Below are 57,671 nucleotides of genomic sequence, written 5' to 3'. Positions count from 1 at the left end.
ATCATTTTAAAAGATGCATTTAGTGATGCTTCAGGAGTTGTTTTAACAGATGAGGTTGCAATAGGATATGGTGCATTAGGGGAAGCGCTATTAGATTTTGTTATTATTGGGTTTACGGTGTTTATTGTGGTTAAGTTTATGAATAAGCTTAGGAATAAAGCTCAGGATACTAAGGATAAAACGGTGGTTACACCAAAAGATATTGAGTTGTTATCTCACCTAACAGAATTAATGGAAGAGCAAAATGCTTTGTTAAAAGCTAAACAATAGTCTTATGGCAAAGACGGGAAGGGAAAAGAATACGAAGAATAAAGCGAAGCATTCTAAGTTAATGGCTCAGAAGAAAAGTAAAAAGAAAGCTGAATCCGTATTAAGAAAGGAACGATTAAGAGCTATTATATCTAAAGCTAAAGAAGGAAAAGAAAATGATTAAATGAGGTTAGTTATTTTAGGAAACTCAATCTCGTTAAAATCCTTAATAACCAAATCTGCTTTGGAATAATCTTGATTTTTTGAGTGAAAACTATCAAAACCAACACAGAATATACCAGCAGATTTTGCAGCTTCAACACCGTTGGTTGAATCTTCAATTACAAAGCATTCATTTTTGCTAAAACCAGTAGCTTCTGCTGCTTTAATAAAAATTTCAGGATGCGGTTTGGATTGTTTTAAATCACCACCACTAAGCTTAGCAACAAAATATTGGTTTAAATCAAAACGGTCAAAAATTTGATTGATACTGGTCATAGCAGCCGAAGACGCCAGAACCAAAGTGAGCCCGTTATTATGGTAGTCTTTTATCAAATCTAAAACACCATCAATAAGTCCTAAATCAGAATTGTTATAAAAAAAGTGTTTATAATATTTACGTTTTAAAGCCACCAAAGTTTCAGGAGCTTGTTCCAAATTAAAATGGTCGCATAAGCGCTTACAAATGTTGATGGTGGATTGCCCTGTAAATGATTCGTAAAGTTGGGGTGAAACTTCAATACCAACTTCATTAAACATATCATGATAGGCTTTATTATGCATTGGTTCGCTATCAATAATAACACCATCCATATCAAAAATAACAGCTTTTAACATCTTGTTTTTTAATTGCGAATATATAAGAAATGAAAGGAACAGACTAGAAATCTATTTTGTTGTTTTAAATAATTTTCCAATATTTGTTTTTATGATTGTATAATTCCACTTCCATACAGTATCGATATTCTCTCGAGCAAAACAAAAGCTAGGTATTTTTAGATATTTAGCAATATCCAACAACTAACCATTTTTAAATGCAATCAAATAAAATTTCCTTAAAAAAGTTCATTCAGTATTTTAAAATAGCTGTAACTGGAAAACAACAAGAATTTACCTCAGGAAGTATTCGTAAAGCCATATTTATGTTGGCAGTTCCTATGGTGCTTGAAATGCTCATGGAATCTATTTTTGCTCTTGTTGATATCATGTATGTGTCACGGGTAAGTGTAAACGCTGTTGCAACCATAGGTTTAACAGAGTCTGTTATTACTTTAATTTATGCGGTAGCCATTGGTTTGAGTATTGCGGCAACAGCCATTGTTGCTAGACGTGTGGGAGAAAAAGATTTAAAAGGTGCTGCAAATGCAGCTGTTCAGGTTATATTCTTAGGTGTATTGGTGGCGTCAATAATAAGTGTAATTGGTGTTATATATCCTAAAGAACTTTTAGGTTTAATGGGTGCAGAGCCTGATTTAATAGAAGAGGGTTACGGCTATACTAAAATACTTTTGGGTGGTAATATGACTATTATGCTACTGTTTTTAATTAATGCTATTTTTAGAGGAACGGGAGAAGCTTCTATCTCTATGTGGACTTTGGTTTTATCAAACGGATTAAATATAATTCTGGACCCGATGTTTATTTTTGGTTTCGGGCCCATTCCCGCTTTTGGGGTTGAAGGGGCTGCTATTGCAACGACCATTGGACGCGGTACCGCAGTATTATTTCAATTAGCGATTTTATTTTATGGTTACAGTAAAATTAAAATTGGTATTAGAGATATAATAATTCGTGTTGGTGTCATGCTTAATTTAATTAAAGTATCACTAGGTGGTATTGGTCAGTTTTTAATTGGCACCACAAGTTGGGTTTTTTTAATGCGAATAATAAGTGAGTTTGGAAGCGAAGTACTTGCTGGTTATACCATTGCCATTCGTGTTATGTTATTTACATTAATGCCTGCATGGGGAATGAGTAGTGCTGCCGCTGCCTTAGTGGGGCAGAATTTAGGAGCTAAAAAACCAGAACGCGCAGAGCAATCGGTTTGGATAACTTCAAAGTATTGCGCAATTTTTATGGGTGCAGTTTCAATAATATATCTTGTTTTTGCCCCACAAATTATTGAGATGTTTAATCAAACCCCCGATGTTGTAAAATACGGTACGTTGTGTTTACGAATTATGACTGCTCCCTTCATATTCTATGGTTTTGGCATGATTGTTCTCAATGCATTTAACGGTGCTGGTGATACCAAAACACCTACTTATATCAATTTTGTTTGCTTTTGGTTATTACAATTACCGTTTGCTTATATTGTAGCCATCACTTTGGATTATGGTCCTGTTGGGGTATTTTGGGCAATTGCTGTTGGGGAAATAGCCATGACCATTATTTCTATTATTTGGTTTAAAAAGGGCCATTGGAAAACTATAAAAGTTTAAATGCATGTCGAACTCAAAACTTCATCCAAAAAACAAACACAAATCCGGATATAATTTAGATGCTTTATGCGAAATATATCCAGGTTTATTGTCTTTTGTTTTTGAAAATAAATACGAAACTAAAACTATTGATTTTGCTAATCCCAAAGCTGTTAAAGCTCTAAATACAGCGTTGTTATTCAAACATTATAACATTAGTTTTTGGGAGTTTCCTGATACTCATTTATGTCCACCAATTCCTGGGCGAGTAGATTATATTCATCATATAGCTGAGGTATTAAAATTATCTAAAATTTCAGGAAAGATTAATGTTTTAGATATTGGAACAGGAGCGAGTTGTATTTATCCGCTTTTAGGACATGCCGAGTATCAATGGAATTTTGTAGCAACTGATATAGATGAAACTTCTTTAAAACATGCTGAAAAGATTATCGATAAAAATGAATTAGATAAGGTTATTGAATTAAGGCTTCAAAAGGATAGTTTGCAAATATTTAAAGGTGTTTTAAATGAACATGATAGGTTTTCGGTGTCTATATGTAATCCGCCATTTTATAAATCTGAAACAGATGCTTTAGAGGCAACTATGCAAAAATTAAAAGGCTTAAATAGGGAAGACGCTAAGGTTGTTAGAAATTTTTCAGGAACTCAAAATGAGTTATGGTATAAAGGTGGAGAAAAAGCGTTTATTCATAATTATCTTTATGAAAGCGCTTTGTTTAAAACTCAATGTGTTTGGTTTACAACTTTAGTTTCTAAGAAAGATTTGGTAAAAGGGATGTATGCCTCTTTAAAGAAACTAGGAGCGACAGATATTAAAACGATTACTATGGGGCAAGGGAATAAAGTTTCAAGAATAGTAGCTTGGACGTTTAAATAAAAAAAATATCGAAGACTTTTTTGTAATATAGCCTTCGATACCTTTTCAGTTAGTCAACTTATTTATTTTAAATTTCTTTCTTTTTTCTTAAGTCCATTTTGTAAAACAACCCTAATTGTTACTGATTGTTCTTGTTTAAAAAGGCCAGATTATTGGTACAAGTATTAATGATATAATAAAAAATAAAAGTAGAAGAGGAGCACCTACTTTTAAGTAGTTCATAAACTTATACCCTCCGGCAGTCATTACCATAGCATTTGTTGTTGTGCCTATTGGTGTTAAAAAGGCTGTTGATGCGCTAATGGCAACTACAATCATAAATGGTTCTGGTGACAGGTTTAAAGAACTTGCTGCTAAAATGGCTATTGGTGCCATTAATACAGCTGTTGCTGAGTTATTTATTACCTGACTGAATGTTGTGGTAAGTAAAAACACGCCTCCTAGTAATACAATGGGATGAATAGCACCTAAATAATCAACAAGTGCATTAGCAATTAATTGAGCAGTTCCCGTTTTTTGTAAAGCTATACCCATCGGTATCATTGCAGCAATCATAACAACGCTAGTCCAGCTGATACCTTTATAGGCTTTTGAAATAGGTACACAACCAGTAAGTAATACTACACCAGCAGATATAAGTGCTGCCATAGATCCTGGAACGATTTTGAAAACCATGAATATTATCATGAGTACTAAAGCACCTAAAGCAATAAATGATTTAGGACTTAGGTTTTCAACATTTTTAGCCATTCCTTCTGGACTACCAATTATTACAAGATTTTCATGTTGTTGTTTTAGGTCTTCAATATGCTCCCAAGTACCTCTAATTAAAAAGGCATCTCCTGCTTTTACTGTAATTTCTTTTTCTAATAAAGGTTTTCTATTTCTTGATGCGGCCAATAATTGAATACCGAATCTTTTAAAATAATCACCTAATTTATAACGTCTTCCAACTAACATAGAGTTAGGGTTTACGATAACTTCTGTCATACCAACCTCTTGGTTAATAAGGTTGTGTTTTAGTTCATCAGTAATAGGTTCTAGCGGTAGAAGACCTAACCTGAAATTAATCATCAATTTGTTTATCGCTTCTGTTTCTCCTTTTACGGTTATAATATCGTGGTAAAGAAATTCTGTACCTGGATCTGGAAATTCTATAAAAGCAGGTATCTTTTTTAGTACATTTGGATGTCTTCTTTTTATTCGAATAATAGAAATACCATAGGTTTTTTCAAATTGCCAATCTTCAATTTTTGTATTTAACAAAGGTGATATAGATCTAACACGTAATCTGTAGTAGCCACTATCAACCTTGTATGCCTCAATCCAGTTGTGTAATGTCGATTCAATATTTACAGGCTTATTGTTCGTTTTATTTTTTGGTAAAAGTTTATGGCCTATATATCTAAAGTATAATATTGCCACTATAAGTAAAGGCAAACCAATTAAGGCAAATTCAAAGAATGAAAAACCTTCAAAACCAGCTTCAATAAGCGCATTACTAGCAATAATATTTGGAGGTGTACCTGTTAAAGTTAATAGCCCACCTGTATTAGAACCAAAAGCAACTGGCATTAACATTTTAGAAGGTAATGTACCAATACTCCAAGCTGAGGAAATTGTAAGCGGCATTAATGTCGCTACGGTACCTGTATTACTAACAAATCCAGATAAAACGCCCGCACCAAGTGTAATAATTACTAAAAGCTTTGGAACACTTTTTCCAGCCCATTCAACAAACTTTTTACCAGCTAGAGCTGTCCATCCTGTTTGGGCTATCCCTTCTCCAATAATAAATAATGCTGCAATCATTATAACTGTTGGATTACTAAAACCACTCAAAGTTTCAGTAGCATCTAGAATACCTGTTAAAAATAAACTCAACATAGAAATTAGTGCTACAATATCTGGTGTAAACTTTCCCCAAACAAAGAGACCAATGGTAATAACTAAAATGGCAATCATTAAATAGATCATATCTTGTAATTCTTTATTAGCTTTAGCACTTAAAAGTACATAATTATTATGGAGTAAAATTACAGTTGATGTTCTTGTATAATTATGACCAATGTCATACTTTGAGTTCAAGTATTATTTTTAAATAATTACTAAATTTACAGCTCAAAAAATGAAGAAAATAGTAACGAATACGTTTGCGTTATATAGAGTTTTACGATATTCTATATTTTAGATGTGTTTTTTGATTTAGTAAAGAGGTGAATCGGGATAAAAAAATTAAAAATTATATATGAAATTAGATATTTTAGCCTTTGGAGCGCATCCTGATGATGTAGAATTAGGTTGTAGCGGAACCATTGCAAAAGAAGTAGCAAATGGAAAAAAAGTAGGTATTGTAGATTTAACTCGAGGCGAGTTAGGAACCAGAGGGACAGCAGAAACTAGAGAAGAAGAGGCTTTCAATGCTGCGAAAATTTTAGGCGTAAGTATGCGGACTAACTTGGGGTTCTCTGATGGATTTTTTATAAATGATAAAGCACATCAATTGGCTGTTATTAAAATGATACGGAAATATCAACCAGAAATAATACTTTGTAATGCTATTGAAGATAGGCATATTGATCATGGGAAAGGAAGTCAATTAGTAAGAGATGCTTGTTTTTTAAGTGGATTACTAAAAATTGAAACTGAAGATGATGGAGGTAAACAGAAACCTTGGAGACCAAAGCAAGTTTACCATTATATGCAATGGAAAAATATTGAACCCGAATTAGCAGTCGATATTTCAGGTTTTATTGATAAAAAAATGGCCTCTGTTTTAGCGTATAAAACACAGTTTTTTGATGCCCATAGCAAAGAACCAGAAACACCAATATCTAGCAAAAATTTTACAGACAGTATTATTTATAGAGCTAAAGATTTAGGACGCTTAGTAGGTGTGGAGCATGCGGAAGGTTTTACTGTAGAACGTTATGTTACTGTTGATAGTTTGTTTGATTTAAAGTAGTTATGTTTTTTTTGTTTATTTATTTCAAATTTCAATTGAAAATATTAAAAAAGTCTTTGTTATAAAGGATGAAATCAATTACATTTGCACTCGCATTGTAAAATGCAAGTTACAGGGTAGTAATTTACGAGTTGAATTAGACTTATCCTTTTGCAAAACTTTTTTAAGTTTTAAGATAAAAATAGGTGGTGTTCAAGCTTTTGGTTAGAGCACGCCTTTTGTAAAAACTTTTTTAAAGTTTTATATAATAAAAAAACATGGTGGTTGTAGCTCAGTTGGTTAGAGCATTGGTTTGTGGTACCAAGGGTCGCCGGTTCGAATCCGGTCTTCCACCCAAAAAGCAAAAGCCTTTCAAGAAATTGGAAGGCTTTTTTTGTTATTTTGGTGATTCTTAATTTTTTTAAATCAATATCATGAAAAATCTTAAATTTTTAATACCATTATCATGTTGCTTATTGGTGTTTAGTTGTCCTAAAGATGATTCTATAGAGGAAGAAATCGAACAACAAATCAAAAACGTTACTTATGAGGTGATATTTTTTACTTATATAAAAGATACAGGAAATAACACTTCAAGATTATCATATGAGATAACCTTTAGTAACCCTAATGATAGCGCAATACAGGGGTTCTCTAAAATCACAACAAATGCTGATGGTTTTATGACATCAACCATATCTTCAAATAAAAGTCAATGTTATTCTATTGATGCTAATGCTGACTGTACATATAGTTTTGATGCTGAGGAATCTCACGATTTGGGTATTATCAATTCTATTGAATTGGAGTCCGTAAGCTATACTATTTCGAATTAGTTTTTTTGTTTATTTTTTATCTACCAATATACGCTCATCCCTATTAGCCAACTCCCAAGCGGTATGAAAAATAAGTTTTGCACGCGTTTCTAAAAAACCATAATTAATTTTATCTGGCGTGTCTGATGGCTTATGGTAATCAGCATGTGTACCGTTAAAATAGAATATTACAGGAATGTTGTTCTTAGCAAAATTATAATGGTCTGAACGGTAATAAAAACGATTCGGGTCATTGTCATCATTATAAGTATAATCAAATTCTAAATTGAAGTATTTTTTATTGATGTCTTCTGAAATGTCATGCAATTCTTTACTCAATTTATCTGAACCAATAAGATATAGATAGTTTTCACCAGATGCTTCATGCTTAGGATCAATACGACCAATCATATCTATATTTAAATTTGCTACGGTATTTTTTAGAGGAAAAATAGGGTCTTCATCTGCATAATACCGGGAACCGAAAAGTCCGATTTCTTCTCCTGTAACATGTAAAAATACAACTGTTCGTTTGGGGCCGTTTCCATCTTTTTCAGCAGTTTTAAAAGCTTCAGCAATTTCTAATATGGCAACCGTTCCAGAGCCATCATCGTCTGCACCATTATTAATAGCACCGTTATCGCTTATGCCAATATGGTCTAAATGAGCAGATATTATAATTACTTCATCCGGTTTTTCACTTCCTTTTATATATGCAATAACATTTTCAGAGTCTTTTATGTTGCTATTAAAGTAGCTTGCAGGAATCTCTTGAAAATAATCACCCTCAGCAATAGGTGATGAAATGTTGTTAGTTTGATAATGAGTTTTTATAAATTCAATAGCTTTTTTTTGACCAGGTTCACCAGTTCTTCTGCCTTCAAATTCGTTGGAAGCATAAGTGTAAAGCATGTCTTTAAGTTCATCAGATGTTATGGATGCTGCATAAGCTTCAGGATTAATTTCTTTTTCAGTTTTATTTTTAGTTTGCGAAGAGCTGCAGGATGTGAATAAAAATGTAAAAAAAATAAGTATTGCTATCTTTTTCATGAATCTGTTTTTTTTGTTAATATGCTATATTACAAAATGAATGAATACGTTTGATAGTTTTGAGGCTAATTTAACAATTCATTATTTATATCAATAACCAATCGGTTTTCTTGATTAGCAATTTGCCATGTTGTAGCAAAAATAAGTTGCGTTCGTTTTTCTAGTAAATCGTAATCTATTTTATCTGGCGTATCGGTTACCCTATGATAATCCTTATGCTCGCCGTTAAAATAGAAAATAACTGGAATATTATGCAATGCAAAATTGTAATGATCTGACCTCGAATAATAGTCGTGATTATCTCCTTCTGCATTAAACCTGTAGTCTAGATCAATATTGAAATACGTATCGTTTATTTTTTCAGAAATATAGTGAAGCTCTTTACTCAATCTGTCTGAGCCTATTAGATACAGGTAGTTTTTATTGTATTTATGAATAGCATCAACACGTCCTATCATGTCAATATTTAAATTAGTAATGGTGTTTTCCAACGGAAATACCGGATATTTTGTGTAAAATGCAGAACCTTGTTTTCCAATTTCTTCAGCAGTTAAATGCAGGAATAAAATACTACGTTTAGGACCAAAACCATCTATTTTTGCCTGATTAAATGCTTGAGCCATCTCCATAAGCGCTACCGTTCCAGATCCGTCATCATCTGCACCATTATTTACTAAACCCTCTTTTGAAATGCCTAAATGATCTAAATGCGCAGAAATAATGATAACATCTTCAGGGTTTTCTGAGCCTTCAATGTAAGCCATTACATTTTCAGAATTTTTATATTTTCCACCAAAAAAACTACTTGGTATTGTTTGATAGTAATTGTCACCTCCAAAGGGCGATTCAATATTTTCATCTATATAATAAGATTCTAAAAAAGTTGATGCTAGTTTTTGTCCAGGTTCACCAACACGTCTTCCCATAAATTCATTAGAAGAGAATTTGTATAAATGAGTTTTAAGCTCTTTAGCCGTTATAGTTTGAGCATATTTTTTTAGTAAAGTGCTATCTACTAAAGTTATACTGTCTTTTAAGTTCTGTATTTTGGTTGTATATTTTGGTTTTGCACAAGTACCAACTAAAATAATTAAAGAGAGAATACAAAAAGTTTTCATGTATATTAAATAATTATTGATTAGATGCAACTAACAAATTATCCAGATAGATATTGAAATTTTTAACCTGTTAGGTTCATTTTAATCAATCACAAATATACAAATTTACAGCAGAAATTACTTACTATTCAAACGAAATATCTTCTAATTCAGAATCGTCTATTTCAATATCAAGATTTTCTAGTTCTTCAATAGATTGCTCTTCTAATTTACTTTCTGTGGCTTCAATAGTTTCCGTATTGGTTACTTCAGTTTTTGTGAAAATTGATTTATAGGTTGTAATTGCTAATGCCATTATGGTTAATAGAAATATAAATTGTATTATTTTTTTAACTTTTCCAGTTTTTTTAGATAGATAGAATGCCATACCACCAAAAACTAATGCTGCTATAGCCGGAATAATTGCTAAGTTTGAAAGCGGTAAAACCGAAAAAATAATAGCTAAAATAGAGGCTATTAAAGCTAGAATGGTAAAGAGTTTTTTCATTTTAAAATATGTTTTAGTTTTTTAAACCTGAAGCAGATTTTATCTTTAACTCTCCTGTACCTACTGGGATTTTAAATTTGCCATATACCGGAATTTTATTTTCATCTGCTGTAAGCCATAAAGTACCACTTACAGTATTAGAACTAGCAGATCCTAATGCAATTTTATAACATGCTTTGCGTCCTAAAGCTGTAGAAATAGTCTCTTTTCCTAAATACGTTACTCTGGCTTTAACTTCTTCTCTATCAAATAAAATTGTAAATATTTTGTTTGTTCCAGAGCTTAAATTATTAAAATCAAAAGTTCTTATAGTGTATAAAGTAGAAATAATATCTTTAGTATCAGAACCTATGGATACCGTTTTCTTTTGCTCCCAACCACTTTTTTTCTTTTGTACTGTTTTTACCGTTTTAGTTTTATGGCTAAAGGTGTATTTCACGTTCTTGTAATAGCCGCCTTCATTAATATCTCTATTGTATAAATAAGGCTTTAGCGTATTTGGGTTTACATAACTTTCATACAAATCTCTAATTTTAAAAAAACTATCCCATTTACTATACGTGGTAGCTTTACATTTTAATCTTAAAAGTGTTGCTTTTGATGTTTTAACAGCACTGGTTTCCATAGTAACTTCAGCTAAATCAGTTAAAATACCCGACATATTATAAGAAGCTGTGTAAGTCAATTTTTCTCCAGCACCAACAGCATTATTTTGTGCGTTTAGAGATATAGAAATTAAAAATAATAACAAAAAAGAAATACGTATCATAAAAGTAATTTAGGTTATAACGTACTATTAATCATTTATTGTGCCGAAAATACAATGCTTAAAATTATTATACTAATTTATTAGTGATATTGTATAGTTGTGATTTAAATGATTTATATCATAGTATTTAATACTTGATTGCTATAAGTTTACTTGGTTATTAATTATAAGGTCATGAAAAATATTCTATTACCAACAGACTTTTCTAAAAATTCAATAAATGCTATTTACTATGCTTTAGAATTCTTAAAAGATCAAGAATGTCAGTTTTACATCTTAAATGTACAGAAAGCGTCTTCATTTATCACCGATGATATGATGGTGGTTAATTCATCCACAACGATTTATAAAACATTAATAAATGCAGCAAAAAAATCTATCAATAACATCATCACAACAATTGAAGAAGAGTTTGAAAATAAAAAACATACATTTCATTCTATAGTAGATTATGATAATTTTATAGACGCTATAAATCAAGTCTCTAAAAACAATAGTATTGATTTGATAATTATGGGAACCAAAGGTGCATCAGGTTTAGAAAAAATGCTTTTTGGCAGTAATACCGTTCGTGTTATGCAACGTTGTAAAGCTCCCGTTTTAGCCATTCCAGACCGATGCAAATTTAAAAGCATAGATACGATTGCTTTTGCTACAACAAACTCTAAAATTTTTAAGCCAGAAGAAGTCAAAATATTACATAAAATAATAACTTTTAATGAAGCGTCATTAAAAATTCTTCATTTAGCAGACCAAAATCATTTAGCCTATGAGGCTTTCGATAATTTGGATTTCTTAGATGCTAATTTTAATAATGTAAATCATGAGTTTATAGATACACCAAGTAACGAGATGTTTACCATTGTTCATAATTATATTCAAGAAAACAATATAGATATGTTAGCCATTATGAATAAAAAACATTCTTTTTTAGAGCGTTTATTTACAACGCATTCCGTTGAAAGGTTTGCCTTTAAAATTGATATTCCACTTTTGGTTATGCAGTATCAATAGCACAATATTTCTGGGTTAATTATAGATTTAGCATATTGGTATGTAACAATTTCAAAACATATGCGTCATATAAGTATCAATCAATAATTAATCATCATGCGACAAGATAATCAACTATTAGTCATCACACATTTAAGTCAGTTAATCACATTAGTAACTGGTTTTGGTAGTTTAATATTACCATTAGTACTCTGGCTCACACAAAAAGAAAAAGTGTCTCAAATGGATACACACGGTAAAAATATTATAAACTTTCAGTTAAGTTTAATACTGTATTGTATCATCTGCATACCGCTAATTTTATTATTTGGCTTAGGCCTTTTAGGTTTTGCAGTTTTAGGGGTCGTATCCATAATATTTCCTATTGTAAATGCCATAAGAGCAAGCCGAGGCGAAACCCCAACATACCCTTTATCTCTTAATTTTATTAGTTAGTGAATTTGAATGAGATACATGAAACGCTCACTTTTTAGTGGGCGTTTTTTTTTGTTCTAATGTTTTAGGCGTTACCACAAGGGTCAGGCTTTCGGCAGTCGCTTTTTTGTGTTGCATAGGTGCAACAACACAAAAAGAGCTTCAACAATGCCTCAATCCTTAACGCAGAAATCACATTTCCATTTTAAAATTTAGTCATAATTAATACGTGCGCTAGCGAGGGCTTACTAATTGTAAATTGAAGATACTATTTTTAGTAAAAATGAAATAAAAAAACCAAAGCCATTGCCTTGAGGGATACAGTCCAACAGGAACTACACTTTGGTATGTTATTCATCACAAAAGATTATCTCTCCGATGCTGCAATAACAAAACAAAATAACTAAAAATATGTAGTATATAAAAATTGGGTGCTACAATTTTTAATAAGGCTTCTTTTTATTTTAACGATGCTCTAAAGTCGCCATTTAGCTCGCCTATTTTTATTTTTTTGGAGGTTCGTGTTAATCTTGAGCGTTTTCAACTATTGCGATTTCTTCAACACTCAACCCATACAACTCATAAACCATTTGGTTGATTTTATTAGAAAGTGAATTTGAATGAGATACATGAAACGCTCACTTTTTAGTGGGCGTTTTTTTTGTTTTAATGTTTTGGGCGTTACCACAAGGGTCAGTCTTTCGGCAGTCACTTTTTTGTGTTGCATACAACATCACAAAAAGAGCTTCAACAATGCCTCAATCCTTAACGCACTTGATTGCTGGCTTGATTTTCTAACGCGAAAGTTGGTTTGTTTTGAAGAGCTTCGTTTAATGCAAAGATAAAGTTGTGTTTCAATGCACTTTATTGATTGTTAAGCGAAGTTAGTTGATTTTTCTTAAAAAGAAAATAAGACAAAAAAAAGCAGCAACCTAAATTAAAGATTACTGCTTTTATATTTTGAGATTCCTGCAAACGGAGGAATTTAGTTATTTAACATCACAGGCATTACCAACATCGTAATATGTTCCCCTTCATCCAAACCATCAACAGGCGTTAAAATACCTGCTCTATTTGGCATGCTCATTTCTAGCTGTACGTTATCTGCACTTAAGTTATTCAACATCTCTGTTAAAAAACGCGAGTTAAACCCAATTTGCATGTCATCGCCTTGATAATCACAAGTTAAACGCTCTTCGGCTTTGTTGCTGTAATCAATATCTTCAGCCGAAATATTTAATTCTGCTCCAGCAATTTTTAAACGTATTTGATGGGTTGTTTTGTTAGAGAAAATACTAACACGACGCACAGAATTTAAAAACTGATTTCTATCAATAACTAGTTTATTCGGATTCTCTTTCGGGATTACCGCTTCGTAGTTTGGATATTTTCCATCAATTAATCTACAAATCAACTCAGAATTTTCAAACGTGAATTTAGCGTTACTGTCGTTATATTCAATTGTTACATCATCTTCACTAGCTGCCAAAATACCTTTTAAAAGATTTAATGGTTTTTTAGGCATAATAAACTCAGCAACCTGATTTGCTTTTACATCTTCACGCGTATACTTCACTAATTTATGAGCATCAGTAGCCACAAAGGTTAAGCCTTCCGTAGAAAATTGAAAAAATACACCGCTCATTACAGGGCGTAAATCATCGTTTCCAGTAGCAAAAATAGTTTTGCTAATAGCGGTTGCTAAAACATCTCCAGTTATAACCGTTTTACTTGGGTCTTCTAGCGCAACAGCCTTAGGGAATTCGTTTCCATTAGAATAAGCCAAAGCATATTTACCGTGGTTAGAGCTAATTTCAACCGTATTGTTCTCTTCAACAACAAAAGTTAAAGGTTGCTCAGGGAAGGTTTTTAAAGTATCTAATAACAATCGAGCAGGAATGGCAACACTGCCTTTACTATCACTCTCAACATCTAATGTAGAAGCCATAGTGGTTTCTAAATCACTTGCAGAAACGGTAAGTTGCGTGTGGTCTAATTCAAATAAAAAATTATCTAAAATAGGTAGGGTGTTCGAGCTATTAATAACGCCACCTAAAACCTGTAATTGCTTTAATAAATAAGTACTTGATACTATAAATTTCATGTGTTAGATTATATTTTTTTATAAGGTTACATGCAACATTTATGTTATGAGTATAAAAACAAGAACATGCTTTTAGTTATAACTGTTTCATGTAAATAACTGTGTTTAGTTTTCCAAAATCACTACTTACAAATATATTCCAAACAGTCTATATTTGGAAACAAACTTATTAACATTTAAGAAGCGTATTTTTTCTTTCTCAGGTAGTTGAAAGCAAAACCCAATACACCAAGTAAAACTAATGGTAGTAAGATGTTTATAAGTTGCCACTTGGTTTTTTCTGAAGCTATTTTTTGCTGATTTAAGAAGGCTACATCAATTTCTTTAGATCGAATGTTTATAAGTCCGTTATCGTCCAATAAATAATTAACCGCATTCAGTAAAAATTCTTTATTGCCGTAGGTCTTTCCCGTCCATCTATCAAAACCTAATTCTTGTGGTACGTTTCTAATAACATCGTTTTTTATAACGTCGCCATCAGCAATTACAATCATTTTTGTTGTAACACTTTTATTTTTTGAGTCTTGAATATTAAAAGGCTTGATGCGATTGGTGTAAACCGAATTAAATTGCCCTTCCAACAATACGGCAAGTGTTTGATTATCTGTATTGAAGCTTTGCGGATTTTGTTCTTTAGTAACCAACTCTAAACTCACTTCTCTGGGTGTGCCTTCTAATTTTGTTAAAGGCGCAGTTTCAAGAAGTATGGTTTTATGGATCTCATTTTTTAAGAGGTCAATTTGATTCGCAAAATCGAATTTTACTAAGTTTAAATTATTAGTAATAGGATGTTTACTACTGGAGCCTGCTAAAGGTGAATACGGCCATTTTAAATGCTGAAATTGCGACTGACTGCCTTCGCCCATAGCCAAAGTAATAGGCGCAGAGTAAAGTGTGCTTACCAAATAGGGGTTAATACGAATACCATATTTAAAAAAGAAATCGGTTAAATTTAAATCTCTATTCACTGCGTAACTTGTTCCTGTAGCGTTGTATAAACTATCTTTTTCCATAGCTACGGCATCAATTAACCAAAGGCTTTTTCCGCCATGCATGGTATATTGATCTAGAACTAGTTTTTCTTCCTCAGAAAAAGCTTCTGTAGGTTTTGCAGAAATAATTAAATCAAAACGATTAATAGCTTTAAGTGTTTTTTGTGGGTTTGAAGCCACACTATCAAGGGTGAAAGGAGCGATATAATAATACGCACCAAGTTTTTTTACAAAATTAGCAATGTACTTGTCTTCCAATTGTTTATTGCCTTTTAAAATAGCGATTTTCCGGCGTTTTGGTTTGGTAAGTTTACTAAACCCATCTGCAAAAGCATACTCTAAATGCTGAACGGAATTACTAACCAACTCTTGTTGTGAGGTTCCAATTTTATTTTTTACCAAAGGAATAATAACGGTACGCTCATTATAACTTGCCAAAGCCCAAGGGAAAATAACAGCTTGTGATGATTTTCCGTTCTCTTGAACGCTTAGCTGCATTGGTGTTAATCCGCGTTGAGTGAGTTGCTGAATATTACGCTCTCGTGTAGATTCATCCTCCAACGGATTAATAAAGTTGAAAATAATATTATTATTTACAGCTGAAAACTCTTCTAATAACTGTTTTGTTTCGTTTTTAAGTCGTCTAAATTCCGAAGGGAAATCTTCGCCTTCTAAAAACACATCCAGAACCATTGGAGATTCTAAATCTTCAATTATTTCTGTAGCAGATTCACTTAAGGTATAACGTTGATCCGTAGTTAAATCAAAACGTTTAAACACTTTACTGCTTATAAAGTTAATTGCCATTAAAGCAATTATTAAAATCAATATGTATTTTATAGTTTTATTCAAAAGGTCTTTTCTAATTGATAAGGTCTTATCGATTCAACACGATTATTTGTAAATTGAAATTCTAAACATTCTTGCTTATCATTAAAAGCGCCTGGTTTAAAACCCATATTGTAATTCCATTTGTCTTGCGAATTTATTTTTAGCGTATCATCCCAACTAAACCATTCTGGCTTTCCTAAAAGGGCTTTAATATCACTTTTTTTCTTTCCTATAAATACACTATCATTTAGAATTTGATTAGCCATTTCATAGCGTAATTCGGGTTGCTCTTCCCAAGCTTCCGCATTAAAATATTTTTCATGATGATACGCACTAAATATATTCAGCATCGGGTAAAACAAGTAAAAATAAACAATAGGCGTTAGTACTAAACTTACTATAAATGTGAGCCATTTGCGTTTATCAATAGTATTAATAAATAGCCAAACTGCTATAAATACTAGAACAAGAAAAAACACAAATAAAGGCGTAATAATCATTTACTTTGCTTTGTTTATATTTAGTTTGGTTAGCAATAAAAAGAATATGGTTATGCTTAAAAAATAGATGATGTCTCGAGTGTCTAAAACGCCACGACTCATACTTTTATAATGCGTGCTCATGCCTAATTGTTCTACAAAATCACTAGACATAAACTCTGCAACCCCTTCAAAACCAATATAAAATATAAAACAGATAAAAACAGCAGTGATAAATGCCACAATCTGATTGTCTGATAACGTTGACGCAAAAACACCAATAGCGGTGTAAGCAGCCACTAAAAACAGTAAGCCCAAATAAGAACCTAAAGTGCTTCCTAGGTCTAAATTACCAACCGGGTTTCCTAATTGATAAACCGTATAAACGTGTAGTAATGTTGGTAAAAGCGCAATTAATATTAAAAGAAGTGCCCCGAAATATTTCCCTAAAACAATGTGGAAATGTGAAATAGGTTTGGTTAATAGTAGCTCTAAAGTACCTTGTTTTTGTTCATCTGAAAAACTACGCATAGTCACAGCAGGAATCAAGAAAATTAAAATCCAAGGTGCTAGTAAAAAGAAGGGTGATAAGTCTGAAAACCCGTAATCTAAAATATTAAACTCGCCTTTAAAGAGCCATAGAAATAAACCGTTTAAAACTAAGAATATAGCAATAACCAAATAGCCTATTGGTGAGGCGAAAAATGAATTTATTTCTTTTTTTAAAATGGCAAGCATTTGTTTTTTGATTTGTATGTTATTACGAGGAGGTAACGACGTGGTAATCTTTTTATTCGTGTTAATTTCTTAAAAGATTGCCACAACAAATTTATCAATTTGTTTCGTAATGCCGGTTCATTTGTTACTCTAAACTTTGCAACTTATCAACACTCCAAGCTTCTGGTCTGATGCTAAAAAGTGGTTTCACCTTGCTCCAAACGGTGTTAAATAACTCAGATTTTCTATAATTTTCTAAAGCGGCTTCAGATTCCCAATAGCTATAAGTAAAGAAAATACTAGGGTCGTTTTTATCTCTATATAATTCTAAAAAATTACAACCTTCAAAAGCTCTTATTCTTGTTTTGGTGTCATCAAAATTTTGAAGAAATACTTCAATATTCTGTTTATAGAATCCCATTTTAACTATTCTTACTAGCATAAATATTCTTTAAATTAAAAATCTGAAGCTTTAATATTTTGCGGAATTTCAGACCCTTTTGGAATGACTGGATTTGGAATAAAATTAATGCTTACAGTATCCATTAATCTGAGTCCTAAAAGCGTTGATGCGCTACCAACTGTAGCACTATTACTCTTATAAACAGCTATTTCTAAAAAATCACCAGAGTTAAAAACAACAAGCTTTCTCCCTTCATCATGACGCTTGTTTTCTGGAATTTCAAAGTTTACAATATCACTATATTTATTATGTATTTTTTTAAAGGTGTAGTTCCGTGCCGAAATTTCAAAATCCCGTCCCTTTTGTACGGTTTCAAAAAAGTTTCGTTTAATATTGGTAACTACGTTTCCATAATTATCAATATAAATAATACTTCCTATTATTTGAGTTTTATCGTCATTAACGTAAGGTACAATATTTTTAATGGGGCATATTTCAGAAATAGGTTTGCCAATAACTTCTAAAGTGCCACCACGAGCAATATGACAAGCTACTTTTACAAATACATCCAATACCGGAAAACTACTTTGTATTTTATCATGAATATTTATTTCAACAATTTTTTCTGGCGCAATTTCAGAGCAAATCATACTCATAATACCATTATTTGCACAAATAAAATAATGGTCATCTAGTTTTATAGCAATGTGTTTATTTTCAGGGTTTATCTCAGAATCAATTCCTATAATATGTATGGTACCCTTCGGAAAACTAGTATATGCATTTTGAATAATATAAGCAGCCTCCGGAATATTAAAAGCCGAAACAGAATGAGAGATATCAACAATTCTAACATCAGGTAGCTCACTATAGATGGCGCCTTTTGTTGCGCCACCAAAGTAATCTTTTTCACCAAAATCAGTTGTTAATGTTATGATTGCCATGGGCAAAATTGTTGATATGTTTTTAGCGTTTTGTCACTCAAATTTATGTATTTTTGAGTTTCACATGTATGTCATACAAAACTAATAAATCATTTCATCTAAGTAAACATTATTTCAATTAATATATTTGAAAATTATTTAACTAATAACACGCTTTTGAACGAAATTATTATCGAACTCGAAGAAATAACTCCAAAAGAATTTTTTGGAGCTCAAAATGCAAATATTGAACTTCTTAAAAAATACTTTCCAAAATTAAAAATTGTTGCCCGCGGTAATAAAATTAAAGCCTTTGGTGATGAGGAATTACTTGAGGAATTTGATAGACGTATTACCATGCTACTAAAGCATTTTGCAAAGTATAACAAATTGGATGAAAACGTAATTGAACGCGTGTTAACCAGCCAAAGTAGTGATGATTACTCAACATCAAAGCAAAGTGGAGAAACTATTGTGCATGGTGTTGGTGGAAAACTGATTAAAGCGCAAACTGCAAACCAACGCAAAATGGTAGAGCTTATGCGTAAAAACGATATGGTTTTTGCCATTGGTCCAGCGGGTACAGGTAAGACTTATACAGGTGTTGCTTTGGCAGTTCAAGCTTTAAAAAACAAGGAGGTAAAGCGAATTATATTAACACGTCCCGCAGTAGAAGCAGGGGAGAACCTTGGTTTTTTACCTGGCGATTTAAAAGAAAAACTAGACCCATACATGCAACCGTTATACGATGCGTTGCGCGATATGATTGCTCCCGAAAAATTAGCAAGTTATATAGAAAAAGGCACCATACAAATTGCACCATTAGCCTTTATGCGCGGGCGCACTTTAGATAATGCTTTTGTAATTCTTGATGAAGGACAAAACACCACGCACGCCCAAATGAAAATGTTTTTAACGCGTATGGGCAAAAACGCTAAATTTCTTTTAACAGGCGATCCTGGTCAAATAGATTTACCACGTCGAACCATTTCGGGTTTAAAAGAAGCTTTGTTAATTTTAAAAAATGTAGAAGGCGTCGGCATGATCTTTTTAGACGATAAAGACGTTATCCGTCATAAACTCGTTAAAAAAGTTATTGCAGCATATAAAAGTATAGAAAACGTAGACTAGACAATAAAAAGTAAACAGTCGCAGTCGCAGTTTTCAGTTAAGTCGCAATAAGAAAACGTAATGTCACGTTGAGTGCAGTCGAAACGTCTCAAGTGTCATTAGAAAAATAATAATTAGAAGCTATTTCCAGCTTTCGGCAGTCGCTTTTTTGTGTTGCATATGTGCAACAACACAAAAAGAGCTTCAACAAAGCCTCAATCTGGGCTAGGGCTTTTTAGTTAAAAACAAAACACACAATTAAAAAGGCTAATAGCCAAAAGCTAAAGGCCAACAGCAAAACACAATGAGTAACACCATAACAGACACCAATTTCAATTTTCCAGGACAAAAAAGTCTTTATAAAGGAAAAGTAAGAGCCGTATATAACATCAATGACGAAGAATTAGTCATGGTAGCAACCGATAGGCTGTCCGCATTCGATGTCGTAATGCCAAAAGGTATTCCATACAAAGGGCAGATACTAAACCAAATCGCTACTAAAATGATGGCAGCAACCGAAGATTTAGTTCCTAATTGGTTAACCGCAACTCCAGACCCCAATGTTGCCGTGGGGCATTTATGCGACCCTTTTAAAGTAGAAATGGTCATTCGTGGCTATATGTCTGGTCATGCAGCACGCGAGTATAAATTAGGCAAACGTATGCTTTGTGGCGTACCAATGCCCGAAGGTATGAAAGAGAATGATAAGTTTCCAGAACCTATTATTACACCAGCAACCAAAGCCGAAATGGGCGACCATGATGAAGATATTTCGCGTGAAGACATTCTAAAACGTGGTATTGTTTCAGAAGAAGATTATGTAGTTTTAGAAGATTATACACGCAAATTATTCCAACGCGGTTCTGAAATTGCCGCTTCAAGAGGTTTGATTTTAGTCGATACCAAATATGAATTCGGGAAAACTAAAGAAGGAAAAATCGTGTTGATTGACGAAATACACACACCAGATTCCTCGCGCTATTTTTACGCCGATGGTTATCAAGAACGTCAAGATAAAGGTGAAGCCCAAAAGCAACTCTCTAAAGAATTCGTGCGTCAATGGTTAATCTCAAACGATTTTCAAGGCTTAGAAGGACAAACGGTGCCTTTTATGAGTGACGAGTATATTCAGTCTGTTTCAGAACGTTACATAGAGCTTTATGAAAACATCACAGGCGAAACCTTTGTAAAAGCGGATGTGTCTAATATTCAAGAGCGTATAGAGCAAAACGTTTTGGAGTATTTGAAGTAATTACTTGTTTTTCCTTTTTATAGTTGAAAATCCAAGCGTTACTAGTACAATTATCAGCGTTATGAAAAACAGGGTTGTCGAAACACTTTTTATGATTGTAAATACATTTGTTGCACTTACTAATATATTTGTCACGTCCGGAAAAGTACTAAGCATTGCAACTATTCCGAAATTTTCAAAATAATCAGCAATTCCTGCAATTATTGGAAGTAGGCATAAAAAGGAGTAAGGTGTTTTGAGCTTGTTTAGTTTTTTTAAAAAATATCCAAGAAGCAAACAGTACGAAAGCCCGAAAAGCAATGGATAGAACATATCAACAGGAATTTGTTTTGTTAGATAGGTATCACGCCCAATTTCCCCAAGGGCATTAAATAGTTCGCTAACGTAATTTAAATCATAGCCCATAGGCATCATGTCCAACAATTTCATTCCATCTGAGAAGGCCATGGTTCTTGGAATGGTAATAGTTAGCATAAAAACATAAATGACATTGGTGATGATAAAAAGTGATAATACTTTCTTTCCTGATATATGCCGTTCAATAAATTGATTCAATCTATTCATGTTATAAATAAGTTTTAATTTTAAAGGTATTACCTTTATTTGGTATAGGTATTATTCTGCAGCCGATTTATTATAAATCACAGGCATTTGCCCTTTCCATGTGGTCCATAAAGTAGCATCGCTAATTAAATTAGCCATAAAATGCCCCACATTTATACGACTGGTTTTTCCGGCATTAAAAATGGCGCTTCTTGTTGGCGACGCGTGTGTTTCATAATCGGTTACTTGGTCTTCGTCAATTAAATTATCTGGTCTAACAGCCGCCCATTCAATAAATGCATTGTTTTGCCCAATTTGGGTGCGTAAATAATCTGCCGCTTTTTCATTATCCACATGTGGAGGTAATAATAAACGTAGCAGCCCAATCACACATTTTTGAGCAAAGGAAATTGGTTCTTTTAAGTCACGATTACGATTTCCAGTTGTGTTCATTAAAACATACTTAACGGGCTTTTTTGGAGCATTGGTTTTTACAGCATCACATAGTCGTCGAGCAGCATCAGTCACCAGTTTTCTGGGTTGTCCATAAACGCCTTTCCAAGTTAAATTATGTCCAAGGCACGAGGCAATGGCATCACAATCAGCAACATGTTTACGCATGGCTTCGTCGTTTAAATCTAATATACTAGCAGCGATTATTTGTAGGTTGTCATTGCTTTTCCAAGATTCTGGTAGCTTTTCTGGAGATCTTACAATCACTTTAATGTTATGCTTTTTAATAAGCAGTTGTTCTACTAATTGTTTTCCTGTGGCGCCACTTGCACCTACTACTAAAATTGTCATATAATGTTTTGTTTTGTAAAAAGCGTTTCGTGCTTTTTTTGGTAAGACGTTCTTCAAACCAAAATGTTTCACGGTTTTTAAACTTTTTTATGAGTTTTTGTTAGTCCTTACAATTTTTACAATACGATGTATTACAATCTCAGATAAATTCCATTGGTATCCGTTAAAATCAGTAGTGTTCATAAATTGCACAACAACCGTGTCAATATTTTTATGGTATTCTGCAAGACTTTGATACCCAGGAACCAAACCACCATGGTTGTACACATAAATGGAAGCATAAATGTCTTTTTCGTCGCCCTCAAATACAGAGCCGTCGTTTAAGGCTCTCAGGAATATGCCCACATCCTCGGCTGTTGCTAACATCCCTTGTTCTTCAGTTTTTAAATCGGGTTCATGGCCAACATAATAACCACTCATTACATCGTCTATATTAACTTCGTCAAGCGAAAAGAAGGTGTTTTTTAGCCCAAGCGGCACCAAAATTTCCTCCTTAATATATTGGTGGTGGCTATAGCCAACTGTTTTATCGATAAGTTCGGAAAGCAGCAAATAATTGGTGTTTGAATATTCGTAATCTTCATCGGGTTCAAAGTTAGCTGGTAAATCTAAAATGAGTTCAAGGCATGCTTCGGCTGATTTAGGTGAGTTTTCCCAAAAACCAGGATGGTCGGTAATATTAGGAATCCCACTTCTGTGTTGCGCCATCAATTGCAAGGTTATTTTGTCAGCGTGTTCAATGCGTCCCGCAAGTTCTGGAAAGTAATCCGCAAGGGTTTTATCCAAATCCAAACGCTGGTCGTTAACCAATTTGGTAATCGCTACAGCTACATATAATTTGCTAATACTGGCAATTTTGAATAGTGATTTTGGGTCGGCAGGGATTTTGTTTTTCGTGTCTTTCCAGCCACCAGCATAAAATGCTGGAGCTTCGCCCGCTTCATCTACATAAACAATCATACCATCAAATCCATGACCAATGGCTTCGTCTACTTGTTCTTGTACCGTATTGGGCAGTGGCAATATCCAAGCCCACACCAAAATCCATGGTACGTAAAATAGGGAGATTGCGGTTCCAGTAAGCAATACGATTCTGAATATCTGTTTTTTCATCCTTTAATTAATTTTATAGCTTGATGTAACTATCTTTAATTGTGTATAATGATACAAATTACAGCTAATAATTATATTTTTAAAATTGTAATTTTCTGAATTGTCATTTTTAAAGGATGAATTGGCGAAACATTTGTAAAAGCAGATGTTAGTACTTTTCAAAAGCGGATTGAAGCTAATATTATAGCGTATTTTAAGAAGTCATTTTATAATTTAATGCACAATATTTTGTGAAGAAGTATATCCAGATAACGCTTCTATAATGCCTAGCGCTGCTCGTTCACCAGACATCATAGCCGCATTTAGTGAGCCATTAAGCTGTGTATCGCCTGCTAAGAAAATCTTAGAGTTTAAACGTGTTTCAGAGGGTAACATATCATATTTTAGGCTGTGTAATTTTGGTAAAGCCATTGGTATATAATAATGTTTTATAAACTTTAAATTATCAATACCACAATGGGTTTTTAATTCTTCTTTTACCATTTCAATGAGTGCTTCATTCGATACATTTTTATTGTCAATTACAGTTACCGAAAGTAATTCTTTGTTTCGAGTTGCGTTGGTAGTTAGACTTGTATGGTAAAAAATATTATTTATGAGTGTTCCCTGATGTGGTATTAAACCAATTAGAGATTTTTTAATAATTCTTTGTTCACTTTCAAAATATAAAGTGTTACAAGATTTCCATAGTGTTGTTTGGTTTTTTAAATTAGAAACTAAATGATGTGCATCTGTTGCTATTATTGTAAAATCACTATCTAGTTTTGTAGTAGTTTCAAGTGTTATTTCACCATCTTTTACCGCTGTTACTTTGGTATCAAATTTAAAAGTAGTTTGTTTTAATTTTTGATATAATTGTTCCGGGATTGCTTTAATACCATCTTTTGGTAGGGCTGCATAACCTTCTCCAAACATTTTATAAATAAACTCAAACATTCTACTGGAGGTCTCTAATTTATCTTCAAGAAAAATGCCACTAAAGAATGGCTTAAAAAACTCGTTTATCATTTTATCCGAGAAACCTAAATGTGATAAATATGATAATGTAGATACTTCTTCTTCAGCAAATATATCCACAATTGTTTTTTTCTTTAGCTTATTATTTAGTTGGAGTATTTTAATTTTATCTGAAAAGTTACCTATTCCAGAAAATAATGTAGAAAACAAAAAAGAAGTCTCTCTTAAAGGGTCGCCAATTATTTTTTGCTTTCCATTTTTAAAAATGGAAGCTCCCGGTAAGAATTTTTGTAAATCTAAAGTTTCAAAGTCAAGATATTTTTGTGCTGCAGGATAAGACGTTAATAATACTTGAAAACCATGGTCTAATTGATAACCGTCTACGATGTCTGTTTTCACTCTTCCACCAACACTTTTAGTCGCCTCAATAATAGTAGGAGAGAAACCATTTTCTTCCAAAACTCTTGCAGCTATTAAACCGCTAATACCTGCTCCAATAATATGTATTTTATAATCTTTCTTATGCATTTTGAGTTTCTAAGTGATTGTGAATTATACTTTTTCCCAAGTTTGGTCTACATTCAAATAAAAACTACCTAATGCATTAAAATCACATTGTTCTGGAGCAATTATAGAAAGAAAAGATTCTCCATTGTCTCTTTTGTATAAATGATACACCTCGCCAACAATAGGTTCAAAAGTAAACTTAGCATCAAAAATGAGTTTGTTGTATTCAAACTCTTCCATCATTTTATTGTATTCAGCTTGTAATTTTAAATATTTTGCTTCAACCTTATGGTTTATCTTATTAATACTCCTATTTTTCCAAGAGATATTATCTGTTGCAGTAATTACTGGAGCACCAACAGAAGTTGAATAGGGCTTGATGGCCGCATCATATGTTTTGGTTTCTGAATTAAAAACGACGTTATCAGGTTTTTTGTCTTCTTTCATTTTTAATATAAGTGTACTAGCTCAACTTTTCAAGTTGTTTCATAACTTCTTCTGCTTCAAAGATTTTTTGATCGCTCATTTTTCTGTTTGAAGTAGATAGTGCGTGGGCTTCTTTCAAGAGCTTCTCATACTGGGCTTGTAATTTTTCTTTCTCTGATTTCTTTTTGAATAATCCGAACATATTTCTCTTTTATGTATAGTTCTTATAGTAAACTATAATTAATAATAGTACAAAGATACAAAATGTTTAATTATTTTATATTTTTGTTAAACAAAATGATTTTGCTGCTATTTTATGTTTTGTAAATTCGTAAGATTTTGCGAAGCGGGTAGTATTTTATGGGATTTAGTCTTTACGACAAAGCTAAAAAATAATTATAGTTTGCATTTAAAGAATATGTATTAAATCTAGCGGTTTGTTTAAGATGTGATCTGCTCCGTTTTCAATTAATTCTTGTTGATCTCTAAATCCCCACGATACACCAACAGCAAGCATATTAGCCTTTTTAGCCACTAAAATATCTGCGCTAGAATCGCCAACAAAAATAACGTCTTCTGGTTTTACATTCAAGGTTTTACATATTTGTAAAGCCACCTTGGGATTTGGTTTTTTTAACGTTTCTTCTTTCAGTCCTAAAACAGGATTTAAGTAATTTGGTAACAAAGCTGCAACTACTTTTTTAGTAAGGGCATCTTCTTTATTAGATAATACACTTAACTTAATATTTTTAGATTTTAGTTGTTCTAGCAGTTCTAAAACATCTTCATAAGGGTTTGTTTTATTTGTGCAACATGTACTGTAAATCTCCATCATATTTTCAAGACAGGCATTCACCTCTCTTTCACTAGGATTGCTTTCAGGTAATGATTTAATGACTAAACTTTTAACACCACTGCCAACAAAAGTCTTGTAAGTTTCGTAATTGTAAGCAGGGTAATTGCGTTTTTCAAGCACAACATTCATAGCATCTGCTAAATCTTCAATAGAGTTAACGAGTGTGCCGTCTAAATCAAAAATAACTGCTTTGTAGGTTTTCAATTTTTTTATCAAGATTAATAATTTAAAGTAACCACTCTATCATTCAAAGGTTGTTCATTTCTATAATTGTTAATAGGCATATTGTTTCTAAGTTTTAAAACCTCCTCAACAGATAAAATAATAGGCTCTTTAAACACAATCCAATTTACGCCCTCGGTACATGGTGGTGTAGTTAATGAACCGCCATAGGAGTAATAATGCTTGTCCTCTAAAAACAAGCTTGATAAATCAATTTTTTGATGAATATCTTTGGTTGAGCCATTTTCAAGAGGTAAAAAACTCTCAAAAAATTCAAAGAGTTGGCTTTCTTCGCCTTCTTCTCCCATCAAACCTAAAACAGTTATTTTTCCTGATTTACTTACGTGAACTAAGTGCATTTCAATGGGGTAAATAACGCCGTTTATTTTATGTTCTGCAGGTTCGTGAAAATGGATTTGTTTTAAATAGTAGGTTTCGTTTTTGTAGTTTATAGAATCGCCAGCTTCAAAATCAAACTGAATGGAATGCCCGTTGTTTTCGACTTCGCTTAGAAGTGTTGATGGTGTATATTTGATTTTTAAATCGCCTTTAATTTTTACAGAATCGGCATCTTTATTAATAATGTTTATGGGGGATTGGTGTTTGCCATCGCAATCGGAATTCTTTTCAACTTCTATCCAATGTTCTGGTGCGGTTTCACCAGCATAACTCCAATGGTGTTCGTTTTCAGATTTGGTAGTATGAGTTGTTTTTGGTGCTTGTTTACAGGATATAATAGATATGAAAATAGCGCAAAAAAGTAAATTAAGGTTCGTATTCATAATATATAATTTGGTAAATTTTGATACTACAAAATTACTAATACCATATACTCAAAAGCTTACTTTTGTCATGTTTTTAAAAAAAATCTTATAATTTATTAACTATCACCTTTTCGTATTTTTTAAACTTAAAGAATAGTTAGCGTCTTTGTCCAGAAAACTGCATAGCCTCACCTTTACCAAAACCATAACTAATTCCGAAGGTAACAAAGCGCCCACGTTGCCTGCTATTAAATAAAAAGAAGTTGGGTTGTGTCGTCGTTGTTTGGTTTATTCTAGAAGCAAAAACATCACGAATACTTAAGTTTAAAATCACTTTTCCTTTAAGAATTTTTTTTCTTAAACCAAGATCAGCAAAAAGATTATCTGCAATTTCACTTTGTACTGTTTTAAATTTAGACCTGTAATCGCCTGTGATTTCTAAATCAAATTCAGCAGGCAGTTTAAACTTAGAGGTTAGGCTAGTGGTCCATCGATTTCCTTTAAAATCAAAAGAGGTGGTTTCAAAAAAACCTTTTCTAGAAAAATAATTAATATTGAAATCACCATGTATTGAGAACCATTTATTTGGCGCGTATTTTCCGTTAGCTTCAAAACCTGTTGTTGTATTAGAACCTACATTTTCTGGCCTTGATAGACTTACGTTATCTTCAAAAGTGGCAATACGCTCAACAACATCTACGGTATAGCGGTTATATAAACTGAAATTTAAAGACGCTTTGCCAATTTTATGGATGCTCGTAATTTCGTAAGAATCTGTATATTCTGGTTGTAAATCTGGGTTACCAGTAGAGATACTAAAATTATTTCGGATGTTTGAAAAGGGATTTAATTCTCTTAACCCTGGTCGTCGTATTCTTTTTGAATATCCTGCTTGCAACGAAAAACCATCATTAATTTTATAGGAGGTGTGAATACTAGGGAATAAGTTGGTATAATCATTTTCATTTCCCTCATTCGTGGTTTCTAATAAGGTAATAAGATTTGTATGCTCTAATCTTACACCTAATTTAATTCCCCAAATATCACCTTCGTAAGCAGCAGTGGTGTAAAGTCCTAACACTTTCTGGTCAAAATCAAAAATATTGGTTAAATCTGGGTTGTTAACCCAATCACCATTAATAAAATCGCTAACAGCAAAATCGTTAGACACACTATTTATAGCGTACTGAGAGCCTATCTCTATGGTGTATTTTTCTAAAAAGGGATGCGTATAGTCTAGTTTAAATGTGTAGTCTTCTAAGGTGTAATCGGTACGTGTTTCTTGCTGAAAATCATTTGAGTCTCCAGAGATTGTTGTGTTTTCAAAATCTGAAAATTGATCTTTTCTAAAAGAACTTCCTAGAGCACTAAATAATAAACTTTGGTCTTCATGCCGGTTAAAATTCTTTTTGTATTGGAGCTCGTAGCGTAATTTGGGGTTTTTAGCTTCTGTTTTTTCATCACGTAACCAACTATCTGTATTTGAATTGGAGGCATCGGTTTGTCTAAAATTTGTTTTTGAAAACTGGTCTTCTACCTCATAGGCATAAGATCCAGAAAGGGTTACAATGTTATTGTCGTTTATAAAGTAATCGGCACCAAGAAGAAAGTTACTAAATTTTTCATCAAACTCACTGTCTCCAGCACTCGTTATGGTGGTGTTATTTATTAAATCTTGATTTATAGATTTACGCTCATCTGGATAGGTGCGAATTCCAAAACCCAATTGACTAAATAGGTTAAACTTTTCGGTACGTCTATTAACGCTTAAACCAAAGCTATTGCTATTAGGAACACCAACATTTAAAGTGGCTGACCCATTAATACCGCGTTTTTCAGATTTTTTAATAATGATATTAATAATGCCCGAAGTACCTTCTGCATCATATTTTGCTGAAGGATTTGTAATAACTTCTATTTTTTCAATCATATCTGCGGTAATACTTCCTAAAGCACTGCCATCTGCACTAGCGAGTACTGAAGGTTTTCCATTGATAAGTATTTGAACACCTTGGCTGCCTCGTAAACTTACTTCGCCTTCAATGTTTACATTTACTGAGGGTATACTATTTAAAACCTCTAAGGAGCTAGCGCCTGTAGAGCTCAAATCTAAACCTACATTAAATACCCGTTTATCAAGTTTAAATTCGGTTTGAGATTTTTCAGCCCTAATAACAACTTCATCCAAAGCTTGATTGTCTTCCGTTAATATTATTGTTTTTAAATCAATTTTGTTTTGTTCAATTTTAAAATCCTTAAAAGTTTGAGTCTCATAACCAATAAAACTAATCTCTATGTAGAAATTAGCGTTACTTGTTTTTAAAGTGAATGTACCATCTTGAGTGGTTATGGTTCCTGTTAATGGTTTTTTAGAAAGGGTGTCAATTAAGGCTATAGTAGCATATTCTATGGGTAGTTTGTTGTCATTTTCAACAACTTTACCACTGATTAGAATTTCAGAGTTTTGTGCATACATGTTTTGTGCATACAAGAAAAAAAATATAATTACTAAAAGCAGGTTGCGCATGAGATACTTAACATATTAAGATTGTAAAAATAACCTATTGGAGCTCTTTTTTGGTTGCATTCGTAATATTAATCGTTTATTGTTTAATAGACGCTACTAATTTTTAAAGTCATAAACCTTTGTAAATAATATCATTTTTAAAAGAATTGATTAAAATTTATAAGTATAGCCTAAACGGATCACTTGTGTTTCGTAATAATTATTACTGGTGTAACTAAATGTTTCTCCTTCAATTTCTTTTTTTATTACCATAGTATTTAACAAATCGGTGGCATTAAAAAAGAGTTCGCCTTTACCATTTTGAATCGATTTTTTAATCCCTAAATCTATTGAGAACATGGAGGCTCTTTTACCTTGAGGAATAATATCTGGTGCTAAATAACTTCCTGTTAATTGTGCATCTAAATTTTTAGCAAAATGAAACGTGTTATTCAATTTTACAGTTCCAGAAGTTATTTTTTGCTTTTCTGCAGAAAATATATTTTCACTAGGGTATAGGTTAACTACTGAAAACGCGTCGATTTGATTGCGATATGCATTTGCATTAAAATTAAAGGAATACCTATCTGAAATTTTCTGCTCATAAATCAGCTCAATACCACTATTATAGCTTTTTCCTGCATTTTGGAAAATGGCATATATTAGTGGGTCGTTACCAACTGTACTAGATATTCTCGTAATCGTACCATCAGCAAAACAATGATATACAGCTGAATATAAACTCCCTGAGTCCCAACTGGTTTTGTAACCTAACTCTAATATATTGGTGAATTGCGGACGTAAATTAGGGTTTCCTACTTTAATAATTTCGGCATCATCATATTTTGGGAAAATTCGAATATCAACTTCGTTAGGTCTATCAACACGTCTGCTATAAAAAATAGAAATTTTATTATTTTCATCAATTTTTTTAGCGAGTCTTATATTTGGAAAAGGTTCAAAATAATCATAACCACCACTTTCGTAAGTATTATGGTCTGGGTTTACATCGTAGTTTAAATCTACATATTCTACACGTAATCCAATTTCTGCCTCATAATTTTCATTTTCAAAAACATAGTTTCCATAAACCGCAGGAATAAGTTCTTTGTATTCCGCTTCTCCGCCAGCTTCTATATCAAGCGGTGTGTTTGTTCCTGGAAAAAACTGCATGTTGATGGGGATATTTCTTTTTCTAAGTTTTAAGCCTGTTTCCATTTTACCATTTTTTAAAGGTCGAACGTAATCGACATTAAAATCGTAAACCTGCTCGTCTGAAAGGAGTTTAAATGAGTTTTCGCTCACAGGCTCATTTGGTAAAATATTATCGAAAAAATATTTTTCATCCTCTCTATGAAATGTGTAATTTAAACCAAGAGTAAAATGATGCCCAGCTTCTTTAAATTTATGCAAATAGCTAGCGGTTGCCATGGCAGTAATTTTTACTTCGTCTTCAAGAAATTGCCAAAGACGTGAACGCTCACTTAAATCGTCATTAAAAAAAGGTTGGTCACCATTATCAATAATCACTTCGGTGCCATATAATCCTGAAATAGTAATCGTATTTTTATCATCTAAATTCCAATCTACTCCAGATTTTAAGGTTGTAAATTGGGTATCTCTATTGCGTTTCGATTGTTGTTTTATAACCCTGCCATCATCATAAGTTCGGGTTACAAATTCATTTTTATTTAAGGTTTCGGTATATAAATAATCACCTTGGAAAAAGATATTGACTTTATCTTTTCTGTAATTTAGAGAGAGCGAAGGGTTTAGTTTTGGTGTAGCAGTATATTGTGGTCTTATAGTTGGTAGGTTTTCTTGTCGCTCCCAAAGCGCACCTAAGCCTCCTGTAAAACCTATCTTTCCATTGAAACCTTGGGCTTTGTTTTTCTTATAAATAATGTTGATGATACCACCATTTCCGTTGGCATCATATTTTGAAGAGGGGTTATTAATTACTTCAATTCTATCAATAGCAGAAGATGGAATATTATCTAACCCAGATTGATTTCCAAAACCAGTAAGCGCCGTTTGTTTGCCATCCATAAGCACAATAACCTTATCGTTTCCACGTAAATTTACTTTACCGTCCTGCACCGTAACACTTGGTAAGTTTTGCATCGCCTGTAAAATAGATCCGCCACTTTGATTGATATTATCCTTTAATGAATATGTTTTTCTATCCATTTTGGCACTTATTTGCTCTTTTTTAGTGTCAATGACGACTTCCTTTAAAGCTGTAACATCTTCATCAAGTTCAATAGTTTTAACATCTAGATAATCTGATAGATTACCCACAAAAAGGCTTTGTTTATAGGTAATAAAACCCATACTAGAAATTTCTAAAATATAGTTGCCTGGATTTGTGTTTTCTAAAATAAAAAGACCATTGTCATCACTCGCAGTTCCTGTTACAAAAGCATTATCTTGTTTTGTTTTCAGAACTATATTAGCAAAAGGTATGGCGTTTTGCGAAATTTTTTCTTTTACAGTTCCAGAAATTGTGATATCTGCTTGCGCGAATGCTAAAAAGTTTAAAAAGAAGACTGTTGTAAAAGTGATAAGAAAAATGGGTTTCATAGAGTTGCATTAATTTTTCGCAAAGAACGTAATTTTTCTATGGTATTTTTTGGCTATTTCGTACAGAATAATTTATTTGGACTTATTTAAACTAATTTAGAAGTTCCTTTTTATACTGTGTTGGCGTCAATCCTTTAAATTTTTTAAAAATAGCATAAAATGAGGACTTTGAATTAAAACCAACATCTTTGGCAATACTTAAAAGTGTAAAATGATTATTTTCATCATTTTTTAAACGGTTTATAAATTCTTCAACACGATATTGGTTTACAAAATCTTGAAAATTAGTATGCATGTGCACATTTAAAACTTCAGAAATATATTGACGAGGCACGTTCAGATGGTCAGAAACATCCTGAATAGATAATTTACCATCTAAATACAGTTTGTTAACTTGCATACACGTCAATAAATCTGCTTTGTATTGCTCAATAAGTTGTTGATTGAGATTTGAGTTTTTGTATTTATTTGATTCTGCTAAAGGTAAAATAGCTTTACTTTTATGTATGAGATAAAAGGCTAAAAAATAGAATAAAAATGCCACAATGAGGAGCAGATAAAAGTTAAGGTTTTGATTATTAAAAATCAAAAACTCATTAAAACCAAGTGCTTTTAAAATATTGTTGAGAATTAAAAAACTAAATAATAGAGCTATTGGAAAGGCAAAGTATAGTGCCCAGTATTTCTTTTTTGAATGTATTAATTGATAAACAATGATTACGAGATAAATAAAAAAAACAAATTCGGTACTAATTTCAATAGCTTCTACAATAATATGATCTTTAGCCATATGTATTTCAATAGCTTCAATTATAAAGTAAATGATGTTGGGAAGAAAAAAAAGGTAATCTAATTTATGAAAGGTCTCTTTCTTATTGTTGTAGTATTTGAAAAACAAAAAAAGGAAAGTAACAAAAAGTGAGCTATCAAAAAGAAACCAATCCGCACCTTTGACAAACAAATTATTTTCATCATCGGCAGCAGTATAAAAAATGATGGATAGCAAGCAAAAAAACAATAGCCAAAATGTAGTTTTTTTGTAGGTTTTATGATTCTTTAGTAATACAATGATTACAAAAAAACCTTGTATTAATGCAACAATCTGAAGTATTTTAATCATTAATTTCTAAATTCATTTTTTTACGCGGTCTGTTATTTTCCGAACTAAATTATAAATAAAAGCATTTGTTTTTGCGTAATGGAAGGATATAAAGCAAACCACTACCAAAAATAAAATAGCACCTAAAATAGCTTCAGTCGGATTTAAAGATTTATTCAAAAAGTATTTTAATCCGTAACCTGTGAAACTTCCGTAAAGTAAAATAAAATGAATGACATAAATGGATAAGGTTTTTTCTCCGATTCTGGCTACTATAGATTGTTTTAAAAACTGTTCAAACGCATAAAAAACACCAAATAAAATTAAGACGTTACCCAGTCTGGTGAATAGATAATTATAATCGGCACTCATTTTAAATAGCTCAATATCAGTTAAGTAACTTAGTTTTGTAAGAAACAAAGATGAAAAATAAATTAGAAAACCACCTACAACAAAAAAAGTAATAATTGTATACAACTTAAAACGATCACGGTGGACATGTCTAAAAAAAATGGTAGAAATAAACGCGCCAAAAGCAGAATAACCAAACCATGGCAAAATGGTGAATACTGAGCCGTTTGTTTTTGTCATGTAATTAGCGATAATTTTGGGAACTGTATCTAAAGTCAGATTTCTGTAAAGTGGATCAGTAACAAAACAAAGGCAACCTATGGTAAAAAGAACTATGGAAAAAATATAACTATGTTTTTTGAAAATACTGTGTAAAGCCACCAGAAAAATTAAAGATAATCCAATGCATTGTAACACATCAATGACAAAAAAATAGGAACTGAAATATCCGGACAACCAACTAAAAACATTAATACGCAAACTATAGCCTATGGCAAGTAATAACAAACCCCGAAATAATCCCTTTTTTATTCTAGGTTTATCGTTGCCTTTGGCATAAGCGCGTAGCAATAAATAGGCAAAAACTAAACCTGAAATGGTAAAAAAAACGGGTGCTGTAATACCTCTAAAATAAGACCAAATAATATAAGTTGTGTTTGAATTGTCTCTATAAATAGGAGATAGCAAAGTATCTATAAAATGACCTTGAAGCATCATTAATATAGCAAATGCTCTAACGGCATCTATAAAGTATAAGCGATTGGTTTGCGCCATAAGTTGGTTTAACAAGCATAAATATACTTTTAATTAATCAAAAGAGAATGTTTGTAAAATGATATATTTATAAAATATTAAAACCTTGTATGGAGGAAATTATAAAAGCCTTTTCTAATTATGCTTGGGGTTTGCCCTTAGTTATTTTATTGATTGGAGGTGGTTTGTATCTTTTAGTATTGTCATAATTTTTGCCATTTTGGTATTTAGGTCATGCTATTCAAGTACTTAGAGGTAAATATGATAACCCCAATGATCCTGGTCAAATTTCACATTTTAAAGCACTAACAATAGCCTTATCGTCTACCATTGGTATGGGCAATATTGCAGGAGTTGCAGTTGCTATTTCAGTTGGAGGTCCAGGCGCTATGTTTTGGATGTGGGTAAGTGCTATAGTAGGAATGTCAACCAAATTTTTTACATCTACATTGGCCATTATGTATCGCGGAAAAGATACTTCAGGCGAGTTACAAGGTGGCCCTATGTATTTTATCATGGAGGGTTTAGGGAAATCATGGAAACCGTTAGCGGTTATGTTTAGTCTTTTCGGCATGATAGGCGCGTTACCTGTTGTCAATGTGAATCAGTTAACACAAGCTATTAATGATATTATATTAATCCCGAATGGTGTAGAAGTGGGTTTAAAATCAAATCTCATTCTAGCCTTTGTATTAGTCGCTTTAACATCAGTCATTATTCTTGGCGGATTAAAACGCATTAGTAATGCGGCTTCTAAAATGGTGCCTGCTATGGTGTTGTTATACTTTGTTTTGGTGCTATTCATTTTGATTTCTAATTATGAAGTGGTTCCGAAATATATCATCATGATTTTTACAGGTGCATTTTCAGCAGATTATTATGAAGGTGATGCTTTTATGGGAGGTGTTTTAGGCGCATTAATTTTATTAGGGATTCGGCGTGGTGCTTTTTCAAACGAAGCCGGAATAGGTACAGCTCCTATGGCTCATGGTGCAGCAAAAACAGATGAACCTGTTCGCGAAGGTTTAGTGGCTATGCTTGGACCAGCAATAGATACGCTTATTGTTTGTACACTAACAGCGTTGGCTATTTTGGTTACAGGTGTTTGGGAAACCACCTCAGATAATGGGGTGAGTTTAACGGCTTCAGCATTCAGTCATACCATGCCCGTATATGGTAAATACCTGCTAATGGTTTGCGTGTTTATTTTTAGTATGTCATCACTGTTTTCATATTCGTATTATGGCACAAAATGCTTATCGTTTTTAATAGGTGCTGATAAAAAACATTATTATAACTACATGTATATCCTCAGTATTATATTAGCTGCTACAACGCCATTTAGTGTGATGTTAAATTTAATTGATGGGGTTTTTGCGTTAATGGCGATACCTACTATGTTTGCTACACTAATTTTGGCTCCAAAAGCTATTAAGGAAACCAGAAGTTACTTTAAAAGACTAAAATAATTCATTTACGGGAAGCTCGAATTCAATTAAATTATCATTAATATTTGTATTATATTGCTAAATTGATATATTTATGCTAAAATAGTATATATGAAAATTGATTTGTGTCCTAACTGTGGTTCAGACCATTACATAAAAAGTGGTGTTATTAAAAATAGACAGCGTTACAAGTGTAAAAAATGCAACTATTTTTTTTCAGTTAATAAAATTGGAAAGAAGATTGACGATTATTATGTAAACAAATCACTTCAGTTGTATTTAGAAGGCTTAACCTATCGTGAGATAGAATGGATATTAGGTATTTCGCATGTTAGTATTATGAATTGGGTTAAGAAATATAACATTAAACGCCCTTATAATTCTAATTACCATCCAACCTATAAAATATTAAATGCTATGGAGCTGGCAAATTACTTTGCCAAGGTTGAAAATATAAAAGGAGCAGGCGTCGTTGTTACCGAGTTGGGAGATAAGTTTATGCTTATAAAATGGGAGCGTTTTAAAGATTAGTATATTAAATTAACGATTAGATATACTATTTTTTAGTTAACGAATTGTTTTTTAGAGTTTAGTGGTGCACATAAAACCAATTAATTACTAACTAAACCATTAAACAATGAAAAAAAAATCATTTTTACTTTTAGCAGTATTAATGCTCGTTGTACCTTTTATGGGAAGCAGTCAGGAAGAAGAAAAGGCTGAGGATCATTCCTATAAACCAATGCAACTTAAACTAAATGAAGATGGTAGTAAATATTTACGAATTATTACCTAGCATCAAATGTGGTTGCAAGCTGGAAGTGAACAGAAAGGATTGAGACATTCAATCAGAAGATCCCGTGTTTTAGCTTTTGCCCAAATTTCACCAAAATTTTTAATACTAACGCACTTTGGACTAAATAGTCTTGGTGCGGGTAATTTAACAGCAAACCCAAATTCGCAGACAGCAAACAATAGAAGTTTGCTTTTTTTACATGATGCTTGGGCAGAATTTGCTATCGAACCAGGAAAATTACATGTAGGTACAGGTTTGCATTATTGGAATGGTATTTCTAGACTTTCTAACCAAAGTACTTTAAATATGATGACTCTAGATAATGCAGGATCTGGAAATGCAGACGGAAGACTATTCCCTTGGAATAATATTACCACAAGCGACCAATTTGCGCGTCATTTAGGTGTTTATGCTAAAGGGTCATTAGGGAACTTTAGCTATAGAATTGCCGCAAACAATGCAAGAACAAATATAGGTTCGTTAGGAGCAACACCTTCTTTCCAAGTTGACAACGTTGATGGAGCAGGGCTATGGAATTTTGCCGGATATTTCAAATACGATCTTCTTGATAAAGAATCAGATAGACTTCCTTATTTGGTGGGAACGTATTTAGGAAAAAAGAAAGTATTCAGTTTAGGTGCTGGCTTTTTTCACCATCCTGATGCATTAGCTGTTAACGACTTAGAAACTAGAGAATCTGTAACACATTTTGCTATGGATGCTTTTTATGACGCACCTTTAAATGATGATTTAGCAATAAACGCTTTAGGCGCTTATTATAATTATAAATATGGTGATACGGATGGATTTAATTCGGGAGGATTAGTACCATCGTCTGGAAGTATCCTTTATGGTCAGGTAGGGGTTTTATTCACTAAAGCGAAACTCATGCCTTATCTATCTTATAGTTCTCAAAATCTAGATTTTACTCCTGATAGCAGTAATGAACTTGGTATTGGTCTTAATTATTTCATAAATGGGCACTTTGCTAAAATTACCGCAGAGTATACTTCGGGTTCTAAAGGAGCTATTGGTGCTGAATCAACAAATATTTTCACACTTCAAACACATATATTTCTATAATTAACTAATCTAACCTAAAAATAATATGTCAGAAAAACAAAAACACGCAACAGCATATTGGAAGGTAAACCTTAAGTATTTAGTAGTATTACTAAGTATTTGGTTTATAGTTTCCTATGGCTGTGGAATTTTATTTAGAGAAGCTTTAAATGAAATTAGACTTGGTGGCTTTAAACTAGGATTCTGGTTTGCACAGCAAGGTTCAATTTATGTATTCGTAATTCTAATTTTCGTATACGTAAGATTAATGAACAAATTAGATAAAAAATACGGTTTCGACGAATAGTCTTAACTAATAACTAAATGTTTGCTTTAAACTTTTAATTGTCAGTTCGAGTGATTTCGATTTTTCTTCGGAATTGTATCGAGAACATTTAAAAATTTAAAGGAAACCTAAAAACAAAAAAAATTATGAGTGTACAAACTTGGACTTGGTTATTAGTAGGGATTACTTTTGCCTTATATTTCGGAATTGCAATTTGGGCCAGAGCGGGCTCAACAAAAGAATTTTACGTCGCTGGTGGAGGCGTTTCTCCATTAGCAAACGGTATGGCTACAGCTGCCGATTGGATGAGTGCCGCATCCTTTATTAGTATGGCAGGTATCATTTCCTTTGCAGGTTATGATGGCTCAGTATATCTTATGGGTTGGACCGGTGGCTATGTGCTTCTTGCATTACTCTTAGCACCGTATTTACGTAAGTTTGGTAAGTTTACTGTGCCAGATTTTATAGGAGATAGATATTACTCAAACACAGCAAGAACAGTTGCAGTAATTTGTGCATTAATCGTATCATTTACGTACGTGGCAGGTCAAATGCGTGGCGTTGGAATTGTGTTTTCTCAATTTTTACAAGTAGATATTAATTTAGGTGTAATCATCGGAATGGCAGTGGTTTTAACCTTTGCGTTATTAGGTGGCATGAAAGGTATCACCTATACACAAGTAGCACAATACTGTGTGTTAATTTTTGCTTTTATGGTGCCAGCATTTTTTATCTCTATGCAAATGACAGGAAATATCATTCCTCAAATTGGTATGGGAGGTTCGGTTGAAGGTGGTGAATTTTTATTAGATAAGCTTGATAAATTACATACTCAATTAGGGTTTAACGAATATACAAGCGGAACAAAATCTACTTGGGATGTATTCGCTATTACCTTAGCATTAATGACCGGGACTGCAGGATTACCTCATGTAATTGTACGTTTCTTTACCGTGCCTAAAGTAAAAGATGCCCGTAAATCGGCAGGTTATGCTTTATTGTTAATTGCAATTTTATATACAACGGCACCAGCAATTGCAGTATTTTCAAGAACTAATTTAATTGAAACGGTAAGTAATCAATCGTATACCGATATTCCAGAATGGTTTAAAAACTGGGAAAATACAGGTTTAATTGCTTGGGCTGATAAAAATGGAGATGGTAAAATTCAATATGTAGCAGGAAGTGCTTTAGAAGGTAAAAAACCAGTTTACACGGAAGCAAGAGGCACGTATGGAGAACGTATGATTTCGAATGCCAATACTGCTCAGAATGAATTGTATGTAGATAGAGATATCATGGTACTTGCAAATCCAGAAATTGCTAATCTTCCAAATTGGGTAATTGCTTTGGTGGCTGCTGGTGGACTTGCCGCAGCATTATCTACAGCCGCAGGATTACTTTTGGTGATTTCTACTTCAATTTCTCACGATTTAATTAAAAAACAAATTAAGCCAGATATTTCAGATAAAGCAGAATTAACAGCAGCAAGAATTGCAATTTTTGTAGCGATTTTAATTGCAGGTTATTTTGGTATTAATCCGCCAGGATTTGTCGCCGCAGTGGTCGCGCTCGCATTTGGTCTCGCAGCAGCTTCATTTTTCCCAGCTATAATTTTAGGGATATTTGATAAGCGCATGAACAGCCAAGGTGCTATTTCAGGAATGGTAGTAGGTATCGTACTCATGCTATTTTATATGATGAAGTTTAAACTTGATATGTTTGGTGGCGGTACAAGTGATGAGTGGTGGTTTGGAACATCTCCAGAAGGCTTTGGTACTATTGCCATGTGTGTAAATATTGTAATTTCTGTTGTAGTTTCAAGATTAACTCCAGCACCACCGCAAGATGTTCAAGATATGGTAGAAAGTATCAGAATACCTTCAGGAGCAGGGGAGGCTTCAGACCATTAGATGATTGTTTTTTTTGAATTAACTCGAACATAATCTAATATTATTAGTTAGTTAGAAAATCAGCATTGCCATTTTGTAATGCTGATTTCTTATATTAGTGAAGATTTTATTGTTTTAGCTCCTATCTGCCGAACAGGTAGATTTGCGAAAAAAAATATAACCAACCCATGAAAAAACGCCACGAACAAAAGCTGATTGTACTTTCAATAGCTTTGTTTTTGATTTTTAATATTCCTTTTATTCTTATTTTTAATTTTGAAGGTGCCATATTTGGCATTCCTACTTTTTATTTTTCAGTGTTTTCCATTTGGTTATTATCTATCATTATTTCATATATCGTATTAAAACGTCATTATGAATAATTACGCTTTAATAGTCATAATAATTATCTATTTAGCAGTGTTGTTTTACATTGCTTTTCTGGCAGAAAGGAAAAAACAAAGTAAGTGGGTTAATAATCCATACGTGTACACTTTGTCTTTAGCGGTGTTCTGTTCTGCTTGGACCTATTATGGTAGTATTGGAATTGCCGCAAATACAGGCATCAATTTTTTGCCCATTTATTTAGGGCCAGTAATTGCAGCACCGTTATGGATTATTGTACTTAGAAAAATCATAAGAATTTCTAAACAACATAAAATTTCATCCATTGCAGATTTTATTTCTTTACGCTATGGAAACAACAGATTTTTAGGAGCTCTGGTAACTATTATTTGCTTGTTTGGTACGCTGCCTTATATTTCGTTACAGCTAAAAGCCGTGTCTGAAACTTTTGAAATCATGTCTGACGATACCAGTTATATTTCTACAGCTGTCATAGATGATTCAACGTTTTATGTGGCATTACTTCTAGCCATATTTGCTGCCTTTTTTGGTACACAAAAAACAGATGCTTCAGAAAAACATAAAGGAATTATTGCTTCAGTAGCATTCGAGTCAGTTTTAAAGTTGGTATTCTTTTTAATCATAGGTGTATATATTACGTTCTACCTATTTGATGGTACTTCAGATATTTATAACAAAATGTCGGATGCTGAAAACTTCAAACAACTCACTACGCTTGGAGGTGTGGAAGAAGGTTTTAATTGGTTCTTCATGATTGCTTTATCTTTTATGGCTATCTTTTTATTACCAAGACAATTTCAAGTTTCGGTTTTAGAAAACAACAGAGAGAAGCATTTAAAAAAAGCAATTTGGCTATTTCCGTTGTATTTATTGCTATTCAATGTTTTTGTTATTTTTATCGCTTGGGCTGGAAAACTTACTTTTGGAAGCACACAAAATGCAGAATATTACACTTTATTACTCCCGTTAAATAATGGAAATTCCTTTTTAGCGACACTCGTGTTTCTTGGCGGCTTTTCTGCAGTCATTTCAATGGTTATCGTTTCAACTTTAGCCTTATCCACTATGGTAAGTAATAACTTAATTATTCCTTATGGTTTTTTAGATAAATTCATAAAAAATCAACCCGAACGAAACTCGAAGTACATTAAAAATATTCGTCGTATTTCTATCTTCACTATTATTATTGTAGCCTACTTCTTCTATGTGTCTTTTTCTAGAGAATTATCGCTGTATGCTATCGGATTGATTTCCTTTGTAATAATTGCTCAATTAGCACCGGCATTTTTTATAGGTTTATTCTGGAATCGTGGTTCGTCAAAGGCAGCTATTACTGGAATGATTGTTGGTTTTTGTATTGTGTTTTACACGTTGGTATTGCCATTTACATTGCAAGCGTATACAGGAACTGATGATTTTACGCAAAATGGATTGCTAGGTATTTCAATCTTAAAACCCTATGCGCTATTTGGAATTGATTTTTTAAGTCCACCGGCTCATGCCTTTTTCTGGAGTATGACATTTAATTTGCTGTGTTACTTAACTTTTTCATTGACATCCAAAGGTAATTATCGCGAACGTAATTATGCCGAAATGTTTGTGGATAGCCGAAACTTTTCAACCCTTCAGGATAGTGCTTTGGTTTGGAAAGGTGAGGCTTATGTGGCAGATATAAAAAATGTACTTGTTCGTTTTTTAGGTGAAAAAAGAGCTACTCGGGCTTTAAATATCTTCTTTACTAAATACAAATTACCTCAAGACACGCAACTAGCAGATGCACGATTGATTAATTTTTCTGAAAAATTACTAACAGGAAGTATTGGTTCTGCATCGGCAAAAATATTAATAGCTAGTGTGGTTAAAGAAGAGCAGATTAGTTTGGTTGAAGTGCTAAAGATTTTAGAAGAATCTAAAGAAAACATTGTAAGCAATAAAGTTTTGTTAGAAAAGTCCAATGAGTTAACACAGCTATCGTCAAAACTAAAAGATGTAAACCAAGAATTAATTTCTAAAGACAAACAAAAAGATGAATTTTTAGACACCGTTGCCCACGAACTTAAAACACCAATTACTGGTATTCGTGCCGCGACAGAGTTGTTAATGGATGAGGAGGATGATATGCCAAAAGAGATGAAAGCACAATTCTTAAAAAATATTCTTCAAGATTCCGACCGGTTGGGGCGTTTAATTAATAATATTTTAGATTTTGAAAAACTAGAAACCGGACGTTTAAATTTAGATTTTGGCTATAATGATATTCAAAAAACCATTACAAAAGCCATTAGTAGTATTTCGCAAATTGCAGTAAAAAAAGAGGTGAAAGTCATTAACAATAATGTACATACTTTTAAAACTAATTATGATGAAGATCGCATCCTTCAAGTACTAACCAATTTACTGTCAAATGCGATTAAATTTTGCACTCCGAAAACAGGTAAAATTACAGTCGATTATAAATTAGGAAATGAACGCATAGAAATCTCTGTAACCGATAATGGTAAAGGGATTCCAGAGGAAGATCATGATTATATTTTCGATAAGTTTTACCAATCAAAACATCAAAACACAATTAAACCACAGGGTAGTGGCTTGGGCTTAGCAATAACCAAGCAAATTATTGAAAAACACAACGGAGAAATTTGGGCAAAAAAAGGTGTAAAAAATGGCGCAACGCTTGTTTTTACCATACCTTTTAAGTACATTGTAACCTGATAATAATGAAGAAGAAAATTTTAATTGTTGATGATGAGCCAAACATAGTGATGTCATTAGAATATACCTTCAAAAAACAAGATTTTGAAGTGTTTATTGCAAGAGACGGAAGTGAGGCTTTAGAGATATTGAAACATCATATTCCTAACGTGGTTTTATTAGATATTATGATGCCAAATGTAGATGGTTATCAAACCTTAAAGCAAATTAAAAATACAGACAGTTTAAAGGATACCAAAGTGGTGTTTTTAACTGCAAAAAATAAAGCTTCAGATATTGAAAAGGGTTTAAAACTTGGAGCAGATAAATATTTAACCAAACCTTTTTCAGTAAAAAAACTAGTTTCAGAAATTATGGAACTATTAGCTTAAAGATAGTCTTTATCGCTATTAAATATTGGTTTTGTGTGCAAACAAACAATGTTTAATTAAAGTTTAAAGACATGAAATTTCGCATAAAACCGTTAGCTTCAGATATTATTATTAGTATCTACGCTATCGCTACACTTTATTTTAGATTTAAATTTGAAAGTGAAACCTACACAAGTCCTATGCTATCTATTGTTATGGGAGTTTGTTTTGTGGTTATTATTTGGGTACTTATTAAACTTAAAGTACTTAATCCTAATTGGTTTGGACTACTAAATTCAAAAAAACAGTAGTCATGAATTACCAAAATCACAAAGCGGAAAAATTCTTCGTAAATTACTGCGAAATGTTGTCGACTCCTAAAAATACAGCATTGTTTAAACCATTGATAATCTAGTTACCATTAACGAAATGAAATCAGTAAATCAAACCCATCATATTGGGATACATAAATTATAATGTAAAATTACGAACACGAAACTATCGCATTATTAATAAAATAAATCAATTGTCACACTGAGCGCAGTCGAAGTGTCTTAATAAAATCTAAATTAATATATTATGAGTAATTACCACATAAAACACTTAGAAGAATATTACCAAGTTTATCGTAAATCTGTCAGAAACCCAGAAACTTTTTGGGAAGAAATAGCCGAAGAGCATTTCATGTGGCGAAAAAAATGGGATAAGGTATTAAGTTGGGACTTTGCAAAACCAGAAATAAAATGGTTTGAAGGTGCCAAATTAAATATTACCGAAAACTGTATCGACCGACATTTATATACCAGAGGCGATAAAACCGCTATTATTTTTGAACCCAATAGTCCAGAAGAAAAAGCACAACATATTACCTACCGAGAACTGCATGAGAAAGTTTGCAGATTTGCTAATGTGCTTAAAGATAATGGCGTAGGTAAAGGCGATCGAGTTTGTATTTATTTACCAATGATTCCAGAATTAGCTATTTCTGTTTTGGCATGTGCACGTATAGGAGCCATACATTCGGTCGTTTTTGCTGGGTTTTCATCAACGGCTTTAGCTACTAGAATTAACGATAGCGATTGTAAAATGGTAATTACTAGCGATGGTTCTTATCGTGGTTCAAAAACCATCGATTTAAAAGGTATTGTGGATGAGGCTTTAGAAGATTGCCCTGGTGTAGATACTGTTTTAGTTGCAAAACGTATCAATACGGACATTCATATGAAAGACGGGCGCGACAAATGGTTGCAACCGTTGTTAGATGCTGCGCACCACGATTGTGCTCCAGAAATTATGGATGCAGAAGATCCTTTATTTATTTTATACACCTCGGGTTCCACAGGAAAACCAAAAGGTATGGTGCATACAACAGCTGGTTATATGGTGTATACTGCTTATACATTTAAAAATGTATTTCAATACCGTGAAGAAGATGTGTATTGGTGTACAGCAGATATAGGTTGGATTACAGGGCATAGCTACATTGTTTACGGTCCGTTATGTAATGGAGCGACAACAATTATGTTTGAGGGCGTACCAAATTTCCCAGATTTTGGACGTTTTTGGGAAATCGTAGCAAAACATAAAGTCAACCAATTTTATACCGCACCCACAGCCATTCGTGCATTAGCAAAAGAAGGTGTAGAGCATTTAGAAAAGCATGATTTATCCTCGCTAAAAGTTCTGGGAACTGTTGGAGAGCCAATCAATGAAGAGGCTTGGCACTGGTACGATGATAACGTCGGAAAGAAAAAATCGCCCATTGTCGATACTTGGTGGCAAACCGAAACAGGAGGTATCATGATTACGCCAATAGCATTTGCAACTCCAACGAAACCAACCTATGCGACACTTCCGTTTATTGGAATACAGCCCGCTTTAATGGATGAACATGGCGAAGAAATAAAAGGAAATCAAGTGGATGGACGATTGTGTATAAAATACCCTTGGCCGAGTATGGCAAGAACCATTTGGGGTAATCACCAACGCTACAAAGACACTTATTTTTCGGCTTACGACAATAAATATTTTACAGGTGATGGTGCTTTACGTGATGAAGTAGGCTATTATAGAATTACGGGTCGTGTGGATGATGTAATAATTGTATCCGGACATAACTTAGGCACTGCGCCAATCGAAGATGCTATTAACGAGCATCCAGCAGTTGCAGAAAGTGCTATTGTAGGTTTCCCACATGATATAAAAGGAAACGCATTGTATGGTTATGTAACCTTGAAAGAAACAGGTGAAAGTCGTGATCATAACAATTTGCGTAGGGAGATAAACCAAATTATAACGGAGCAAATAGGACCGATTGCTAAACTAGATAAAATTCAGTTTACAGACGGCTTACCGAAAACACGTTCTGGTAAAATTATGCGTCGTATTTTACGAAAAATTGCGAGTAACGATACCAGTAATTTAGGCGATACTAGTACGCTATTAAATCCAGAAGTTGTTCAGGATATTATGGATAATGTGTTGTAAATAAACTGTATACATGTAAAAAAGCATCCAGTTCTTGGGTGCTTTTTTATATCCAATCAAAAAAATAACGCAACTTCAAACCCTTTTTCTTTTTCTGTAACAACGAAGATAATTTTTGAAAAAGTAGCGCAGTGATATACGCATCTCCAGAAGCCGTATGTCGGTCGTGTTGTGGAATATTGAAAATGTTGCTTAAGGCATCTAGGCTATAATGCTTGTGGTCTTTAACATATTTTGTTTTTTTATAAAGTTCGCCAGTATCAACAACTTTGTTTTTCAGTTTGGGTAAGTTCATACGTTTTAATGCAGCGTTAATCATAGCAATATCAAAAGCGGCATGATGTGCAACTAAAACAGCATTTCCTATATATTCCAAAAATGCTTTGATAGCTTCAGACTCTTCTGCTTTCGTGATGTTACCGCCTTTTAATAAGCCATGTATTTTTATGGTTTCTGAATTAAAAATATTTTGTTTTACATAGCATTCAAAGCTGTCAGAAACTTTAATAATTTGTCCTTGAACAGCTATAACACCAATAGAAAGTATGCGATCTGTTTTAATATCCAATCCTGTGGTTTCGGTATCAAAAACTAAAAATCGTTGATTGTCAAAATCTTTATTTGTTGTTGATTTAAAATGATTGAGGTAGCGTGTCCAAAACTCAGGATATGTTTTCTTTTTAAACCACATTATATTACATGAATTGAGCAAGTTGGAAACGCGTTTGAATTAAATCTTGTACGTCCTTAATCGCTTTAAAACAACTTTTCAATTCTAACTTATTAGCTTTACTGAGTTTTTGTAAATCAATAAATCTTCCAGAATCGTTATGAAGTATGCCTTGTTCGGTTCTAAATCGAAGTAGTTTTTTAAAAGAATCTCGGCATGCTAAATAGATGTCTTTGTTTTGCGGTTCAGCGCTAGCGAGATTTTCATATCGAATTATAGTATTATTAGTTTTTATGTTTTTTGATAAAACTAATAATCTGGCAGCATCAACTAGAGGCATCATAGCACGCCCTTTAATGTCGAATTGATCTTTATGTTCGCCATCACTTTCTACTAAGAATTGTCTAAAAAAGCTTAGAGGTGGTGGGTTTTTTAAAGCATTCAGACCTAAAAAATTTAAAAATATTTCATAGGAATCGATGGATTCAAAAATTCCTTTTGCCATAGAATTTACTAATGTTTCATCTCCGTAAATATGTTGGAAATCAAAAAAAATGGTACACAACATAAGGTTATCTTGATCTGGTTTGGTAATCCATTCTTTAAATTGTGTTTCCCATTGAGATAAGGATAAACACCATTTAGGATTGCTTGCCATCATTTCTGCAGGACAAAATTCAAACCCGACAATGTTTAGACTCGTTGTAATTTTCTCTGATAGCTTCAGGAAATAATTTTGAGTACTTTCATATGCTTCCTCTGGAACATCATTAAAAACTAGGGCGTTATCTTGATCTGTTAGAAGCAACTGTTCCTCACGGCCTTGACTACCAATCGCAATCCAACTAAAAGATGTTGGAGGTGGTGTAGCCATGCCTTTAATAGCTAAATCTATGATGCGTTGCGTGATACTTTCATTCATAGCAGATATTATTTTGGTGGCAAATGTAATTGGTATGTGTTGTTTTATATACCGCTTTAATACTTCATGCGCACGTTTACGAATGTGTTGCAATTGATTTGGCGTAGTGGCGCGCTTTACTTCTTTTACTAAAACCGAAGCATTGTTTTCTCGAATAACCACAATATCATGTTCTGATAAAACCCCTTTTAAGTCCGAGTTCGGAGTGCCATCTTTTGTAATACATAAATGCGTGATTTTATTCTTAATCATGGCAATTTGAGCTTCGGCTACGGTAATATTTTCCGGATAAGTAATAACAGGAGACGACATGATTTTTTCAACAGTTTCCTGTATTGAAATAAGGCCTGTGGCTATTTTAGTTCTTAAGTCTTTATCTGTAATTATGCCTAAGGGCTTATTGTTTTCGGTAATTATAATTGAGCCTACACGTTTATCGGTCATTTCAAGAGCAGCTTCCTTTATGCTTGTATTCAAAAGGCAACTCACTGGGTTTTTAGAATAAGAGGCAGATTGTTCTTCAAAAAAATCTGGAATATTATCAGTTGAGTTCTGGTTTTGTAAAGGGTTAGATTCTATGTAAGTTGTATTAGTAGCAAAACTTGACATTAAATACGTACTGGCTTCAGGATTCGTAGTGATATACTCTTTAAATAATTCTGAAGAAATACTATATACTATGGTTTCTTCTATAGCTTTTGCAGTTAGTTTGTAATCATCTTGACGCATTAGTGCCCGTAATCCAAATATATCACCTTCATCACATTTATCAACTAATGTGTTAGAGTCTTCTCGAAATAATCCAATAGCTCCATCTTTTACAACGTAGAATTGATTCTTTACTGGGTTTTTAGCGACAAACAAATTGGTGTCTTTCTCTAAGTAATGTACCTCTACAGATTTGCAAATAGCGAGTAATTGTTCTCGGGATAACATACTAAAAGGAGGGAAGTCCTTTAAAAAATCAAAGATGCGCTCTGCTATGGTATTCATACAAGCAATTTAATAAAAAATAGAATAAGATGAAGCTAACAACTTAATGAGTTTTAACTGCTACACTTTCAAACATAAAAGTGGATTAAGTTATTATAAAACATCTGGTTTTTAGATTAAACCATGTTAATATTAAAACGTCATTCTTTATTTTTATTTTGTTAATTTTTTCTGAATTAGCCTTATTTAGTTGTACAGTAGTTCAAGTAAAGGTGGTAATGTTGATTTATCATTTTATAAGGGAAATCCAGTAAAAGCTTGTCCAGGTAATATCATTTTACATATTAGCTTAACTGAAAGTGAAGCCACAGCAACCTAGGATTTATAAATGGCTACAGATTGGGAATAAAAGAGATATTAAATTATAATAGGTCTTATTTGAGTAAATAACTCCATTGTAAATGTTTACGTTTATCCAAACGCGATAAAATCTTTAAAAATACAATACCGGTTATAAGTGCATCTCCACTGGCGGTATGTCTATCTACTTTAGGTACATTAAGTGCTTTACATAAATCATCCAAAGAGTAGTGATCTTTAAGATTTTCATGATAAATAATGTGCTTCGATTTATTAAATAATACGCCTGTATCTATAAATTTGTTTTTTAGTTTCCCCAAACCATGTCTAGAGAGCATTTCATTCATCATGTTTTTATCAAAATTAGAATGATGCGCAATTAATACAGCATTTTTTATATAGGATAAGAATATTTTAATAGCTTCTAATTCCGTAACCTTATCAACGGTACTACTTTTTATTATTTCATGAATTTCAACAGAATCACGATTAAAAATATCTTGTTTTAAGTATAATTCTAAACTATCATTTACAGGGATAGATTTTCCCTTAAATGCGACAGCTCCAATAGATAAAACTCTGTCTTTTAAAATATCAAAACCAGTAGTTTCCGTGTCAAAAGCTACAAATCTAGTTTCATTAATAGGCGTTTTTTCAATAGTATCAAAATGGTCAATATAGGCGTTCCAGAAATCTGGATACTTTTTTTTATTTTTTCTAAACCATTTAATCATTTTTAAATAAAGTTTTTTAAATCAAATCTAATTTTTAAAATCTCTTGAATTTCCTGTATAGGCTTAAAACAACGTCTTAGTTTTAACTTTTCTTCTTTGGTCAAGGTCTCTAAATCAATTAGTTTTCCAGAGTTATTATGCAACAGACCTTGTTTTGTTTTAAACTTGGAAAGTGCTTTAAAAGCATAGGAGCAAGATTCATATAATTCTTTGTTTTCAGGTTCTAGTTGCGCCAATCTTTCAAAGCGTTCATAAGTATTATTAACACCTCGTATTTGTTTACTTAAAATAAGTAACCTTGCTGCATCTACCAGAGGCATAACAGCTCTACTTTTTATATTGAAAAGCTCTTTCTGTTCACCATTTTGCTCTATTAAAAATTGTCTAAAAAAACCAAGAGGAGAAGGGCTTTTTATAGCATCACTTGCTAAGAATCTAAAAAACAAAGTAGTTTCTTGTAAAGTATTATAAACAGTATCCGTTAACTTGTTTATTAATTCTTGGTTGCCATAAACACAGTTATAATCAAAGAATATGGATGATAATAAAATAGCTTTTTCATCGGGTTTTAAAATCCATTTTTTAAATTGGTTTTGCCATTCGGATAAAGATTTGCACCATTCCGGATTACTCGCCATCATATCGGCTTCACAGTATTCAAATCCGATTTTATTGAGTGTTTGGGTTATTAAATTTGAAAGCTCTAAAAAATAAGTTTGCGTTTCTTCACGTTTTTTTTCTGGGACATCTTCAAAAACCAAAGCATTGTCTTGATCCGTAAAAAGCAACTGTTCTTTTCTACCTTGGCTGCCTAGAGCCAACCAAGAAAATGTAACTGGAGGAGGTGTGGGCATTTTTTTTATTGCCAATTCAATAGCGCGAATGGTAACAGCGTCATTAATTTGTGAAATCACATTAATAATATGTGATATGGGAATGTTTTGTTCTAAATAACTTTTTAAGAGGCCATTAGCTTTACGTCTGGTAGCACGTAGTTTTTTTGTGCGTTTTGCTCGTTTTATTTCTTTTAAAATTACAGAAGGATTGTTTCCTAGAGTAGCCAAAACATCATGATGCGAAAGTACACCTATCAATTTCGAATTAATAGATCCATCTTTTGTAATACACAAATGACCAATGTTATTTTTTATCATTTGTAATTGTCCATCAGCAACTGTTAAATCTTTTTTCCCTGTGATTACTGGAGAATTCATAATATTAGTTACTCTAGTGTCTATAGGGAATAGACCCGTTGCAATTTTGTTTTTTATATCACTATTTGTAATAATACCAGCAGGTTTTTTGTTTTCATCTACCACAATGATACATCCAATTTTATGCTTACACATTTTTTTAGCAGCACTTTTTAAAGTAGATTTTAAACTGCAAGTAATGGGGGCTTTGGTGTAATTTACGGTTTGAAAGTTTACAATGTCTTGAGAGGTGTTTGGTAAATAATCAACAAAAATTTTACCAGATTCTTCTGCGGTATAGGGTGTGTAAGTGTTGGATGCAAAAGCGGTAATTAAGTATTTTTGAATCTTAGCATTATTATCTGTAATAGATTGAAAAAGCGCGATGGGAATAGCGTAAACTATAGATTCTTCATTGGCTATTGTAGTAAGATTATAAGTGTCTTTACTAATTAGTGGTTTTAAACCAAAGATATCGCCAGTATCATGAATATTCATGATTTCTATGGTTTTGCCATTATTATAATTTGAACTTATGGCGCCATCTCTAACAATGTAAAAGTGCTCATGAGTCGAATCTCCTTTTTTAAATACGGTATTACCCTTTTCTAAATATATAATGTTGATTTCTGAAGCTAGATCTGTTAAGTTTTTAGCCCTAACCATATTAAATGGCGGATAGTTTTTTAAAAAATCACCAACACGTTCAGCAATAGAATTCTTCATTTATTAATTTTATATGAGTTTAAAATCTAGTAGCAACTCTCCTTCAATAAAAGCTTGTAAGTGATCGCCTTTAAAATTTTGACCAGAACCACTCGCAGGCGTTCCTGTGAAAATTAAATCCCCAGGTTCTAAAGTCATGTATTTTGAAACGAAAGCAATGATTTCAACAAAATTATAAATCATATCGGTTGTATTTCCAGACTGTTTTTCTTCACCATTAATGGTCAAACTAAAGTTAATGTTATTTAAATCTGGTAAGGTAGAAATAGATTTAAAACCACTTACAGGTGATGCTCCATCAAACCCTTTAGCTAAAGCCCATGGTCCTTTGTTTTCTCTACTGGCACCCAAAACATCTTTGGCTGTGTAATCTATTCCAATACCAATTTCACTAATATAAGAAGCCGCATCATTTTCAGAAATATCTTTACCCGTTTTTCCGATTTTAGCAACTAACTCTACTTCATAGATTAATTGATTTGTAATTTTTGGAAAAGCAATATCCTTATTGTCAGTTACCAAAGTGCTTTCAGCTTTTAAAAATATAAGTTGATTCCCAGTTTTAAGAGCACTAATGTCACTTTTGTCATTTACGTAATTTTTACCAATCCCAATTATTTTCATCTGATTGTTATAGTTTAAAAGGTTATTTTTAAGTGTTAAAAGTAATGAATAAAGAAAGTTTTATGATGATTTTTATCTTGTTTTTTTTGGCATTACCACGCTTGGGCGTGGTCGTGCTTTCCACTTCTAGTTTTGGCTCGATGCGTCCGCTCGCCAAAAGCTAACCGTTACAATCACTAATGCGATTAACGTATAATAAAAATTACTACCTTTAAAAAAAGAAACAACTATGGAAAAAGTAAAAGCATATGCCGCTCAAGAAGCGGGCGGAATATTAGAAAAAGTAGCCATTTTAACGCCTAAAGAAAAAAAGGCTGCTAAACTTGCTAAAAAAGCAAAACGCAAATAGTAAATTTTCCTGCTTTATAAAGTTTAAAAAACCACTCGATTTGAGTGGTTTTTTTTATGTGAAGTTTAAACATTTTATCTTAATAGAATCCGTAATTTTACAATATATATTATTTGAAAAATACAGATGCAACACCTTAAAGAATCCGTCAAAAATAAAGAAAATTCCAAACCAAAAGTAACTCTAAAACAAGCTTTTAAAACTATTATATGGCCAAGGCGAAAATTGGTATTTATAGGTTTAATTTTAATAGTAATTAGAAGTTTAGCAGGCTTAATACTCCCGTGGCAAAGTAAAGTATTGTTAGATGATGTTGTTCCAAGTGGCGATGTATCTAAACTTTATAATTTAATAGCTATAGTATTAGTTGCTATCTTAATTCAAGCAGTAACATCGTTTTCTCTAACCAGAATATTAAGTGTACAAGCACAGTATTTAATAAGTGAGTTACGTGCACAAGTACAGAAAAAAGTGCTGTCTTTACCTATTAGCTTTTTTGATAATACAAAGTCTGGTGCTCTTGTATCTAGAATTATGAGTGATGTTGAGGGCGTTAGAAATTTAATTGGTACAGGTTTGGTACAATTGGTAGGTGGATCGTTCACTGCCATAATTTCACTAATTATCTTGATAAAGTTAAATCCATGGATGACGCTTTTCGTATTTATACCACTTTCCATATTTGGATATATAGCACTAAGAGCTTTTAAATATATTCGTCCTATTTTTAGAAAACGCGGAAAGATTAATGCTGAGGTAACAGGGCGATTAACCGAAACTTTAGCTGGTGTTCGGGTTATAAAAGCGTTTAATGCTGAAGCTCAAGAAAATACGGTTTTCGAAAAAGGCGTTGATAAATTATATCAGAACGTCAAAAAGAGTCTAACGGCTACGGCATTAATGACGAGTTCTTCAACTTTTTTAATAGGTGTTGCAACAACTGGTATTATGGGTATTGGTGGTTATTATATGATTTTAGGAGAAATGACTACGGGTGAATTTTTATTCTTCACATTAATACTTGGGTTTATGATTGCGCCTATTGTACAAATGAGTAATATAGGAAGCCAATTAACAGAAGCTTTAGCAGGATTAGATAGAACCGAAGAGCTCATGAATATGGCTGCTGAAGAAGATGATGAAAACCGTACCATTCAACTTGATAGTTTAAAAGGTAATATAGCTTTTGATGATGTATCGTTTGCTTATGAAGAAGATAAAGAAGTGCTTCATAATATAAGTTTTAATGCACCGGCAGGTTCTGTAACGGCATTGGTGGGTAGTTCGGGTTCTGGTAAATCTACTATTGCTGGATTATCTGCTACGTTTTTGAATCCGAAATCGGGAAAGGTGACCATAGATAGTCAAGATTTATCCAAAGTTAAATTAAATAGTTACCGTAAATATTTAGGTGTGGTATTGCAAGATGAATTTTTATTTGAAGGCACCATTAGAGAAAACATTATGTTTCCTAGACCAAACGCTACAGACCAAGAATTACAAAATGCTGTTAAAGCAGCTTACGTGAATGAGTTTACCGATAGATTTGATGAGGGGTTAGACACTTTAATTGGAGAAAGAGGCGTAAAACTCTCTGGTGGACAACGTCAACGTTTGGCTATTGCACGTGCTATTTTAGCAAATCCGAAAGTTATCATTTTGGATGAAGCCACTTCAAATTTAGATACAGAAAGTGAAGCTTTAATTCAAAAGAGTTTAAACGAATTGGTAAAAGACAGAACTACCATTGTTATTGCACATAGATTAAGCACTATTAGAAAAGCAGACCAGATTTTAGTTATAGAAGCAGGTCGCATTGTAGAACGAGGCACACACGATGAGTTAATTTCTTTAGAAGGCAGATATTACGATTTATATACCTATCAAGCAAAAATTTAAGAATTATGAATGTTTCAGATTTAACGACATCAGAGTATGACACATATTATGGGAATTATATAAGTAAAGTCTCAAATGAAATGACTTTAGCTGAAGGTTTTAAACAAGGAGAACAGCGAGTTTTAAATTTTTTTAAATCCATTCCTAATGATAAATTAGAATACAGATATGCGCCTGATAAATGGAGTATAAAAGACGTTTTTCAGCATGTAATTGATACCGAACAAATTTTTATGTACCGCTGTTTCAGAATTGCAAGACATGATAAAAATCCTTTAGCTGGTTTTGAGCAAGATGATTACATAGCGCCATCAAAAGCTAATGATAAATCTTTAGATCATTTAATTGAAGAATATCAAGCCGTTAGACAAAACTTTAAGGTACTTTTAAAAAGTTTAAAAGATGAAGATTTGAAATGTATGGGAACTGCTAGTGGAAGCCCATTGTCTTCAAGAGCAGCTGCTTTTATTATTCTGGGGCATGAAATTCATCATATGGCAGTTATAAAAGAGCGTTATTTGTAACAAAAACACTTATGCGGCAACCATAATGTTTTTATTCTTCGTTATTATAAAAACGAAAAGAGAAAGTACTCCAAAAACAGAAAAACCAATAAATAGTGGCAAAACAGAAGTATTAACAAAGCCACCAATATAATTGGCAATGGGAACAGCCATAACGGTTGAAATAAACCCATTAATTGCGGCGCCAATACCAGCAATGTGTCCTAATGGTTGCATAGCGATAGCTCTTAAATTTCCGAAGAGAAAACCAACAGCGAAAAATTGTAAAGCGAAAAAACCTAATAGCATATAAATACTGGGGTTATTTTCAGACCAAAATAGTACAACATATAAAACAGAAACTAAAGCGTAAGCTAAAGTAGCTAAATAGGCAATACGCATCATACCATATTTAACAACCAATCGACTATTTAAAAAAGTAGCAAAACCTACAGATATTGCCAAACTTGCAAAAATGTAAGGAAACATTTCGGCTAGATTATATTGTTCTTGAAAAATTTGCTGTGAGGTACTCAAATACACCATAAACGAGCCTGTAATAAAACCAGACACAAAGGTAAATGCTACCGCTTGTTTATGCTTAAAAAACTCTTTTGCTCCATCAATAAAAAGATGTGATGAAAATTTAATACGTTTTTCTTTTACCAAAGTTTCAGGCTGACGTTTTAAAAACCAAAACATGATAAAAACACCAATAATTAAGTTGAAGTAAAATATAGACTTCCAATCAAAAAAACTTATTAAAACTTGACCTAGAGTTGGAGCAACAACAGGTACTAAAATGAAAAACATCACTACAATAGAAATTATTTTCGCCATATAATCACCATCATAAGAATCTCGTATCATAGAAAGCGCCAAACTTCGTGGAGATGATAATCCTATACCTTGAAGAATTCTTCCGATAATCATGACCTCAAAATTTTTGGTAGTAACACAGATTATACTAGCAATAATAAAAACTAGAAAACCAATGTAAACAATGGGTTTTCTTCCAAAACTATCGGATAGTGGCCCAAATAAAAGTTGTCCAAACCCTAATCCCAAAAAAATCATGGTTATTAATAGCTGATTATCTTTTGGATTTGTAACACCCAAAGCACTACTAATTTCAGGTAAAGCTGGTAGCAAAGTATCAATAGATAAGGCTACAATAGACATTAAAGATGCCATTAAAGTAACAAATTCAAACTTAAATGTATTCTCGTTTTGCATGTTGCAAACATAGAGCAATTAAATACAGTAAAAAGCTTTTAATCATTTAATAAAGCAATATTGTTATTGTTAAACTCAATACTTTTCAGGCTATTAAATTTTTATAATTTTAAAAAAAAGAACTAATGCTGGTGAATTAAATTTAATAATAACTCAATAAATATCCGTTAAGACCATGATATTATTGTTAAATTTGATGTTTTAGAAATTCTTTAAAATGAAAAACCAGGCGCTATTAGATTACATAAATAAACATGTTAATTTAACAGTTGAAGAGGAGGCGTTACTAACCTCTAAAGTGTCATATAGAAAATATTTGAAAGGACAATACATTGTGCAACAAGGTGATGTTTGTAAATATGAATGTTTCGTGATTTCTGGATGTACTAAAACATTTTTTGTAGACGAGGAAGGGCAGGAGCATATTGTAATGTTTGCCATTGAAGATTGGTGGGCCTCAGATTTGGGTAGTTTTATTACTCAAACCCCAGCCGATTTTAACGTTCAATGTTTAGAAAACACAGAATTTATTATGTTTTCTAAAGACGATATTGAAGATTTATATAGGGAAATTCCAAAATTAGAGCGTTTCTTTAGATTAATAATAGAGCGTGCTTTTGTTGCATCACAAAAACGAGTGATTAGAAACTTTAGTCTTTCAGCAAAAGAGAGATACCTTTATTTTAAAAATCAATACCCAAAATTAGAACAACGTATTCCGCAGTATATGATAGCTTCATACCTTGGTGTTACTAAAGAATTTTTAAGCAAAATTAAAGGACAACTTCTTTTGGAATAAAATAAAGTTAAACTAGATTAACTTTATTTTATAATCTACCTTATTTTTTAAATCACCAATCCATCAGATATTTGCAGTGTAATAATAATTAATAAAAAAATGAAAAACACAATTAAAAATTTTGCAATATTTGCTTTAGTAGCATTTACTACATTTTCTTTCACAACTATTGATGGAAATAAAAAAGAAATAAAAATCGATAAAAGTAAAGTGGTTTGGAAAGGCTATAAAGTTACTGGTTCGCATGAAGGTAACATAGCTATTCAATCGGGTTCATTGACTTTTGAAGAAGAAAAATTAACTGGTGGTGAATTTGTTATAGATATGACTACTATAAATACAACGGATTTAGAAGGAGAATATAAAGGCAAACTTGATGGTCATTTAAAATCTGACGACTTCTTTGGCGTTGCAAATCATCCAACTGCAACTTTAGTGTTTAAGGATGTAACTACTTCAGGTAAAAATGCTTACACCGTTTCAGGAGATTTAACTATTAAAGGAAAAACAAACCCTGTAACTTTTACTATTTCAATTTACGGAAGTAAAGCTACAGCATCTTTAAAGATAGATAGAACCAAGTACGATGTACGTTATGGTTCTACAAGCTTTTTTGATGGTTTAAAAGATAAAGCTATTTATGATGAATTTGATTTAGTAGCAGATTTAGAGTTTTAGTTTACAGATTGAATTATAGTTAAAATAAGGAGGTCGTCTAAAAACAATTTAGGCGATCTTTTTATTTTTGGTCATTTAGGTTTTATTTTGACGCTCTTTGTTTTAATAGTAAATAATAATGTTGTTAAAATAGAGCAAAGCGATTTCTATATCGCCAAACTCACTTTTTT

At 32.6% G+C, this 57,671-nt stretch carries 55 protein-coding genes, 1 tRNA gene and 1 pseudogene (1 of these 57 running past the window's edge); 27 read left to right on the top strand and 30 right to left on the bottom strand.

Features of this window, described 5'->3' with window-relative positions:
- Both mscL and P8K68_RS03950 read left to right on the top strand, forming a co-directional pair.
- A protein-coding gene (mscL, locus tag P8K68_RS03955) for a large conductance mechanosensitive channel protein MscL (protein WP_300248349.1) crosses the window boundary here: on the top strand, nucleotides 1-270 show its 3' portion. It extends 174 nt beyond the left edge of the window; the window shows 270 of its 444 coding nt (coding positions 175-444); its start codon lies beyond the left edge, outside the window; it ends in the stop codon at nucleotides 268-270.
- A gap of 4 nt (nucleotides 271-274) precedes the next feature.
- Nucleotides 275-433 carry a hypothetical protein gene (locus P8K68_RS03950; RefSeq protein ID WP_300248348.1) on the top strand — a complete coding sequence of 53 codons (159 nt, stop codon included), beginning with the start codon at nucleotides 275-277 and terminating at the stop codon, nucleotides 431-433.
- On the opposite strand, the gene P8K68_RS03945 is transcribed toward P8K68_RS03950, so the two are convergent.
- Nucleotides 430-1,086 carry an HAD family phosphatase gene (locus tag P8K68_RS03945; RefSeq protein WP_300248347.1) on the bottom strand — a complete coding sequence of 219 codons (657 nt, stop codon included), beginning with the start codon at nucleotides 1,084-1,086 and terminating at the stop codon, nucleotides 430-432. The genes P8K68_RS03950 and P8K68_RS03945 overlap by 4 nt on opposite strands.
- A gap of 197 nt (nucleotides 1,087-1,283) precedes the next feature.
- Between P8K68_RS03945 and P8K68_RS03940 the strand changes: the two genes are divergently transcribed.
- Nucleotides 1,284-2,690: an MATE family efflux transporter gene (locus P8K68_RS03940; RefSeq protein WP_300248346.1), complete on the top strand. Its 1,407-nt coding sequence runs from the start codon at nucleotides 1,284-1,286 to the stop codon at nucleotides 2,688-2,690.
- Between the two features lie 4 nt (nucleotides 2,691-2,694).
- Nucleotides 2,695-3,570, top strand: coding sequence for a 23S rRNA (adenine(1618)-N(6))-methyltransferase RlmF (gene rlmF / locus P8K68_RS03935; protein ID WP_300248344.1), 876 nt, complete (start codon nucleotides 2,695-2,697; stop codon nucleotides 3,568-3,570).
- Nucleotides 3,571-3,705: 135 nt separating this feature from the next.
- On the opposite strand, the gene P8K68_RS03930 is transcribed toward rlmF, so the two are convergent.
- Nucleotides 3,706-5,658: an SLC13 family permease gene (locus P8K68_RS03930; protein WP_300248343.1), complete on the bottom strand. Its 1,953-nt coding sequence runs from the start codon at nucleotides 5,656-5,658 to the stop codon at nucleotides 3,706-3,708.
- Nucleotides 5,659-5,818: 160 nt separating this feature from the next.
- On the opposite strand from P8K68_RS03930, the gene bshB1 reads away from it, so the two are divergent.
- From bshB1 to P8K68_RS03915, 3 genes are all read left to right on the top strand, one after another.
- On the top strand, nucleotides 5,819-6,535 hold the full coding sequence (gene bshB1, locus P8K68_RS03925) for a bacillithiol biosynthesis deacetylase BshB1 (protein ID WP_300248341.1): 717 nt from the start codon (nucleotides 5,819-5,821) through the stop codon (nucleotides 6,533-6,535).
- Between the two features lie 259 nt (nucleotides 6,536-6,794).
- A tRNA-His gene (locus P8K68_RS03920) sits at nucleotides 6,795-6,870 on the top strand.
- A 78-nt stretch (nucleotides 6,871-6,948) separates the two neighbouring features.
- Nucleotides 6,949-7,350 carry a hypothetical protein gene (locus tag P8K68_RS03915; RefSeq protein ID WP_300248340.1) on the top strand — a complete coding sequence of 134 codons (402 nt, stop codon included), beginning with the start codon at nucleotides 6,949-6,951 and terminating at the stop codon, nucleotides 7,348-7,350.
- Between the two features lie 9 nt (nucleotides 7,351-7,359).
- On the opposite strand, the gene P8K68_RS03910 is transcribed toward P8K68_RS03915, so the two are convergent.
- From P8K68_RS03910 to P8K68_RS03895, 4 genes are all read right to left on the bottom strand, one after another.
- Nucleotides 7,360-8,379, bottom strand: a complete 1,020-nt coding sequence (locus P8K68_RS03910) for a M28 family metallopeptidase (protein ID WP_300248339.1) — start codon at nucleotides 8,377-8,379, stop codon at nucleotides 7,360-7,362.
- 65 nt (nucleotides 8,380-8,444) lie between these two features.
- Complete coding sequence (locus tag P8K68_RS03905) at nucleotides 8,445-9,497, bottom strand: M28 family peptidase (RefSeq protein ID WP_300248338.1); 1,053 nt, start codon at nucleotides 9,495-9,497, stop codon at nucleotides 8,445-8,447.
- Nucleotides 9,498-9,621: 124 nt separating this feature from the next.
- On the bottom strand, nucleotides 9,622-9,984 hold the full coding sequence (locus P8K68_RS03900; RefSeq protein ID WP_300248337.1) for an FUSC family protein: 363 nt from the start codon (nucleotides 9,982-9,984) through the stop codon (nucleotides 9,622-9,624).
- Between the two features lie 13 nt (nucleotides 9,985-9,997).
- Nucleotides 9,998-10,753: a DUF3108 domain-containing protein gene (locus tag P8K68_RS03895; RefSeq protein ID WP_300248336.1), complete on the bottom strand. Its 756-nt coding sequence runs from the start codon at nucleotides 10,751-10,753 to the stop codon at nucleotides 9,998-10,000.
- A gap of 174 nt (nucleotides 10,754-10,927) precedes the next feature.
- On the opposite strand from P8K68_RS03895, the gene P8K68_RS03890 reads away from it, so the two are divergent.
- Together P8K68_RS03890 and P8K68_RS03885 are read left to right on the top strand one after the other, a co-directional pair.
- Nucleotides 10,928-11,767 (top strand): universal stress protein, encoded by an 840-nt coding sequence (locus P8K68_RS03890; RefSeq protein ID WP_300248335.1) that lies wholly within the window; start codon nucleotides 10,928-10,930, stop codon nucleotides 11,765-11,767.
- A gap of 96 nt (nucleotides 11,768-11,863) precedes the next feature.
- Nucleotides 11,864-12,202 carry a DUF4870 domain-containing protein gene (locus tag P8K68_RS03885; protein ID WP_300248334.1) on the top strand — a complete coding sequence of 113 codons (339 nt, stop codon included), beginning with the start codon at nucleotides 11,864-11,866 and terminating at the stop codon, nucleotides 12,200-12,202.
- 964 nt (nucleotides 12,203-13,166) lie between these two features.
- Here the strand turns inward: P8K68_RS03885 and dnaN are convergent.
- The 6 genes from dnaN to P8K68_RS03855 all read right to left on the bottom strand — a co-directional run bounded on the left by dnaN (nucleotide 13,167) and on the right by P8K68_RS03855 (nucleotide 18,651).
- Nucleotides 13,167-14,285 carry a DNA polymerase III subunit beta gene (gene dnaN, locus P8K68_RS03880; RefSeq protein WP_300248333.1) on the bottom strand — a complete coding sequence of 373 codons (1,119 nt, stop codon included), beginning with the start codon at nucleotides 14,283-14,285 and terminating at the stop codon, nucleotides 13,167-13,169.
- Nucleotides 14,286-14,461: 176 nt separating this feature from the next.
- Nucleotides 14,462-16,117, bottom strand: coding sequence for a gliding motility-associated ABC transporter substrate-binding protein GldG (gene gldG / locus P8K68_RS03875; RefSeq protein WP_300248421.1), 1,656 nt, complete (start codon nucleotides 16,115-16,117; stop codon nucleotides 14,462-14,464).
- 8 nt (nucleotides 16,118-16,125) lie between these two features.
- The gene (locus P8K68_RS03870) at nucleotides 16,126-16,608 is read right to left on the bottom strand and encodes a hypothetical protein (RefSeq protein ID WP_300248332.1); all 483 of its coding nucleotides are present in this window, start codon (nucleotides 16,606-16,608) and stop codon (nucleotides 16,126-16,128) included.
- Nucleotides 16,609-17,325, bottom strand: coding sequence for a gliding motility-associated ABC transporter permease subunit GldF (gldF, locus tag P8K68_RS03865; protein WP_300248331.1), 717 nt, complete (start codon nucleotides 17,323-17,325; stop codon nucleotides 16,609-16,611). It abuts the gene before it with no gap.
- A 124-nt stretch (nucleotides 17,326-17,449) separates the two neighbouring features.
- Nucleotides 17,450-17,746, bottom strand: coding sequence for an antibiotic biosynthesis monooxygenase family protein (locus P8K68_RS03860; protein WP_300248330.1), 297 nt, complete (start codon nucleotides 17,744-17,746; stop codon nucleotides 17,450-17,452).
- A 14-nt stretch (nucleotides 17,747-17,760) separates the two neighbouring features.
- Entirely contained in the window at nucleotides 17,761-18,651 is an 891-nt protein-coding gene (locus tag P8K68_RS03855; RefSeq protein ID WP_300248329.1) for an SAM-dependent chlorinase/fluorinase, read from the bottom strand.
- A gap of 156 nt (nucleotides 18,652-18,807) precedes the next feature.
- Between P8K68_RS03855 and P8K68_RS03850 the strand changes: the two genes are divergently transcribed.
- Together P8K68_RS03850 and P8K68_RS03845 are read left to right on the top strand one after the other, a co-directional pair.
- Nucleotides 18,808-19,761, top strand: a complete 954-nt coding sequence (locus P8K68_RS03850) for a PhoH family protein (RefSeq protein WP_300248328.1) — start codon at nucleotides 18,808-18,810, stop codon at nucleotides 19,759-19,761.
- A 283-nt stretch (nucleotides 19,762-20,044) separates the two neighbouring features.
- Complete coding sequence (locus P8K68_RS03845) at nucleotides 20,045-20,992, top strand: phosphoribosylaminoimidazolesuccinocarboxamide synthase (protein ID WP_300248327.1); 948 nt, start codon at nucleotides 20,045-20,047, stop codon at nucleotides 20,990-20,992.
- Here the strand turns inward: P8K68_RS03845 and P8K68_RS03840 are convergent, their stop codons facing one another.
- From P8K68_RS03840 to P8K68_RS03785, 12 genes are all read right to left on the bottom strand, one after another.
- The gene (locus P8K68_RS03840; protein ID WP_300248326.1) at nucleotides 20,993-21,556 is read right to left on the bottom strand and encodes a hypothetical protein; all 564 of its coding nucleotides are present in this window, start codon (nucleotides 21,554-21,556) and stop codon (nucleotides 20,993-20,995) included.
- Nucleotides 21,557-21,607: 51 nt separating this feature from the next.
- Complete coding sequence (locus tag P8K68_RS03835) at nucleotides 21,608-22,339, bottom strand: NAD(P)-binding oxidoreductase (RefSeq protein ID WP_300248325.1); 732 nt, start codon at nucleotides 22,337-22,339, stop codon at nucleotides 21,608-21,610.
- An 87-nt stretch (nucleotides 22,340-22,426) separates the two neighbouring features.
- Nucleotides 22,427-23,452, bottom strand: a complete 1,026-nt coding sequence (locus tag P8K68_RS03830) for a serine hydrolase domain-containing protein (protein ID WP_300248324.1) — start codon at nucleotides 23,450-23,452, stop codon at nucleotides 22,427-22,429.
- 213 nt (nucleotides 23,453-23,665) lie between these two features.
- Nucleotides 23,666-24,937, bottom strand: a complete 1,272-nt coding sequence (locus P8K68_RS03825) for an NAD(P)/FAD-dependent oxidoreductase (RefSeq protein WP_300248323.1) — start codon at nucleotides 24,935-24,937, stop codon at nucleotides 23,666-23,668.
- 24 nt (nucleotides 24,938-24,961) lie between these two features.
- The gene (locus P8K68_RS03820) at nucleotides 24,962-25,363 is read right to left on the bottom strand and encodes a DUF2452 domain-containing protein (protein ID WP_300248322.1); all 402 of its coding nucleotides are present in this window, start codon (nucleotides 25,361-25,363) and stop codon (nucleotides 24,962-24,964) included.
- A 16-nt stretch (nucleotides 25,364-25,379) separates the two neighbouring features.
- A complete protein-coding gene (locus tag P8K68_RS03815) occupies nucleotides 25,380-25,544 on the bottom strand; it encodes a Lacal_2735 family protein (RefSeq protein ID WP_300248321.1) in 165 nt (54 codons plus the stop codon).
- Nucleotides 25,545-25,751: 207 nt separating this feature from the next.
- Nucleotides 25,752-26,402 carry an HAD family hydrolase gene (locus tag P8K68_RS03810; protein WP_300248320.1) on the bottom strand — a complete coding sequence of 217 codons (651 nt, stop codon included), beginning with the start codon at nucleotides 26,400-26,402 and terminating at the stop codon, nucleotides 25,752-25,754.
- A 14-nt stretch (nucleotides 26,403-26,416) separates the two neighbouring features.
- Nucleotides 26,417-27,202: a carbonic anhydrase family protein gene (locus P8K68_RS03805; RefSeq protein WP_300248319.1), complete on the bottom strand. Its 786-nt coding sequence runs from the start codon at nucleotides 27,200-27,202 to the stop codon at nucleotides 26,417-26,419.
- Between the two features lie 139 nt (nucleotides 27,203-27,341).
- On the bottom strand, nucleotides 27,342-29,660 hold the full coding sequence (locus P8K68_RS03800; protein ID WP_300248318.1) for a TonB-dependent receptor: 2,319 nt from the start codon (nucleotides 29,658-29,660) through the stop codon (nucleotides 27,342-27,344).
- Between the two features lie 201 nt (nucleotides 29,661-29,861).
- On the bottom strand, nucleotides 29,862-32,273 hold the full coding sequence (locus tag P8K68_RS03795) for an outer membrane beta-barrel family protein (protein WP_300248317.1): 2,412 nt from the start codon (nucleotides 32,271-32,273) through the stop codon (nucleotides 29,862-29,864).
- A 91-nt stretch (nucleotides 32,274-32,364) separates the two neighbouring features.
- Complete coding sequence (locus P8K68_RS03790; protein ID WP_300248316.1) at nucleotides 32,365-33,393, bottom strand: AraC family transcriptional regulator; 1,029 nt, start codon at nucleotides 33,391-33,393, stop codon at nucleotides 32,365-32,367.
- A gap of 12 nt (nucleotides 33,394-33,405) precedes the next feature.
- Nucleotides 33,406-34,497 carry a heparan-alpha-glucosaminide N-acetyltransferase domain-containing protein gene (locus tag P8K68_RS03785; RefSeq protein WP_300248315.1) on the bottom strand — a complete coding sequence of 364 codons (1,092 nt, stop codon included), beginning with the start codon at nucleotides 34,495-34,497 and terminating at the stop codon, nucleotides 33,406-33,408.
- Nucleotides 34,498-34,586: 89 nt separating this feature from the next.
- On the opposite strand from P8K68_RS03785, the pseudogene P8K68_RS03780 reads away from it, so the two are divergent.
- The 11 genes and pseudogenes from P8K68_RS03780 to acs all read left to right on the top strand — a co-directional run bounded on the left by P8K68_RS03780 (nucleotide 34,587) and on the right by acs (nucleotide 45,875).
- Nucleotides 34,587-35,945 (top strand): annotated as a pseudogene (locus P8K68_RS03780) (alanine/glycine:cation symporter family protein).
- Nucleotides 35,946-36,035: 90 nt separating this feature from the next.
- A complete protein-coding gene (locus P8K68_RS03775) occupies nucleotides 36,036-36,455 on the top strand; it encodes a hypothetical protein (RefSeq protein ID WP_300248314.1) in 420 nt (139 codons plus the stop codon).
- A 106-nt stretch (nucleotides 36,456-36,561) separates the two neighbouring features.
- A complete protein-coding gene (locus P8K68_RS03770; RefSeq protein ID WP_300248313.1) occupies nucleotides 36,562-36,720 on the top strand; it encodes a hypothetical protein in 159 nt (52 codons plus the stop codon).
- Nucleotides 36,721-36,726: 6 nt separating this feature from the next.
- Nucleotides 36,727-37,803, top strand: coding sequence for a hypothetical protein (locus P8K68_RS03765; RefSeq protein WP_300248312.1), 1,077 nt, complete (start codon nucleotides 36,727-36,729; stop codon nucleotides 37,801-37,803).
- 25 nt (nucleotides 37,804-37,828) lie between these two features.
- Nucleotides 37,829-38,089 (top strand): DUF4212 domain-containing protein, encoded by a 261-nt coding sequence (locus tag P8K68_RS03760; RefSeq protein ID WP_300248311.1) that lies wholly within the window; start codon nucleotides 37,829-37,831, stop codon nucleotides 38,087-38,089.
- Between the two features lie 125 nt (nucleotides 38,090-38,214).
- Nucleotides 38,215-39,981 carry a sodium:solute symporter family protein gene (locus P8K68_RS03755; RefSeq protein ID WP_300248310.1) on the top strand — a complete coding sequence of 589 codons (1,767 nt, stop codon included), beginning with the start codon at nucleotides 38,215-38,217 and terminating at the stop codon, nucleotides 39,979-39,981.
- Between the two features lie 167 nt (nucleotides 39,982-40,148).
- The gene (locus tag P8K68_RS03750) at nucleotides 40,149-40,343 is read left to right on the top strand and encodes a hypothetical protein (protein WP_300248309.1); all 195 of its coding nucleotides are present in this window, start codon (nucleotides 40,149-40,151) and stop codon (nucleotides 40,341-40,343) included.
- The gene (locus P8K68_RS03745; protein WP_300248308.1) at nucleotides 40,336-43,038 is read left to right on the top strand and encodes a sensor histidine kinase; all 2,703 of its coding nucleotides are present in this window, start codon (nucleotides 40,336-40,338) and stop codon (nucleotides 43,036-43,038) included. Before P8K68_RS03750 ends, P8K68_RS03745 begins: the two co-directional genes overlap by 8 nt.
- 5 nt (nucleotides 43,039-43,043) lie before the next feature.
- Nucleotides 43,044-43,409 (top strand): response regulator, encoded by a 366-nt coding sequence (locus tag P8K68_RS03740; RefSeq protein ID WP_300248306.1) that lies wholly within the window; start codon nucleotides 43,044-43,046, stop codon nucleotides 43,407-43,409.
- Nucleotides 43,410-43,480: 71 nt separating this feature from the next.
- On the top strand, nucleotides 43,481-43,699 hold the full coding sequence (locus P8K68_RS03735; RefSeq protein WP_300248305.1) for a hypothetical protein: 219 nt from the start codon (nucleotides 43,481-43,483) through the stop codon (nucleotides 43,697-43,699).
- 268 nt (nucleotides 43,700-43,967) lie between these two features.
- Entirely contained in the window at nucleotides 43,968-45,875 is a 1,908-nt protein-coding gene (acs, locus tag P8K68_RS03730) for an acetate--CoA ligase (protein WP_300248304.1), read from the top strand.
- 46 nt (nucleotides 45,876-45,921) lie between these two features.
- Here the strand turns inward: acs and P8K68_RS03725 are convergent, their stop codons facing one another.
- Nucleotides 45,922-46,566: a 3'-5' exonuclease gene (locus P8K68_RS03725; protein WP_300248303.1), complete on the bottom strand. Its 645-nt coding sequence runs from the start codon at nucleotides 46,564-46,566 to the stop codon at nucleotides 45,922-45,924.
- 4 nt (nucleotides 46,567-46,570) lie between these two features.
- The gene (locus tag P8K68_RS03720; RefSeq protein ID WP_300248302.1) at nucleotides 46,571-48,460 is read right to left on the bottom strand and encodes a DUF294 nucleotidyltransferase-like domain-containing protein; all 1,890 of its coding nucleotides are present in this window, start codon (nucleotides 48,458-48,460) and stop codon (nucleotides 46,571-46,573) included.
- A gap of 190 nt (nucleotides 48,461-48,650) precedes the next feature.
- Here P8K68_RS03720 and P8K68_RS03715 point away from each other — a divergent pair, with 190 nt between their 5' ends.
- Nucleotides 48,651-48,779: a hypothetical protein gene (locus P8K68_RS03715; protein ID WP_300248301.1), complete on the top strand. Its 129-nt coding sequence runs from the start codon at nucleotides 48,651-48,653 to the stop codon at nucleotides 48,777-48,779.
- A gap of 55 nt (nucleotides 48,780-48,834) precedes the next feature.
- Here the strand turns inward: P8K68_RS03715 and P8K68_RS03710 are convergent, their stop codons facing one another.
- From P8K68_RS03710 to P8K68_RS03700, 3 genes are read right to left on the bottom strand one after another with little or no spacing between them, the layout of a single operon-like run.
- The gene (locus P8K68_RS03710) at nucleotides 48,835-49,494 is read right to left on the bottom strand and encodes a 3'-5' exonuclease (protein ID WP_300248300.1); all 660 of its coding nucleotides are present in this window, start codon (nucleotides 49,492-49,494) and stop codon (nucleotides 48,835-48,837) included.
- Between the two features lie 2 nt (nucleotides 49,495-49,496).
- Nucleotides 49,497-51,413 carry a DUF294 nucleotidyltransferase-like domain-containing protein gene (locus tag P8K68_RS03705; protein WP_300248299.1) on the bottom strand — a complete coding sequence of 639 codons (1,917 nt, stop codon included), beginning with the start codon at nucleotides 51,411-51,413 and terminating at the stop codon, nucleotides 49,497-49,499.
- Between the two features lie 9 nt (nucleotides 51,414-51,422).
- Nucleotides 51,423-52,037: a fumarylacetoacetate hydrolase family protein gene (locus tag P8K68_RS03700; protein ID WP_300248298.1), complete on the bottom strand. Its 615-nt coding sequence runs from the start codon at nucleotides 52,035-52,037 to the stop codon at nucleotides 51,423-51,425.
- 475 nt (nucleotides 52,038-52,512) lie between these two features.
- On the opposite strand from P8K68_RS03700, the gene P8K68_RS03695 reads away from it, so the two are divergent.
- Nucleotides 52,513-54,285: an ABC transporter ATP-binding protein gene (locus P8K68_RS03695; RefSeq protein ID WP_300248297.1), complete on the top strand. Its 1,773-nt coding sequence runs from the start codon at nucleotides 52,513-52,515 to the stop codon at nucleotides 54,283-54,285.
- 5 nt (nucleotides 54,286-54,290) lie between these two features.
- Nucleotides 54,291-54,809 carry a DinB family protein gene (locus P8K68_RS03690; protein WP_300248296.1) on the top strand — a complete coding sequence of 173 codons (519 nt, stop codon included), beginning with the start codon at nucleotides 54,291-54,293 and terminating at the stop codon, nucleotides 54,807-54,809.
- A gap of 9 nt (nucleotides 54,810-54,818) precedes the next feature.
- Here P8K68_RS03690 and P8K68_RS03685 read toward each other — a convergent pair whose 3' ends face one another.
- Nucleotides 54,819-56,024, bottom strand: a complete 1,206-nt coding sequence (locus tag P8K68_RS03685) for a multidrug effflux MFS transporter (protein WP_300248295.1) — start codon at nucleotides 56,022-56,024, stop codon at nucleotides 54,819-54,821.
- A gap of 217 nt (nucleotides 56,025-56,241) precedes the next feature.
- Here P8K68_RS03685 and P8K68_RS03680 point away from each other — a divergent pair, with 217 nt between their 5' ends.
- A complete protein-coding gene (locus tag P8K68_RS03680; RefSeq protein WP_300248294.1) occupies nucleotides 56,242-56,823 on the top strand; it encodes a Crp/Fnr family transcriptional regulator in 582 nt (193 codons plus the stop codon).
- A gap of 99 nt (nucleotides 56,824-56,922) precedes the next feature.
- Entirely contained in the window at nucleotides 56,923-57,501 is a 579-nt protein-coding gene (locus P8K68_RS03675; RefSeq protein ID WP_300248293.1) for a YceI family protein, read from the top strand.
- Nucleotides 57,502-57,671: the final 170 nt, after the last annotated feature.

It is taken from the genome of Algibacter sp. (genome assembly GCF_029245835.1).
Lineage (GTDB): Bacteria > Bacteroidota > Bacteroidia > Flavobacteriales > Flavobacteriaceae > Algibacter_B.
Note: the sequence above shows the minus strand (reverse complement) of the source record. Positions and strands in the feature narration are given on the sequence as shown.

What these genes read in the sequence shown, in the direction of transcription:
- P8K68_RS03940 (WP_300248346.1), top strand. Translation starts at nt 1,284, where the DNA reads ATGCAATCAAATAAAATTTCCTTAAAAAAGTTCATTCAGTATTTTAAA.
- P8K68_RS03785 (WP_300248315.1), bottom strand. Translation starts at nt 34,497, where the DNA reads ATGGCGCAAACCAATCGCTTATACTTTATAGATGCCGTTAGAGCATTT.
- P8K68_RS03675 (WP_300248293.1), top strand. Translation starts at nt 56,923, where the DNA reads ATGAAAAACACAATTAAAAATTTTGCAATATTTGCTTTAGTAGCATTT.
- P8K68_RS03840 (WP_300248326.1), bottom strand. Translation starts at nt 21,556, where the DNA reads ATGAATAGATTGAATCAATTTATTGAACGGCATATATCAGGAAAGAAA.
- P8K68_RS03760 (WP_300248311.1), top strand. Translation starts at nt 37,829, where the DNA reads ATGTCAGAAAAACAAAAACACGCAACAGCATATTGGAAGGTAAACCTT.
- P8K68_RS03745 (WP_300248308.1), top strand. Translation starts at nt 40,336, where the DNA reads ATGAATAATTACGCTTTAATAGTCATAATAATTATCTATTTAGCAGTG.
- P8K68_RS03860 (WP_300248330.1), bottom strand. Translation starts at nt 17,746, where the DNA reads ATGCTAGTAAGAATAGTTAAAATGGGATTCTATAAACAGAATATTGAA.
- P8K68_RS03910 (WP_300248339.1), bottom strand. Translation starts at nt 8,379, where the DNA reads ATGAAAAAGATAGCAATACTTATTTTTTTTACATTTTTATTCACATCC.
- P8K68_RS03685 (WP_300248295.1), bottom strand. Translation starts at nt 56,024, where the DNA reads ATGCAAAACGAGAATACATTTAAGTTTGAATTTGTTACTTTAATGGCA.
- P8K68_RS03890 (WP_300248335.1), top strand. Translation starts at nt 10,928, where the DNA reads ATGAAAAATATTCTATTACCAACAGACTTTTCTAAAAATTCAATAAAT.
- rlmF (WP_300248344.1), top strand. Translation starts at nt 2,695, where the DNA reads ATGTCGAACTCAAAACTTCATCCAAAAAACAAACACAAATCCGGATAT.
- P8K68_RS03750 (WP_300248309.1), top strand. Translation starts at nt 40,149, where the DNA reads ATGAAAAAACGCCACGAACAAAAGCTGATTGTACTTTCAATAGCTTTG.
- P8K68_RS03740 (WP_300248306.1), top strand. Translation starts at nt 43,044, where the DNA reads ATGAAGAAGAAAATTTTAATTGTTGATGATGAGCCAAACATAGTGATG.
- P8K68_RS03680 (WP_300248294.1), top strand. Translation starts at nt 56,242, where the DNA reads ATGAAAAACCAGGCGCTATTAGATTACATAAATAAACATGTTAATTTA.
- P8K68_RS03805 (WP_300248319.1), bottom strand. Translation starts at nt 27,202, where the DNA reads ATGAATACGAACCTTAATTTACTTTTTTGCGCTATTTTCATATCTATT.
- acs (WP_300248304.1), top strand. Translation starts at nt 43,968, where the DNA reads ATGAGTAATTACCACATAAAACACTTAGAAGAATATTACCAAGTTTAT.
- P8K68_RS03855 (WP_300248329.1), bottom strand. Translation starts at nt 18,651, where the DNA reads ATGGCAATCATAACATTAACAACTGATTTTGGTGAAAAAGATTACTTT.
- P8K68_RS03725 (WP_300248303.1), bottom strand. Translation starts at nt 46,566, where the DNA reads ATGTGGTTTAAAAAGAAAACATATCCTGAGTTTTGGACACGCTACCTC.
- P8K68_RS03720 (WP_300248302.1), bottom strand. Translation starts at nt 48,460, where the DNA reads ATGAATACCATAGCAGAGCGCATCTTTGATTTTTTAAAGGACTTCCCT.
- P8K68_RS03915 (WP_300248340.1), top strand. Translation starts at nt 6,949, where the DNA reads ATGAAAAATCTTAAATTTTTAATACCATTATCATGTTGCTTATTGGTG.
- P8K68_RS03885 (WP_300248334.1), top strand. Translation starts at nt 11,864, where the DNA reads ATGCGACAAGATAATCAACTATTAGTCATCACACATTTAAGTCAGTTA.
- P8K68_RS03790 (WP_300248316.1), bottom strand. Translation starts at nt 33,393, where the DNA reads ATGATTAAAATACTTCAGATTGTTGCATTAATACAAGGTTTTTTTGTA.
- P8K68_RS03735 (WP_300248305.1), top strand. Translation starts at nt 43,481, where the DNA reads ATGAAATTTCGCATAAAACCGTTAGCTTCAGATATTATTATTAGTATC.
- bshB1 (WP_300248341.1), top strand. Translation starts at nt 5,819, where the DNA reads ATGAAATTAGATATTTTAGCCTTTGGAGCGCATCCTGATGATGTAGAA.
- P8K68_RS03895 (WP_300248336.1), bottom strand. Translation starts at nt 10,753, where the DNA reads ATGATACGTATTTCTTTTTTGTTATTATTTTTAATTTCTATATCTCTA.
- gldF (WP_300248331.1), bottom strand. Translation starts at nt 17,325, where the DNA reads ATGCTTGCCATTTTAAAAAAAGAAATAAATTCATTTTTCGCCTCACCA.
- P8K68_RS03710 (WP_300248300.1), bottom strand. Translation starts at nt 49,494, where the DNA reads ATGATTAAATGGTTTAGAAAAAATAAAAAAAAGTATCCAGATTTCTGG.
- P8K68_RS03950 (WP_300248348.1), top strand. Translation starts at nt 275, where the DNA reads ATGGCAAAGACGGGAAGGGAAAAGAATACGAAGAATAAAGCGAAGCAT.
- P8K68_RS03705 (WP_300248299.1), bottom strand. Translation starts at nt 51,413, where the DNA reads ATGAAGAATTCTATTGCTGAACGTGTTGGTGATTTTTTAAAAAACTAT.
- dnaN (WP_300248333.1), bottom strand. Translation starts at nt 14,285, where the DNA reads ATGAAATTTATAGTATCAAGTACTTATTTATTAAAGCAATTACAGGTT.
- P8K68_RS03900 (WP_300248337.1), bottom strand. Translation starts at nt 9,984, where the DNA reads ATGAAAAAACTCTTTACCATTCTAGCTTTAATAGCCTCTATTTTAGCT.
- P8K68_RS03695 (WP_300248297.1), top strand. Translation starts at nt 52,513, where the DNA reads ATGCAACACCTTAAAGAATCCGTCAAAAATAAAGAAAATTCCAAACCA.
- P8K68_RS03845 (WP_300248327.1), top strand. Translation starts at nt 20,045, where the DNA reads ATGAGTAACACCATAACAGACACCAATTTCAATTTTCCAGGACAAAAA.
- P8K68_RS03825 (WP_300248323.1), bottom strand. Translation starts at nt 24,937, where the DNA reads ATGCATAAGAAAGATTATAAAATACATATTATTGGAGCAGGTATTAGC.
- P8K68_RS03775 (WP_300248314.1), top strand. Translation starts at nt 36,036, where the DNA reads ATGAAAATTGATTTGTGTCCTAACTGTGGTTCAGACCATTACATAAAA.
- P8K68_RS03770 (WP_300248313.1), top strand. Translation starts at nt 36,562, where the DNA reads ATGAAAAAAAAATCATTTTTACTTTTAGCAGTATTAATGCTCGTTGTA.
- P8K68_RS03690 (WP_300248296.1), top strand. Translation starts at nt 54,291, where the DNA reads ATGAATGTTTCAGATTTAACGACATCAGAGTATGACACATATTATGGG.
- P8K68_RS03800 (WP_300248318.1), bottom strand. Translation starts at nt 29,660, where the DNA reads ATGTATGCACAAAACTCTGAAATTCTAATCAGTGGTAAAGTTGTTGAA.
- P8K68_RS03755 (WP_300248310.1), top strand. Translation starts at nt 38,215, where the DNA reads ATGAGTGTACAAACTTGGACTTGGTTATTAGTAGGGATTACTTTTGCC.
- P8K68_RS03905 (WP_300248338.1), bottom strand. Translation starts at nt 9,497, where the DNA reads ATGAAAACTTTTTGTATTCTCTCTTTAATTATTTTAGTTGGTACTTGT.
- P8K68_RS03820 (WP_300248322.1), bottom strand. Translation starts at nt 25,363, where the DNA reads ATGAAAGAAGACAAAAAACCTGATAACGTCGTTTTTAATTCAGAAACC.
- P8K68_RS03795 (WP_300248317.1), bottom strand. Translation starts at nt 32,273, where the DNA reads ATGAAACCCATTTTTCTTATCACTTTTACAACAGTCTTCTTTTTAAAC.
- P8K68_RS03830 (WP_300248324.1), bottom strand. Translation starts at nt 23,452, where the DNA reads ATGAAAAAACAGATATTCAGAATCGTATTGCTTACTGGAACCGCAATC.
- P8K68_RS03835 (WP_300248325.1), bottom strand. Translation starts at nt 22,339, where the DNA reads ATGACAATTTTAGTAGTAGGTGCAAGTGGCGCCACAGGAAAACAATTA.
- P8K68_RS03945 (WP_300248347.1), bottom strand. Translation starts at nt 1,086, where the DNA reads ATGTTAAAAGCTGTTATTTTTGATATGGATGGTGTTATTATTGATAGC.
- P8K68_RS03870 (WP_300248332.1), bottom strand. Translation starts at nt 16,608, where the DNA reads ATGATTATTACGCCTTTATTTGTGTTTTTTCTTGTTCTAGTATTTATA.
- P8K68_RS03765 (WP_300248312.1), top strand. Translation starts at nt 36,727, where the DNA reads ATGTGGTTGCAAGCTGGAAGTGAACAGAAAGGATTGAGACATTCAATC.
- P8K68_RS03815 (WP_300248321.1), bottom strand. Translation starts at nt 25,544, where the DNA reads ATGTTCGGATTATTCAAAAAGAAATCAGAGAAAGAAAAATTACAAGCC.
- P8K68_RS03700 (WP_300248298.1), bottom strand. Translation starts at nt 52,037, where the DNA reads ATGAAAATAATTGGGATTGGTAAAAATTACGTAAATGACAAAAGTGAC.